General features: G+C 65.1%; 53 protein-coding genes and 1 tRNA gene (2 of these 54 only partly in view). 25 read left to right on the top strand and 29 right to left on the bottom strand.

Annotated features, from left to right (window positions below; genetic code table 11):
* The 3 genes from pspAA to pspAB form a co-directional block, all read left to right on the top strand.
* Positions 1-204: the 3' portion of a PspA-associated protein PspAA gene (gene pspAA, locus BLU88_RS05485; RefSeq protein WP_092010923.1), read on the top strand. The gene continues 81 nt to the left of window position 1, outside the view; the window shows 204 of its 285 coding nt (coding positions 82-285); its start codon lies off the left edge, out of view; its stop codon occupies positions 202-204.
* 79 nt (positions 205-283) lie between these two features.
* Entirely contained in the window at positions 284-1,195 is a 912-nt protein-coding gene (htpX, locus tag BLU88_RS05480) for a zinc metalloprotease HtpX (RefSeq protein ID WP_092010920.1), read from the top strand.
* A gap of 47 nt (positions 1,196-1,242) precedes the next feature.
* A complete protein-coding gene (pspAB, locus tag BLU88_RS05475) occupies positions 1,243-1,842 on the top strand; it encodes a PspA-associated protein PspAB (RefSeq protein WP_092010918.1) in 600 nt (199 codons plus the stop codon).
* Between the two features lie 87 nt (positions 1,843-1,929).
* Here pspAB and BLU88_RS05470 read toward each other — a convergent pair whose 3' ends face one another.
* From BLU88_RS05470 to BLU88_RS05460, 3 genes are all read right to left on the bottom strand, one after another.
* Positions 1,930-2,148: an RNA-binding S4 domain-containing protein gene (locus BLU88_RS05470; RefSeq protein WP_092010915.1), complete on the bottom strand. Its 219-nt coding sequence runs from the start codon at positions 2,146-2,148 to the stop codon at positions 1,930-1,932.
* A complete protein-coding gene (locus BLU88_RS05465) occupies positions 2,148-2,957 on the bottom strand; it encodes a hypothetical protein (protein ID WP_092010912.1) in 810 nt (269 codons plus the stop codon). The genes BLU88_RS05470 and BLU88_RS05465 overlap by 1 nt, the downstream gene beginning before the upstream one ends.
* A gap of 158 nt (positions 2,958-3,115) precedes the next feature.
* Positions 3,116-3,865 (bottom strand): sulfite exporter TauE/SafE family protein, encoded by a 750-nt coding sequence (locus tag BLU88_RS05460; RefSeq protein WP_092010908.1) that lies wholly within the window; start codon positions 3,863-3,865, stop codon positions 3,116-3,118.
* Between the two features lie 76 nt (positions 3,866-3,941).
* Between BLU88_RS05460 and BLU88_RS05455 the strand changes: the two genes are divergently transcribed.
* On the top strand, positions 3,942-4,709 hold the full coding sequence (locus BLU88_RS05455) for a DUF1707 SHOCT-like domain-containing protein (RefSeq protein WP_092010905.1): 768 nt from the start codon (positions 3,942-3,944) through the stop codon (positions 4,707-4,709).
* A 35-nt stretch (positions 4,710-4,744) separates the two neighbouring features.
* Here the strand turns inward: BLU88_RS05455 and BLU88_RS05450 are convergent, their stop codons facing one another.
* The 6 genes from BLU88_RS05450 to BLU88_RS05425 form a co-directional block, all read right to left on the bottom strand.
* Positions 4,745-5,128, bottom strand: a complete 384-nt coding sequence (locus BLU88_RS05450) for a nuclear transport factor 2-like protein (RefSeq protein WP_092010902.1) — start codon at positions 5,126-5,128, stop codon at positions 4,745-4,747.
* 135 nt (positions 5,129-5,263) lie between these two features.
* Positions 5,264-6,907 (bottom strand): chaperonin GroEL, encoded by a 1,644-nt coding sequence (groL, locus tag BLU88_RS05445; RefSeq protein ID WP_092010899.1) that lies wholly within the window; start codon positions 6,905-6,907, stop codon positions 5,264-5,266.
* 419 nt (positions 6,908-7,326) lie between these two features.
* Entirely contained in the window at positions 7,327-7,530 is a 204-nt protein-coding gene (locus BLU88_RS05440) for a cold-shock protein (RefSeq protein ID WP_092017207.1), read from the bottom strand.
* 462 nt (positions 7,531-7,992) lie between these two features.
* On the bottom strand, positions 7,993-8,556 hold the full coding sequence (locus BLU88_RS05435; RefSeq protein ID WP_092010897.1) for a LytR C-terminal domain-containing protein: 564 nt from the start codon (positions 8,554-8,556) through the stop codon (positions 7,993-7,995).
* Between the two features lie 2 nt (positions 8,557-8,558).
* Positions 8,559-8,825, bottom strand: coding sequence for a DUF3263 domain-containing protein (locus BLU88_RS05430; protein ID WP_025780444.1), 267 nt, complete (start codon positions 8,823-8,825; stop codon positions 8,559-8,561).
* Between the two features lie 218 nt (positions 8,826-9,043).
* Positions 9,044-10,510, bottom strand: a complete 1,467-nt coding sequence (locus BLU88_RS05425) for an aldehyde dehydrogenase family protein (protein WP_092010894.1) — start codon at positions 10,508-10,510, stop codon at positions 9,044-9,046.
* Between the two features lie 174 nt (positions 10,511-10,684).
* Between BLU88_RS05425 and BLU88_RS05420 the strand changes: the two genes are divergently transcribed.
* The gene (locus BLU88_RS05420; RefSeq protein WP_092010891.1) at positions 10,685-11,386 is read left to right on the top strand and encodes a uracil-DNA glycosylase; all 702 of its coding nucleotides are present in this window, start codon (positions 10,685-10,687) and stop codon (positions 11,384-11,386) included.
* On the opposite strand, the gene BLU88_RS05415 is transcribed toward BLU88_RS05420, so the two are convergent.
* Both BLU88_RS05415 and BLU88_RS05410 read right to left on the bottom strand, forming a co-directional pair.
* On the bottom strand, positions 11,377-13,335 hold the full coding sequence (locus tag BLU88_RS05415) for a threonine/serine exporter family protein (RefSeq protein ID WP_092010888.1): 1,959 nt from the start codon (positions 13,333-13,335) through the stop codon (positions 11,377-11,379). The genes BLU88_RS05420 and BLU88_RS05415 overlap by 10 nt on opposite strands.
* A complete protein-coding gene (locus BLU88_RS05410; protein WP_092010885.1) occupies positions 13,332-14,612 on the bottom strand; it encodes an amidohydrolase in 1,281 nt (426 codons plus the stop codon). The genes BLU88_RS05415 and BLU88_RS05410 overlap by 4 nt, the downstream gene beginning before the upstream one ends.
* Before the next feature lie 281 nt (positions 14,613-14,893).
* On the opposite strand from BLU88_RS05410, the gene BLU88_RS05405 reads away from it, so the two are divergent.
* Together BLU88_RS05405 and BLU88_RS05400 are read left to right on the top strand one after the other, a co-directional pair.
* Positions 14,894-15,799, top strand: a complete 906-nt coding sequence (locus BLU88_RS05405) for an SGNH/GDSL hydrolase family protein (protein WP_092010882.1) — start codon at positions 14,894-14,896, stop codon at positions 15,797-15,799.
* Positions 15,796-16,560, top strand: a complete 765-nt coding sequence (locus BLU88_RS05400) for an alpha/beta hydrolase (protein WP_092010879.1) — start codon at positions 15,796-15,798, stop codon at positions 16,558-16,560. The genes BLU88_RS05405 and BLU88_RS05400 overlap by 4 nt, the downstream gene beginning before the upstream one ends.
* Positions 16,561-16,627: 67 nt before the next feature.
* Here BLU88_RS05400 and BLU88_RS05395 read toward each other — a convergent pair whose 3' ends face one another.
* The 4 genes from BLU88_RS05395 to BLU88_RS05380 all read right to left on the bottom strand — a co-directional run bounded on the left by BLU88_RS05395 (position 16,628) and on the right by BLU88_RS05380 (position 20,369).
* Complete coding sequence (locus BLU88_RS05395; protein ID WP_092017204.1) at positions 16,628-17,548, bottom strand: tryptophan 2,3-dioxygenase; 921 nt, start codon at positions 17,546-17,548, stop codon at positions 16,628-16,630.
* Positions 17,549-17,565: 17 nt separating this feature from the next.
* A complete protein-coding gene (locus BLU88_RS05390; RefSeq protein WP_157688980.1) occupies positions 17,566-17,946 on the bottom strand; it encodes a protealysin inhibitor emfourin in 381 nt (126 codons plus the stop codon).
* Positions 17,943-19,067: a M4 family metallopeptidase gene (locus BLU88_RS05385; protein ID WP_092010873.1), complete on the bottom strand. Its 1,125-nt coding sequence runs from the start codon at positions 19,065-19,067 to the stop codon at positions 17,943-17,945. Before BLU88_RS05385 ends, BLU88_RS05390 begins: the two co-directional genes overlap by 4 nt.
* A gap of 99 nt (positions 19,068-19,166) precedes the next feature.
* A complete protein-coding gene (locus tag BLU88_RS05380; protein WP_197678189.1) occupies positions 19,167-20,369 on the bottom strand; it encodes a low temperature requirement protein A in 1,203 nt (400 codons plus the stop codon).
* Positions 20,370-20,497: 128 nt separating this feature from the next.
* Between BLU88_RS05380 and BLU88_RS05375 the strand changes: the two genes are divergently transcribed.
* The gene (locus BLU88_RS05375; RefSeq protein WP_092010870.1) at positions 20,498-21,823 is read left to right on the top strand and encodes an MFS transporter; all 1,326 of its coding nucleotides are present in this window, start codon (positions 20,498-20,500) and stop codon (positions 21,821-21,823) included.
* 97 nt (positions 21,824-21,920) lie between these two features.
* Complete coding sequence (locus BLU88_RS05370; RefSeq protein WP_092010867.1) at positions 21,921-23,933, top strand: ABC1 kinase family protein; 2,013 nt, start codon at positions 21,921-21,923, stop codon at positions 23,931-23,933.
* 151 nt (positions 23,934-24,084) lie between these two features.
* Here the strand turns inward: BLU88_RS05370 and BLU88_RS05365 are convergent.
* From BLU88_RS05365 to BLU88_RS05355, 3 genes are all read right to left on the bottom strand, one after another.
* Positions 24,085-24,160 (bottom strand) — tRNA-Thr (locus tag BLU88_RS05365).
* A 179-nt stretch (positions 24,161-24,339) separates the two neighbouring features.
* On the bottom strand, positions 24,340-25,200 hold the full coding sequence (locus BLU88_RS05360) for a DsbA family protein (protein WP_092010864.1): 861 nt from the start codon (positions 25,198-25,200) through the stop codon (positions 24,340-24,342).
* 250 nt (positions 25,201-25,450) lie between these two features.
* Entirely contained in the window at positions 25,451-27,514 is a 2,064-nt protein-coding gene (locus tag BLU88_RS05355) for a serine/threonine-protein kinase (RefSeq protein ID WP_092010861.1), read from the bottom strand.
* A 65-nt stretch (positions 27,515-27,579) separates the two neighbouring features.
* On the opposite strand from BLU88_RS05355, the gene BLU88_RS05350 reads away from it, so the two are divergent.
* Positions 27,580-29,169 (top strand): alpha,alpha-trehalose-phosphate synthase (UDP-forming), encoded by a 1,590-nt coding sequence (locus BLU88_RS05350; protein ID WP_092010858.1) that lies wholly within the window; start codon positions 27,580-27,582, stop codon positions 29,167-29,169.
* 10 nt (positions 29,170-29,179) lie between these two features.
* A complete protein-coding gene (gene otsB / locus BLU88_RS05345) occupies positions 29,180-30,061 on the top strand; it encodes a trehalose-phosphatase (protein ID WP_157688978.1) in 882 nt (293 codons plus the stop codon).
* Positions 30,062-30,105: 44 nt separating this feature from the next.
* Here the strand turns inward: otsB and BLU88_RS05340 are convergent, their stop codons facing one another.
* On the bottom strand, positions 30,106-31,167 hold the full coding sequence (locus BLU88_RS05340) for a substrate-binding domain-containing protein (protein WP_092010851.1): 1,062 nt from the start codon (positions 31,165-31,167) through the stop codon (positions 30,106-30,108).
* A complete protein-coding gene (locus BLU88_RS05335) occupies positions 31,164-32,231 on the bottom strand; it encodes a LacI family DNA-binding transcriptional regulator (RefSeq protein ID WP_092010848.1) in 1,068 nt (355 codons plus the stop codon). Before BLU88_RS05335 ends, BLU88_RS05340 begins: the two co-directional genes overlap by 4 nt.
* A 191-nt stretch (positions 32,232-32,422) precedes the next feature.
* Here BLU88_RS05335 and BLU88_RS05330 point away from each other — a divergent pair, with 191 nt between their 5' ends.
* The 5 genes from BLU88_RS05330 (at position 32,423) to BLU88_RS05310 (ending at position 38,542) form a co-directional block, all read left to right on the top strand.
* Positions 32,423-33,130, top strand: a complete 708-nt coding sequence (locus BLU88_RS05330) for an ABC transporter ATP-binding protein (protein ID WP_231939615.1) — start codon at positions 32,423-32,425, stop codon at positions 33,128-33,130.
* A gap of 3 nt (positions 33,131-33,133) precedes the next feature.
* Entirely contained in the window at positions 33,134-34,462 is a 1,329-nt protein-coding gene (locus tag BLU88_RS05325; protein ID WP_231939614.1) for a DUF4032 domain-containing protein, read from the top strand.
* Between the two features lie 137 nt (positions 34,463-34,599).
* Complete coding sequence (locus tag BLU88_RS05320) at positions 34,600-35,463, top strand: SDR family NAD(P)-dependent oxidoreductase (RefSeq protein WP_231939613.1); 864 nt, start codon at positions 34,600-34,602, stop codon at positions 35,461-35,463.
* Between the two features lie 149 nt (positions 35,464-35,612).
* Positions 35,613-37,112, top strand: coding sequence for an amino acid permease (locus BLU88_RS05315; protein WP_092010845.1), 1,500 nt, complete (start codon positions 35,613-35,615; stop codon positions 37,110-37,112).
* 353 nt (positions 37,113-37,465) lie between these two features.
* Complete coding sequence (locus tag BLU88_RS05310) at positions 37,466-38,542, top strand: IS110 family RNA-guided transposase (protein WP_092010052.1); 1,077 nt, start codon at positions 37,466-37,468, stop codon at positions 38,540-38,542.
* Positions 38,543-38,594: 52 nt separating this feature from the next.
* On the opposite strand, the gene rlmB is transcribed toward BLU88_RS05310, so the two are convergent.
* Positions 38,595-39,533, bottom strand: coding sequence for a 23S rRNA (guanosine(2251)-2'-O)-methyltransferase RlmB (rlmB, locus tag BLU88_RS05305; protein ID WP_092010842.1), 939 nt, complete (start codon positions 39,531-39,533; stop codon positions 38,595-38,597).
* A 60-nt stretch (positions 39,534-39,593) separates the two neighbouring features.
* Positions 39,594-41,045 carry a cysteine--tRNA ligase gene (gene cysS / locus BLU88_RS05300; protein WP_092010839.1) on the bottom strand — a complete coding sequence of 484 codons (1,452 nt, stop codon included), beginning with the start codon at positions 41,043-41,045 and terminating at the stop codon, positions 39,594-39,596.
* 247 nt (positions 41,046-41,292) lie between these two features.
* Here cysS and BLU88_RS05295 point away from each other — a divergent pair, with 247 nt between their 5' ends.
* The 5 genes from BLU88_RS05295 to BLU88_RS05275 all read left to right on the top strand — a co-directional run bounded on the left by BLU88_RS05295 (position 41,293) and on the right by BLU88_RS05275 (position 46,667).
* Positions 41,293-42,852, top strand: a complete 1,560-nt coding sequence (locus BLU88_RS05295; protein ID WP_092010836.1) for a sodium-dependent transporter — start codon at positions 41,293-41,295, stop codon at positions 42,850-42,852.
* Between the two features lies 1 nt (position 42,853).
* On the top strand, positions 42,854-42,967 hold the full coding sequence (locus tag BLU88_RS05290) for a methionine/alanine import family NSS transporter small subunit (protein ID WP_092010833.1): 114 nt from the start codon (positions 42,854-42,856) through the stop codon (positions 42,965-42,967).
* A 353-nt stretch (positions 42,968-43,320) separates the two neighbouring features.
* A complete protein-coding gene (locus tag BLU88_RS05285) occupies positions 43,321-44,412 on the top strand; it encodes an S-(hydroxymethyl)mycothiol dehydrogenase (RefSeq protein ID WP_092010829.1) in 1,092 nt (363 codons plus the stop codon).
* Positions 44,412-45,083 carry an MBL fold metallo-hydrolase gene (locus BLU88_RS05280; RefSeq protein WP_092010825.1) on the top strand — a complete coding sequence of 224 codons (672 nt, stop codon included), beginning with the start codon at positions 44,412-44,414 and terminating at the stop codon, positions 45,081-45,083. Before BLU88_RS05285 ends, BLU88_RS05280 begins: the two co-directional genes overlap by 1 nt.
* Positions 45,084-45,347: 264 nt before the next feature.
* Positions 45,348-46,667 (top strand): amino acid permease, encoded by a 1,320-nt coding sequence (locus BLU88_RS05275; RefSeq protein WP_197678229.1) that lies wholly within the window; start codon positions 45,348-45,350, stop codon positions 46,665-46,667.
* 141 nt (positions 46,668-46,808) lie between these two features.
* Here the strand turns inward: BLU88_RS05275 and BLU88_RS05270 are convergent, their stop codons facing one another.
* From BLU88_RS05270 to BLU88_RS05260, 3 genes are all read right to left on the bottom strand, one after another.
* Positions 46,809-47,783: a hypothetical protein gene (locus BLU88_RS05270; protein ID WP_092010822.1), complete on the bottom strand. Its 975-nt coding sequence runs from the start codon at positions 47,781-47,783 to the stop codon at positions 46,809-46,811.
* A gap of 70 nt (positions 47,784-47,853) precedes the next feature.
* The gene (gene ispF / locus BLU88_RS05265; RefSeq protein ID WP_331712473.1) at positions 47,854-49,170 is read right to left on the bottom strand and encodes a 2-C-methyl-D-erythritol 2,4-cyclodiphosphate synthase; all 1,317 of its coding nucleotides are present in this window, start codon (positions 49,168-49,170) and stop codon (positions 47,854-47,856) included.
* Between the two features lie 14 nt (positions 49,171-49,184).
* The gene (locus BLU88_RS05260) at positions 49,185-49,667 is read right to left on the bottom strand and encodes a CarD family transcriptional regulator (protein WP_092010819.1); all 483 of its coding nucleotides are present in this window, start codon (positions 49,665-49,667) and stop codon (positions 49,185-49,187) included.
* A gap of 352 nt (positions 49,668-50,019) precedes the next feature.
* On the opposite strand from BLU88_RS05260, the gene BLU88_RS05255 reads away from it, so the two are divergent.
* On the top strand, positions 50,020-50,583 hold the full coding sequence (locus tag BLU88_RS05255) for a hypothetical protein (RefSeq protein WP_092010815.1): 564 nt from the start codon (positions 50,020-50,022) through the stop codon (positions 50,581-50,583).
* A gap of 190 nt (positions 50,584-50,773) precedes the next feature.
* Here the strand turns inward: BLU88_RS05255 and BLU88_RS05250 are convergent, their stop codons facing one another.
* Complete coding sequence (locus BLU88_RS05250) at positions 50,774-51,457, bottom strand: response regulator transcription factor (protein ID WP_092010811.1); 684 nt, start codon at positions 51,455-51,457, stop codon at positions 50,774-50,776.
* Complete coding sequence (locus tag BLU88_RS05245) at positions 51,454-52,881, bottom strand: sensor histidine kinase (protein WP_167356868.1); 1,428 nt, start codon at positions 52,879-52,881, stop codon at positions 51,454-51,456. Before BLU88_RS05245 ends, BLU88_RS05250 begins: the two co-directional genes overlap by 4 nt.
* A 269-nt stretch (positions 52,882-53,150) precedes the next feature.
* On the opposite strand from BLU88_RS05245, the gene phoU reads away from it, so the two are divergent.
* Complete coding sequence (phoU, locus tag BLU88_RS05240) at positions 53,151-53,813, top strand: phosphate signaling complex protein PhoU (RefSeq protein ID WP_092010805.1); 663 nt, start codon at positions 53,151-53,153, stop codon at positions 53,811-53,813.
* Between the two features lie 6 nt (positions 53,814-53,819).
* On the opposite strand, the gene BLU88_RS05235 is transcribed toward phoU, so the two are convergent.
* Positions 53,820-54,764, bottom strand: coding sequence for an EamA family transporter (locus BLU88_RS05235; protein WP_092010802.1), 945 nt, complete (start codon positions 54,762-54,764; stop codon positions 53,820-53,822).
* A gap of 71 nt (positions 54,765-54,835) precedes the next feature.
* Here BLU88_RS05235 and BLU88_RS05230 point away from each other — a divergent pair, with 71 nt between their 5' ends.
* A complete protein-coding gene (locus tag BLU88_RS05230; protein WP_092010799.1) occupies positions 54,836-55,753 on the top strand; it encodes a LysR family transcriptional regulator in 918 nt (305 codons plus the stop codon).
* Between the two features lie 74 nt (positions 55,754-55,827).
* Here the strand turns inward: BLU88_RS05230 and BLU88_RS05225 are convergent, their stop codons facing one another.
* Positions 55,828-56,571, bottom strand: a complete 744-nt coding sequence (locus BLU88_RS05225; RefSeq protein WP_092010796.1) for a phosphoglyceromutase — start codon at positions 56,569-56,571, stop codon at positions 55,828-55,830.
* Positions 56,572-56,728: 157 nt separating this feature from the next.
* Here BLU88_RS05225 and BLU88_RS05220 point away from each other — a divergent pair, with 157 nt between their 5' ends.
* On the top strand, positions 56,729-57,671 hold the 5' portion of the coding sequence (locus BLU88_RS05220) for a bile acid:sodium symporter family protein (RefSeq protein WP_231939610.1). It continues 101 nt past the right edge of the window; only the first 943 of its 1,044 coding nucleotides appear in the window; its start codon is at positions 56,729-56,731; the stop codon falls past the right edge of the window.

Here is a 57,671-nt window from a genome sequence, read left to right as displayed (position 1 = left end):
GTCGAGGACGCCGTCAACGCCGGCAATGAGGAAGCCGCCCGCACCGCGTTGAGCGCCCTCCACGACTACGTCACGGCCAACGGTCAGCCTGTCGCCGATGACTACCTCGGATCCTCCGATGTCGTCATCCCCTTCGTCGACGCCACCTTGACCGAAATCGCCGAACTGCTCACCGGCGAGGGTTTCATCCCGGACCCGGCCTGAAACCACAGAGCACCGAAATGCACCCGGCCCATTGTCTTCGACGGTGGGCCGGTTCTGCCACTGCCAGAGAGGAACCACGATGAAGAATCGCTTCGTCAAAGACAACGGACTGACCATGCGGATGGGATGGACGATCTTCCTCAACGGCCTCATCTATGTCGTGCTCATCCTCGCGATCTGGTGGATCGTCGGGCAGAGCATTCCCGGCGTCATCATCGCCGTCCTCATCAGCGCCGGCGCGTTCTTCTTCCAGTGGTACTTCTCCGACAAGATCGCCATGCGAGCCATGGGCGGCAGGGAGGTCTCCCCCGAGGAGGCTCCAGAGCTGCACACGATCGTCGACCGTCTCTGCCAGCTGGCCGATTCGACGAAACCCCGTGTGGCGGTCTCGAACTCCCCGATCCCCAATGCCTTCGCCACTGGCCGCTCCCCCGAACGCTCGGTGGTGTGCGTGACCCGTGGTCTGCTCGAGAAGCTCGACCGTGATGAGGTCGAAGTCGTGCTCGCCCACGAGCTGTCCCACGTCGCCCACCGCGACGTGACCGTGATGACCGTCGCCGGCGTCACCGGAGTCGTCGCAGCACTGATGATGCGCGCCGGGTACTACATGAGCTTCGGACGGTCGAACAACAATAACAACGGCATCCCGATCCAGCTGCTGTTCATCCTCGTCGGAGCTGTCGTCTACGGGCTCTCGTTCGTCCTCATCCGCGCTCTCTCCCGGTATCGTGAGCTGGCCGCCGACCGTGCCGCAGCCATCCTCACCGGTGCACCGTCGACCCTGGCATCGGCGCTGACGAAGCTCAGCGGTGACATGGCCAAGATCCCGGAGAAGGATCTGCGGTCGTCCGCCTCGGCGAACCATCTGGCCCTCATCCCCGCCATCAGCGGAAAGGCCGCCCTCGGCCAGCTCTTCTCCACCCACCCCTCGCTCGAGAAGCGCCTGGACCAGCTGGCGAAGATCTCCGCTCAGCTCTCCCGCCCCGAATGAGCATCCGCCCTCACCGTTGAACTGCGCACCACCGAATTAGGAGCTCCATGGGATTCTTCGACGCACTGCTCGGCCGGTCCAAACCGAAACGGGCCAACCTCGACGACCTCTTCGCCCTGCCCCCTGCGGCACTGACGCTGCAGGCCGCGACCGGCTTCACCCCAACCGGGGCCGGAGCCGTCGCGTTCCGTCAGGTCGAGGGGGCTGCCTTCCAGTCCGCCGAGTCCGAAAGCGTCGCTCTCATCGGATCCGATCCGGCAGCCTCGGTGAGGCAGGAGAACGACGGTTTCGGGTTCACGTGGCAGGTCGTGTCCGATGACAACGCCGAGGTGGTCAACCTCGTCACGAACATCCACGCCGTGAACTCTGCGCTGGTCAATCAGGGTTTCGACACCATGTTGCTGTGCACGACCGTGTACTTCGTCCACCCCGATGGGCGTCGGATGGCGTTGGTCTACCAGTACAAGCGCGGCACCTTCTACCCGTTCGTGCAGTTGGGACCGAAGCAGCGCGACAACCCACTCGAGATCCAGGTCAAGGGCATCCTCTCCGGCGAGCTGCCGTTCGAAGAGGACACGTCGAACTGGTCGGCGCTGTGGGACGCCCCGGGTATGAACGACACCCCGGGTGCTCCCGAGCTGCAGTAAGCATTCCCGGTCAGAAGGCTGGTTCTGATTCGGAAAGACAAGTGGGGGCGTCCCCGCGGGGACGCCCTCCACCTATATCTGAAGCTGTCAACCTACCTCGCTGGTCACCTCGATGACTTCGCCGAGGGCTTCGATGCGGTCGCCGGGACGGATCGTGGCACCGCGACGGGTCTCGACCTCGCCGTTGACGCTGACCTCACCGTCGGCGATCATGTCCTTGGCCATGGCACCGTGTTCGGCGATTCCGTGGAGTTTGAGCAGCTGACCGAGCCTGATCGACTCGCCGCGGATCTCGATCGTGTCCATCAGAATATGTCTCCGAATCCGTCGAACAGTCCGCCGCCGTCACCGCCGTCGCCTCCGAAGAAGCCACCGCCGTCACCGCCGCCGATATCTCCACCGGCATCGCCCATGTCGCCTCCGTAGGCGCCGTCCCAGCCGCCGCCCATACCGCCGAACATCATGGCACCCATGAGGACGCCGGGCAGCAGGCCGGAACCTGCGTAGGAGTTGAAGTAGCCGCGGTTGTACTCGGTGTAGGCCGGTCCGGCCTCCCAGTAGGCGCGGCGAGTGTGTCCGTCACCCGTGACGACCTTGCGCACCAGCGGATCGGCACCGACTGCGACGCGCTCGGCGTCGGCGGCGCATACCGGCACGGGTCGCAGCTGACCTCCGGCCGGGGCCCAGTCGATGTCTTCGACCGAGGGACCGTGCTGAGGGTTGAAGAAGCAGGGCGGACGACGCACCGGCAGGGGTTTGCCTTCGACCCGGGCGCGAACACACTTGGCGGCATAGCGGCCGTCTTCGAGTGCCTCGGTGACGTGGCGGATGTCAGCGGGTTCAGAGACCTTCTCGAGTGTCTCCTTGGCAATGTCGTACGAGTCGAGCGCCTGCTTGTAGTCCTGCGCTCCGCCCGTATCGAGGTCGACTCCCGCTGTGATGACGTCGAGTTCGGCGACTTCTTCACCGAATGAGGTGACGTCCTCTTCAGCGGTCTTCTTCACCTGCTGAAGTTCGGCGGCGTGCAATTCCCGCTGCCGCTGCTTCTCCCTGCGGTGACCGATGAAGAAAACGGCCCCGAGAACAACGAGCAGCAACAGAAATACTTCAGTCACGATCCATGCCTCCCAGGCTAGCTTTGTCCTCGAACAGTATGCCCGATGAAACTGACAGGCGTCTGAGCCTGTGCCCCACATCCGCTCAGTCCCCTGCCGCCGATGACCGGTCCGCTCGGGTCATGCGACACCTGTCGCTCGGCCGTCGGTCGACCACCTCAGACGAGCCCCAGGAGGCCCTTCACCAAGGCCGCGATGCCGCCTCCGAATGCGAGCACGAGCATCCCGATCCGCGCGATGGCCACGTCGATATGACGCGCGAGCCGATCGCCGCCGACCAAACCGCCCACGAGGACGAGACCGAGTCCGATCCAGACTCCGATCTCCAGCTGCGGCCACGCTCCTCCGTCGATGATCACCTTCATCACCACCGCCGAGGCGGTCCCGACGACGAGGAACGGCTGGAGAGTGGCGGCGAACGACCGCTGTTCCCAGGTCGTCAGGACGGCATAGGCGCTGACGGCCGGTCCCCCGGCTCCGGCAGCGGCCGACATCGCACCGGAGAAGAGTCCGGCAGTCAGCCGTGTGCCGAAGTTCGCGGGAATCGACCGCCCCAGCTTCCCCAAGGTCAGCGAGCTGATGAGGGAGACGACGATGAGTGCGCCGATGAGGATCTGCAGCGGAGGAGTGGGCATCGAGGATGAGAGCAGTGCGCCGGGGACCGTGCCGATCACCGCGCCCAAGGCAAGGTGTCGGAAAGGCGGCCATTCCACCTCGGCGAAGGTGCGGACGAAGACGGAGAATGATGCGATGATTCCGCAGATGTTGACGAGGATTACTCCGCTGAACGGGTCGAGGAGGAGGACGAGGAATGGGCCGCTGACCAGGCCGAATCCCATCCCGGTGACGCGTTGGGACAATGCACCGAGGAACACTGCGAAGAGGATGAGCACGACGACGGGTTCCACATGGTCGAGTCTAGTCCAGCCCGATTCCCGGCTGGCCCTCAGTCTCGCCGCCGAGCGCGGGGTTAGAGTATTCACCATGAATGGCAGTCCCGTCTGGTCGCGTTTCAGCGCAGATCCGCGATCGTTTGGACAGGTCCGGGCCACTGATGCCGATCGCGCGGTCGTCAGTGATGTCCTCTCGGAAGGGTATGCTCTCGGTCAGCTCGACGTGACGGAGTTCGATGAACGCACCGAGGCGGCTGCGAAGGTCAAATTGCTCGGTGAAGTCCCAGCGCTGATCGAGGACCTCGTCCTCACTGATCCCGCCGAGACCGAACCCAGACAGCTCGATGAGGCGGAGCGGGCGCAGGCTCTGGCCCGACTCGATGACGACCGGGTGCCGATCACGCCGGAGCAGATCGATGCCGCGGCGCAGAAGTACTACCGGGATCGGGTGCGCCGGTCGCTGCTCGGCGCCGTCGCGGGCCCGGTCGGGATCGTGCTGGCGATCTGGGCGATCTCGTCGATCGCTTCCGGCCAGTTCATCTTCTTCTGGCCGATCTTCGTCATCATCCCCATGCTGTTCGGCGGCTTGGGGCGCATCGCACACAAGGATGAGATCATCCGCAATCGGAAGAAGGAGCTCACGCGGCGAGCCAGGGCGCACCTCGGCGATGCCGAGGCCAAGCGACAGCTCGAACAGGGCGAAGCTCCCGAGCGAGATTACGAAGCCGACTTCGGCACCGGACTGCAGCCGCCGCCTCCGTCCCACCCGCCGTACTCCCCCGGCCAGACCTCACGCCGGGATGAGAGGAACCGTCGCCGGAGGCAGCGCCGCTACCACCGCGACAACCCCTGGGGCTGAGGGCATGTTTCGCATCTGGGAGGTGCTGCTCCGCCTCAGGCTTGAAAGACCCGTATCTGCCCGAAGTCCTGTGCTTTGTGCGTGGTGAACCACATGGTGTGCGAGAAGTGCCGCAGGTCGTCGCCGTCGGCTTCGGATTGCCAGTAGCCCCACGCAGCTGCGGCCTTGCCGTGGGTGATCGCTGCTTCGAGGTGGCCGACCTCGGGTGAATGGGCGGACAGCTTCAGCAGCGCTTCGACGACGGCTTCTCGCCCGGTGTAGGTCTCGACCTCGGAGGAGTGGACGATTTGGAGCACGCAGTCGTCGGCGATCACCTCGGCGAGGGCGTCTTCGTCACCGGTGAAGAGATTCTCTTCGAGGGTTGCGACGAAGACGTTCTTCGGACTGTTTCCGCAGGCATCGGTGCCGGTGAAAGTCATACCGCCAGCCTATGCGGGACGCTGTGGCAGGACAACGGGGCGGTGGACCGCCTCGGTGAGGGAATCCGGGCACGAAAACGGCCGTGCCGGCTCCCTTGCGGGCACCGGCACGGCCGATCGATAGAGCGGGGACTGTCAGAAGCCCATGCCGCCCATTCCACCCATGCCGTCCATGCCGGCAGCTGCGTCTGCACCTGCGGCGGCCTTTTCGGGCTTGTCGGCGACGACCGACTCGGTGGTGAGGAACAGACCGGCGATCGAGGCGGCGTTCTGCAGAGCAGAGCGGGTCACCTTGACCGGGTCGTTGATGCCGGCGGCCAGCAGGTCCTCGTACTCACCGGTTGCGGCGTTGAGACCGAATCCGGAGTCGAGGTTGGCGACCTTGTCGGCAACCACACCGGCTTCGAGACCGGCGTTCGTGGCGATCTGCTTCAGCGGGGCTTCGATGGCAACCTTGACGATGTTGGCACCGGTGGCCTCGTCTCCCTCGAGTGCGAGGTCGGCGAATGCGGCCTTGCCAGCCTGGATGAGCGAGACGCCGCCACCGGCGACGATTCCCTCTTCCACAGCAGCCTTGGCGTTGCGCACGGCATCTTCGATGCGGTGCTTGGTTTCCTTGAGCTCAACTTCGGTGGCGGCTCCGGCCTTGATGACCGCAACGCCGCCGGCCAGCTTGGCCAGACGTTCCTGCAGCTTCTCACGGTCGTAGTCGGAGTCCGAATTCTCGATCTCGGCGCGGATCTGTGCGACCCGTCCGGCGATCTCCTCGGCATCTCCTGCGCCCTCGACAATGGTGGTCTCGTCCTTGGTGATGACGACCTTACGGGCGGTGCCCAGCAGATCGGTGGTCACGCTGTCGAGCTTGAGCCCGACTTCCTCGGACACGACCTGGCCACCGGTGAGGATGGCGATGTCGGCGAGCTGAGCCTTGCGACGGTCACCGAAGCCAGGAGCCTTGACGGCCACGGACTTGAAGGTGCCCTTGAGCTTGTTCAGCACCAGGACGGCCAGGGCTTCGCCCTCGACGTCTTCGGCGATGATGAACAGCGGCTTGTTGGACTGCTGGACCTTCTCAAGGACGGGCAGCAGGTCCTTCACGTTCGAGATCTTGGAGTTGACGATGAGGATGTAGGGATCCTCAAGGACAGCTTCCTGGCGATCGGTGTCGGTGACGAAGTAACCGGAGATGTAGCCCTTGTCGAAGCGCATACCCTCGGTCAGTTCGAGCTCGAGTCCGAAGGTGTTGGACTCCTCGACGGTGACGACGCCTTCCTTGCCGACCTTGTCGATGGCCTCGGCGATCAGTTCACCGATTGCGGGATCTCCGGCGGAGATGCCTGCGGTAGCGGCGATCTGTTCCTTGGTCTCGATGTCGATGGCGTTGTTCAGCAGGACGTTCGTGACGGCCTCAACGGCCTTCTCGATGCCGCGCTTGAGGCTGAGCGGATCAGCACCGGCTGCCACGTTGCGCAGGCCTTCGCGGACGAGAGCCTGTGCGAGCACGGTAGCGGTGGTGGTTCCGTCGCCTGCGACGTCGTCAGTCTTCTTGGCGACTTCCTTGACGAGCTCGGCGCCGATCTTCTCGTAGGGGTCCTCGAGTTCGATCTCCTTGGCAATGGAGACACCATCGTTGGTGATGGTCGGTGCGCCCCACTGCTTTTCGAGCACGACATTGCGACCGCGGGGCCCAAGGGTCACCTTGACCGCGTCCGCAAGCTGGTTGAGGCCAGCTTCGAGTCCTCGACGAGCTTCTTCGTCGAATACAATCATCTTTGCCATAGTGGCTTAGATCCTCCCTGATGGAGTGGAGTGGGAATCCAGAGCAGTCATCAACGCCCGCGACGGCAGAGAGTGTGTCCGCATGTTCCATTCCACATATGGACCACGCTCTCGAGACGACTGGTGGGAACCCATCGGTTTTCACCAGTACTAGATTTAGCACTCTCCCCATGCGAGTGCAAATATTCATTGCCCGCCATGACGGGCGGGGACGGAGTCGATCCGCGAATTCTCGGCCTGCGGCGAAGGCGCGGAGGGCAGTTCGGCCCAGCGCGAAACGACTTTCCCCGCGGGCACTGAAAAGCGCCGAGCAGTTGCCTGCTCGGCGCTTCCCCCGTGCGATTGGCGCCGGTCGGTCCGAAGATCATTCCGACGACCCGCCGCAGCGGATCAGAAAACTGTGCTGACAGCAGCCAGTCTCAGAGGAGGGTGACGGACTCCGCCTGAGGACCCTTTTGTCCTTCTCCAACTTCGAACTGAACCTGCTGGCCCTCTTCGAGAGAGCGGTAGCCGTCCATCTGGATTGCGCTCCAGTGAACGAACACGTCCTGGCTATCGCCTTCGAGGGTGATGAATCCATAGCCCTTTTCAGCATTGAACCACTTGACGGTACCTTGTGCCATTACTTCTCCATACAGTGCAGTGCCATTGAAATCCCGCATCGCAGCCGCGATCATATGACCTCACCCGAGATACGGAAGCTAGTAAAACTCAACTGACCCCGCGACTTCTCTCATTGACCTCTAGAGAATTATCTCGGTGAAGCACGAATAGAACACAAGGTGCTGTGCTTGCCTAGCTGGTGCAACTCTACCGCAGGCACGCATCCCACCTAGAGCGGTTGAGCACTGTTATAGATTCGTTATCTAACGGTTTCTGCCCAGTTCACAGCGGGGATCACCGCGAACAGAATCAGACCGATCGGTCAGGAATTCGCCGAGGCGGCCCGCCCACACATGATCCGTTCACTACCGAAGCAGCTCATCAGATCTTGACTCGCCTATTCGAGATCGAACAGCAGCCGGCCACGGCCGCACCGATCCCGCCGGCTCAGTCGCGCTCCCGCGCAGCCGAATCGCGTCGGATCAGTCCGAGCCCCCGCCTTCGCTGGACTCCGGCCCGCGATCGGCGATGTCCGAACAGATGACGACGGTAACGTCGGCTTCGAAGTCCGAAGAGGCTTCCGTGGCCGAGACTCCCAGCGACTTGGCGACGAGCTTGGCCTGCGAAGCGTTCTCTTCGCCGTTGTAGTACACGGTCGAGTCGGTCAGGTTCGTCGAGTAGTTGCCGACCTGGCCGAGCTTCCAGCCCTTCTCTTCGACAGCTTCGGAGAACTTCTTCGCGGCGCCGGAGACTCCGGAGCCGTTGAGCACGTCGACGGTGATCGAGTCGTCCGCGACGCTGACTTCGCTCTCGCTCGGCGAGGGTTCGGCCGACGCCGATTCAGAGGCCGGCGGGTCGGCGATCTTCGATTCGGGGTTGCCCATCGAGGAGAAGATGATGTTGATGGCGGCCACGACCAGCAGGACGGCGACCAGGGCGAGGATGATGACCAGCGAGATGGCACCGATGTTCGACGACGCCGCGGATTCCTGTCGATGGGCACCGCTGCGCCGGCCGGGCTCGATCTCGTCGAATTCGTCGGTCATGTCTACCTCGAGACGCGGGCTTGGGCGCGTTCGCTCTGCCGCGTACTGCGGATTCGGCGAAGGCGCTTGACCAGCATGGGGTCGCTGGCCAGAGCTGCAGGGTTGTCAAGAAGCGAGTTGAGAATCTGGAAGTAGCTGGTGGCCGACATGTCGAAGCGCTCACGGATCGCGTGATCCTTGGCGCCTCCGTATTTCCACCACCGCCGCTCGAACTCCAAAACGGCCACCTCAAGCTCGCTCAGTTCCGAGGTGTCGTCATTCGGCGGCATAGAGGTTGTGCTCCTTCGAGAGGTGTCTGTGCTTCTATATTATCGCCCGATCGGCGGTACCGAAATTTCCGGCGCGCCGCCGCGACTGTGAGGCCGGTCCCTGATCGTCCCAAGTCAACCGCATCACCCCGCCGCACGGCTGACGATTCGGCGGCCGTGACGACGGGGTGAGTTGGGCGAACCTCGACGAGGCGGTGCCGCCTCGGCGAGGAAATCCGTCAGCGGATGCGGATGTTGACCTGCTTGATCTGGGTGAAGCCCTCGAGCATGCCCTCCAGCGATGCCTCACGTCCGAAGCCGGAGGTCTTCATGCCGCCATAGGACTGGCCGGCCAGCTGGCCGCCGCCCTGGTTGACCTGGACCCAGCCGGATTCGATCCGGTTGGCCATGGTCAGGGCCGCGTCGACGTCCTTGGTGAAGACGAAGGCCGCGAGGCCGAAGTCGGAGTCGTTGGCCATGTCGATGACCTCGTCGATGTCCTTCCACGGGATGACGGAGAGGACGGGGCCGAAGATCTCTTCGCGGCTGGTCTGCCAGTCGTTCTTCGCCTTCGAGAAGATCACGGGCGCGTGGTAGAAGCCGGGTTCGCCGACCGTCAGCGAATCGGAGCCGTCGTAGGCGATCTCGACGCCGTCCATCGACTTGCCCATCTCGATGTAGCTGGCGACCTGGTCGTACTGCTTCTGGTTGATGATGCAGCCGATGTCGGTCGACTCATCGCGGGGGTCGCCGACCTTCATCTTCGACACCGCGTCGACGAGCTTGGACAGGAAGTCGTCGTAGATGTCCTCGTGGAGGAACAGGCGCGAACCCATGGTGCACGACTGACCCTGGCGGGCGAAGCGGGTCGACAGCAGCACCTGTTCGAGGGTGTCGTCGTCGTTCGAGTCCGGGAAGATGATGTTGGGGCTCTTGCCGCCGAGCTCCATCGACGAATGCGCGAGACGGCCGCCGGCCACCTCAGCGACGTGACGGCCGACACTCGTCGATCCGGTGAACGAGACTTTGTCGACGTCGGGGTGGACATTGAGGGCCTCGCCGATGACCGAACCCTTGCCGGTGACGACGTTGAGCACGCCGGCGGGCAGGATGTCGGCGATGATCTCGGCCATCTTGAGGATCGTCAGCGGCGCATCCTCGGCGCACTTGAGGACGATCGTGTTGCCGGCGGCGATCGCCGCCGGGGTCTTGAAGGCGGCAATCATCAGCGGCGAGTTCCACGGCAGGATGCCGGCGACGACGCCCAATGGCACGCGTTTGGTGTACTGGAGCTGCTTGTCTCCGGCGGGCAGGGTGTTGCCCTTGACCTCACCGGCGACACCGCCCATGTAGCGGAAGAGGTCGGCCAGCGTGATCGTCTCCGGACGAGCCTGTGTGCGGATCGCGTTTCCGGTGTCGATCGCGGTCAGCTGAGCGAGCTCCTCCGACGCGGCTTCGAGAGCATCGGCGCAGGCCAGAAGCTTTTTCTGGCGTTCCTTGAAAGGCACAGCCGCCCATTCCGGGAAGGCCTTCCGCGCGGCCTTGACGGCACGGTCGGCGTCGGCTTCCTTGCCGTTGGGCACCTTGGCGATGACGACGTTGCGGTCGATCGGGGTGATGACATCGGTGGTGTCGCCGTCAGCGGCGTCGACCCACTCTCCGCCGATGAGCATCTTCCAGTTCTTGGCCTCTGGGAATTCCGACATTTCGGTCCTTTCGTTCAACGATGAACTCCTTAGGCAGAGCATAACGCGTGGCAGTGACGGGCAATACACCCGCTCGGTAGGCGATCGCGCACACCCGATCTGCGCTCCGTGCACATACGCGCAGGTCCCTCGCCGAGGCGACCTCGACGGCCGAGCATCGCTACACTCGTGCCCATGACGTCGACGCCTCCGCTGACCGAGATCATGTCCCCCGATTGGGCGAATGCCCTGGCCGGAGTAGAGGAGCGCATCCACTCGATGGGCGACTTCCTCCGCCACGAGAACGCCGCCGGCCGCGCCTACCTGCCCGCCGGGGACTTCGTCTTCCGGGCCTTCGCCGAACCTCTGTCCGAGGTCAAGGTCCTCATCGTCGGGCAGGACCCCTACCCGACGCCGGGCCACGCCATCGGCCTGTCCTTCGCCGTCGATCCTGATGTCCGCCCCCTGCCGAGGTCGCTGGGCAATATCTACAAGGAGCTCGAGTCCGACCTCGGCATCCCACCGGCACAGCACGGGGATCTGCGTGCCTGGTCACGCCAGGGAGTTATGCTGCTCAACCGCGCTCTCACCGTCTCCCCCGGCGAACCCGCGTCCCACCGCGGCAAGGGGTGGGAGGAGATCACGGAACGGGCGATCACCGCGCTGATCGAACGCGATCAGCCGCTCGTCGCCATCCTCTGGGGCCGCGACGCTCGAAACCTCGCTCCCCTGCTGACATCGGGTACCGCCGAGGTGGCCATCATCGAATCCGCACATCCGTCACCGCTGTCGGCCCGGCGGGGGTTCTTCGGCTCCCGCCCGTTCTCACGCACGAACGAACTGCTCGCCCAGAAGGGCATCGAACCCATCGATTGGGCCCTGCCGGATCAGGACTGAATCGGGCCGGTCTCGGCCGCGTCTGCAGCTCCCGATCCATCGGCCTCACTCGGCTGGGTTCCCGAACCACCGAGCCCGCTCGACTGGACTCCCGTTCCTCCCGTTCCGGTCGAGTCCGCGGCTCCCGGTCCGCTGGGCCCACTCGACTGAGTCTTCGCGCCTGCGGGCTGCACCGAGTCGATGACTGCGGTCGAGGTCTCGCCGCTGCGGACCTCTTCGACCTTCTCCTCGGCCGAGCTCTGACTCTTGAAATTCTGGCTCTTGAGGTTCTTCAGCGGCAGAGCCAGATAGCTGCCCAGCACGGCTCCGACGGCGAGAGCCGCATTCGCCAGGATCGCCGTGAACAGTGAGGACAGGCCCACAGCGAAGGAGACGTTCTCCGAGTCCGAAGCGATCTGATAGACAGCGGTGAAGATCGACAGCCCCTGCAGCAGCGTGTAGATGCCGGGAATCATGAGCACGATCGCCGGCGCACCCAGCCGCAGTGCCAGAGGCCGTGACAGGAAACCTGTGACGGTGGCCGCGAGCAGGCTGGCGAGCACATTGTCGATGTGCAGCAGCGTCAGCGACATCATCGTGATGTGCGAGGCCAGTCCGACCAGTGCAGCCGGCAGGATGAACCGGCGCCTGGCCGACATCGCCACAGCACCGGACATCGACACCACTGCAGCCGCAACCATCGACAGGATCGCCGTGACCACATGCGGACTCGTCTTCGGCACGAGCACTTCGATATGACTGAGTCCGATGGCCTGACCGCACACGATTCCCAGGGCGATTCCGGAGACGATGCCGGCCAGAGTCATGAACACCCCGACCACCCGCCCGGCGGCGGTCAGCGGGAAGTTCGTCAGCGCATCCTGAACCGCCGAATACAGCGACTGCGTCGGCAGCAGCAGAACGATTCCGGCAGCCACGAGGTACTGCGGTGAGGCGATGATCCCGAGATCACCGGCGATCGTGGCGATGAGAGTCGCCGAGGCGGCCTGCAGGGCCGTGATGAAGAACGACGGCAGGTGCGTCTTCCGTCCGAGGAATCTGCCGAACTGGAACACGACGATCGCCATCGCGATGCCCAGGGGAATCGCAACCGGTCCGCCCCCGAGCAGCAGGACGAGGGCACCGACCATGAATCCCCAGGCGCCGGTGGTGAACCATTCGGGAAACGGCCGCCGCTGCGTCCGTATCGCGTCGAGACGGCTGCGTGCCTCATGGAACTCCAAGCGTCCGTCAACGAGGTCGGTGACGAGTTTGTGCACGGAGGCGAGCTTCGCGAAGTGCGTGGACTCGCCGCGGTTGACCCGCATCACCGTCATCAGACGGCCGTCGGAGGTCGAATAGTGGACGACGAGGGTGTTCGAGGTCAGGTCGACCTCGACGGTGGCCAGACCGCAGGCGGTGCAGGCGGCGATGACGGAGACTTCGACGTCACTGGTGCCGGCACCGGCACGCATCATCATCGCCGCGATATCGGCGGCGAGGTCGAGGACCATCCGAGCCTCGTCCTCGCTCGGCTCGGTCGCCTGCACCGGCGCCTGGTACGGAGTGCCTCTGAGAGCAGTGACGATCGGCACCGGCTGCGTATTCTCCGTCGTCCCCGAGACGAGTTTGCCGACGGTGCGTCGGGCGACCCTCTGCGCGATGCGCTGAGACGCACCGAGGTGGTCGGTGCGCGGCTTCGACCGGCCGCCGCTGCGTCCGGGTTTCGCCGCCTTCGCCGCCGCGGCCTTCGCGACATCCTCGGGCTGGGTCTCCAGTGAGGATTCCCGCAGTTCGGCCAAGCGCTGCAGGCGGGTGCGCTCGAGCAGCTCCCGCAGAGCCTGGGAGCCGGCCTCCGGGTTGCCGCCCTCGACCGGGGCCGGGGACGAACCACGGACAGGACCCGGCGAGGACGGATCCTCGACCCGAACCTCGGCGGTGGTGGCGTCTTCGAGTTCTCTGTCGCTCACGGCTCGCTGATGAGTGTCGGGCCGAGTGGGTCGGCGACGTGCGCGGTTCCTGATCCGGCGTCATAGTCGAAGACGCGACGGCCGGAGACGAAGACGGTCTCAGCACGAGAGTCCAGATCGAGCGGATCGCCCGACCAGATGACGATATCGGCATCGCGTCCCACGGCCAGTGAGCCGAGACGGTCGTCGAGGCCGAAGATCGCGGCCGGATTGATCGTCAGAGCTTCGATCGCGACGACCGGGTCGAGGCCTTCCTTCACGGCCAGTGAGGCTTCATGGATGAGGAAGTTGATCGGGATGACCGGATGGTCGGTGGTCAACGCGATACGCACCCCTGCCTCGGCGAGGGAGGCTGCTGTGGCCAGGGTGCGATCGCGCAGTTCGACCTTCGACCGGGAGGTCATCAGGGGACCGAGGATGACGTCGATGCCCTTGGCCGCGATGAAGTCGGGGATCTTGTGGCCTTCGGTCCCGTGGTTGATGACGAGGCGGTATCCGAATTCCTCGGACAAGCGGATGGCGGTGGCGATATCGTCGGCGCGGTGGCAGTGCTGATCCCATGCGAGCTTGCCGTCGAGGACGTCGGCCAAGGTCTCCTTGACGAGGTTGCGCTCGAACGGCGTGCCCTCGGACTCCGCGTGGGCACGTTCAGCCTGGTAGTTCCGCGCCTCGACGAAGGCGTCGCGGATGACCTTGACGGTGCCCATCCTCGTCGACGGGGTGACCTTCTTCTCCCCGTACACGCGTTTCGGGTTCTCGCCGAGCGCGGACTTCACGGACAGATCCTGCGTCACGAGCATTTCGTCGACGATCCGCCCCCAGGTCTTGAGGAAGGCGGTGCGACCGCCGATGGGATTGCCGGATCCGGGTTTGATGAGCGCCGAGGTGACGCCGCCACGCAGCGCATCCTTGAATCCGAGGTCGGTGGGGTCGATGCTGTCGAGCGCGCGCAGACCCGCGCCGTTGGGATCGGTCATCTCGTTCGTATCGTCACCGGACCAACCTTCGCCGTCCTCGTGCACGCCGAGGTGGCCGTGGGCTTCGATGAAACCAGGCAGGACCCAGCGTCCGCCGGCGTCGATGACCTCGATGTCCGCTGGGAGGGAGGACGTGCCGACCGCACCGGGGGTCACCTCGGTGATGCGGCCGTCCCTGACCGTCAGCGTGCCCGATTCGATCGGCTCGGCACGGTTCCCGGACGCATCGGCCACGGGCACGATCCGCGCGTTCGTGATGATGAAGTCTGTGGCGGCGGGAACCGGGACTGACCGATACATTCTGCTCCTAGCGAGGGGTCTGCGGCGACGTCTGGGTGCGGTGTCGAGTCTACGCCACTCGACATTTCCGCCGAGTGAACGCGGGGCCGTCCGAAGCCTTGGCGGACAGCCTCAGGCAGGGCGAGTTCCCGCCCTCGCCCCTCCCCATTGCTACCTGACGGCGGCCCAGCAACCTCGCGCGAGGTTGCTGGGCCGCCGTCAGGTAGCAATGGGGGCGGACGGGTCCGTATCAGTCCCGGCGTATAGTCTGGATGAGTCGCCCGAAGAGAGAAGGATCCCTGATGCTTGAGCCGATCGCCTCATACGTCGCCATCGGAGACTCGTTCAGTGAGGGTCTGATGGATGCCGACCCGCGCGTCGAGAACCGGTACCGCGGGTGGGCCGACAGGCTCGCGCTCCTGCTCACCGAATCGTCGGTGGGCAGCCCGGACCTGTCGTACGCCAATCTGGCCATCCGGGGGCGGCTGCTCGACCGCATCGTCGATGACCAGGTGCCGCAGGTGATCGAGATGAAGCCGGACCTCGTGAGTCTGTGCGCCGGAGGCAATGACTGCCTGCGCCCGAAGGCCGATATCGATGCCCTGGCCGCGAAGTTCGAACGAGCTGTCATCGCCATGCGTGAGGCCGGCATCGAGGTGCTCATGTGCAATGGCTTCGATACCGAGTTCAGCACCCCGCTCATCCGCGCGGTCCGTCCTCGCGTGGGAATCTACAACGCCCATCTGTGGTCGATTGCGCAGCGGCACGGCTGCCATATGGTCGATCTGTGGGGGCTGCGTTCGCTCTATGCTGCGGAGATGTGGGCCGACGACCGCATCCACCTGTCGACGAAAGGACACCACCTCGTCGCCGAGCAGGCTCTCGCCACGCTGGAGAGCGGTCGCTCGCTGCCGACCAAGGGCTTCGGGGTTCCTGCTCGTCCGACGCGGGCGATCCGCGAAGTGATGAGCGAGGAGTCGCGGTGGGCCCGCGAGTACCTGGCCCCGTGGGTCGGTCGCCGACTGCGCGGGCAGTCCTCGGGTGACGCCCTTGACCCGAAGCTGTCGCAGCTCACTCGCGTCCGCGACCTCGTCGAACGCTCTCGCGAAGTCGACCGTGCGCGTGAAGCCGGCGAGACCGGCAATGCCAGTGCTGCCGGCCAGACCGACGCCGGTGAGGCGGACGAGCCTCGCAGCTCCGAAGGATGAGCGTCGAGTCCGTGCGGATTCCCGAGCTCTCTGCCGCCGGCGCCAAGGCGGTTCCGACGTTCCGGCACACCTACGGGAACGCCCCCGAGCAGTTCGTCGAGGTCTATGGTGACCCGGCCGCCGCCTCGGCGACGGTGATCTTCGTCCACGGCGGCTACTTCCGGCCGCGCACCGATCTTGCTCATGCTCGACCTCTGGCCCGAGCCCTGGCCGAGACGGGAGTGCTCGTCGCATCCGTCGAATACCGAAGGCTCGGCGGTCAGCCGCTCCTGCTCGACGATGTCACCGCGGCCATCGATTCGGTGTGCGCAGAACTGCCGCACTGGGGTGTCAGCGAACAGGCAAGGCAGAATCTGGTCGTCTCGGGCCATTCGGCCGGCGGCTGCCTCGTCCTCGCCTGGGCATCGCACCTGCCCGCACAGGGATCGCGTATCCGCCTGCGTCCTCTGGCGCCGGTGACCGATCTGTTCCGGGAAGTCGAGGGCCACCTCGGCGATGGAGCGGTCCTCGACTATATGGGCGCGCGCCCCGAGTACGATCTGGAAGCCTACCTGCGCCACGACCCCAGGTCACGGGCGGCGCTCATCCCGGCACGAGTCGATGTGCATTCGATCCATGGGGATGCCGATGCCACCGTCGACGTGGAATTCTCTCGTGTCTTTCCTGCCGCTCTGACCGAGCTGGCGGGGGCGAACCATGCCGATGTCATCGACCCCGATTCTCCGTACTTCGCGCAGGTGAGGGACCTCCTGCTCGGCTGACTTGCCGACAGTCCTGCATGCTGCGGGCCTATGCGCAACGCACCCTCGCGCTGGGACGGAGGGAGAATCAGACTCCCCTGTCGCCGATGCCGGGTCCGTTCTCGATGCCGGTGCGGATATCGAAGAGTTCGGGGAAGAACGTCAGATCGAGCGCCTTCTGCAGGAATCCGACTCCGCTCGAACCGCCGGTTCCGCGTTTCATGCCGATGATCCGCAGCACAGTGCGCATATGCCGGTAACGCCAGAGTTGGAAGTTCTCCTCGAGGTCGACGAGCTCTTCGCAGCTCTCGTACTCCTGCCAATACTTCTGCGGGTTCTCATAGATGATGCGGAAGACGCCGCAGAGTTCCTCATCGAAGGTGTGGGCGACGGACTTGTCCCGCTCGAGGAGCCGTTGCGGCACAGGAAGTCCGCGGCGGGCCAGGCAGGCGAGGAACTCGTCGTAGATGCTCGGTTCCTCGAGGTACTGCTCCAGCGCCGCACGCGCCTCGGGTTCTCCGTCGAAGACCGGGAGCATGGCCCGGTTCTTGTTGCCGAGCAGAAATTCCACGGCCCGGTACTGCCAGGACTGGAAGCCGGAGGCCCGGCCGAGCTGGTCGCGGAAACCGACGTATTCGCTCGGCGTCAGCGTTGCCAGGACGGACCACTGCTCGGTGAGGGTCTTCTGAATGTGTTTGACGCGCGCGATGCGCTTGAGCGCGGTCTGCAGCTCATCGACAGCGATGAGCCGGCGGGCATCGAGCAGTTCGTGGATGACGAGCCGGAACCACAGTTCCGTGGTCTGGTGCTGGATGATGAAGAGCAGTTCGTCGTGGTGCTCGGGGCTGCTGACGGGGTGCTGGGCATTGAGGAGACGGTCGAGGTCGAGATACGACCCGTACGTCATCGACTCCTTGAGGTCGGTGTGGACCCCGGCTTCAAGGTCGCGTACGTTCTTCTCGGCCGTCGTCCGAGCGTCGCTGCCCAGGTCGTGGTTGGTGTCGGTCATGACCTCCAGCATAAGGGTCAGCCGGGTTGTCGCCTCTGCGGTTCGGCGACTTCCCGCACGTCGTCGACGAGCTGCTTCCATTCCGGAGGCATCTCAGACTCGCCGAAGCGCACCCGTCCGAATCGGCTTTCGATGAGGTAGGTGAATCGGTCGGCGCCCGTCGGCTGCTGTGCATCGTCACTCTGCCCGCTGCCGGACCAGGGAAGTTCGACGATGCGCGGACCGAGGTCATCGCGTCGAGAGCTCGCGTCGATGTCGACGTCCCAGACGACCAGCATCCCGCCGATCCCGCCGGAGCGTTCGACGAGCAGACGACCGAACCCTTCGGCCGGCGTGCTGGATGAGCCGTTCACACCGTCACTAGCCTCCCGCGAATTCCCGGCTGGCTGCTCGTTCACCAGCTGCTCCCCGGGTTTCCTCGCGCCGAACCTGCGTGGGAGATGCCCACGGCCTCCCACCCGGACACGACCGCATCGTGAACGTCGGATCCGGCGCCGAACTGATCGGCCGCCTCGGCGATGGTGAGTTCTGCGAACTCCGCGAAATCAGTGCGCTGAGTGATTTCGGACCCGGTGAGGACGGAGTACCAGACCTGTCCGACGCTCTCCCACGCCGGTCCGCCGACGCTGGTCGCGGCGAGCGCGAAGACGCGGTTCGGGATCCCGGAGTTGAGGTGAACCCCGCCGTTGTCGGAGTCGGTGGTGACGAAATCGTCCATATGCGCCGGCTGGGGGTCCTTGCCGAGGACGTCGTCGTCATAGGCCGTGCCCGGTTCGATCATCGACCGCAGGGCCCGGCCGGTCACCTCGGAAGTGAAGATTCCCGAGCCGATGAGCCAGTCGGCGTCCTCGGCGTTCTGTCCGGCGTCGTGCTGCTGGGTCAGCGCACCGAACACATCGGCGCAGTGCTCGTTGAGTGCGCCGGGCTGGCCGAAGTACTCGAGATCGGCAGTGTGGCTGATGACGCCGTGGGAGAGTTCGTGGCCGATGATCGACAGCGAGCCGGTGAAACCGGTGAACACTTCGTCGTCGCCGTCGCCGAAGACCATGAGCCGGCCGTCGAAGAACGCGTTGTCGTAGTCCTTGCCGTAGTGGACGCTGGCCATGAGCGGCATTCCCGCACCATCGAGCGAGTCACGCCCGAACACCTCGGAGAACAGCGCATACGAAGCGCCGAGTCCGTCATAGGCTTCGTTGACCGGTTCATCGTCGACGGGTTCTTCGCCCTCGGAGCGGACGAGCTCGCCGGGCAGCACCTCGGTGTTCTGCGCATCATGGATGAGGCGCTGCAGTCCGGCCGGAGCGGGGGCGGCGAGTGCGGATTCGTCTTTGCCGAGGTCGGCCGGAGGGGTGTAGCGCAAGCCTGCCAGGCGGAGGTTCCGGCAGCTATCATCGGACATCCGACAGCTGGCCGCGGCGGCTGCGGCCTTCGGGAAACGCTCGCTGCCGCGTTCGGCGATCGCATCGAGGAGATAGGGCGGGACGACACTGTGAAATGGGACGACACTCTGAGAGACCATGACTCCAGCGTGCCACTTTCACCTCGGATCCGATAGGGCCTCGCGAGCTGCTTATCTGACGAACTCCCCCGGCCCCGCGCATCCCTCGGTGGGACACGTTCACCGCACGACCGCCTCGGCGCCGGTCTTGCCGCTGTCGTCCAGCGGAGGGAACACGACGAGGGTGATGACGATGATGACCATGAAGAACGTCGTGAGGAACGTCGGAACCGGGATGATCGGGTCGAGGAGGACGAGCAGCGCACAGGCCGGCACCACTGAGTTGACGACGGCGTTGGCGTTCGCGCGGATCGCGAGCGCCCACACCCCGAGGACGAACACGGCGATCGGCACGGAGACCGTGAACGTCGCCAGCACCGGGTCGAGGGCGCTGGCGCCGAGCTGCGAATCGGCTTCGACCCCGACTCCGGCGGAGAACGCTCCTGCCGCGGCGAAGATGAAGAAGTGGCCGTAGCCGTACTTGAGCGATCCGCCGAGGCTGCCGATCGCCCGGTGGTGCGGCGGCCAGAAGTAGATCCACCACATTGCGGCGGTGACGATGAGACTGAGGACGCCCAGCGAGATCAGGGGGCCGATGTCGTCGACCTCGCCCAAGGCGTCGAACACGGTATTCGCCGAGGCCAGGAGGCTTTCGCCGAGGACGATGATCGTGAAGCAGCCATAGCGTTCGGTGATGTGATGCGGATGCCAAGGGGTTTTGCCGCGGACTTCGGCGATGACGGGCACCGCCACTTCGGCGAGGATGAGCACACCGACGCCCACGGCGCTGAATACGGGAACGTCGATGGCCAGCCATGCCACCCACAGGATCTGGACGATGCCGATGCCCGCCGCGTAGACGATCGTCGTCCACCTGGCGGATCCGGCGCCGCGGGAAGCGCGCAGCCATTGGGAGATCATGATGATGCGCATCAGCACATAGCCGGCGATGAGCAGCCGGAAGTCCCTGTCCTCGAAGACCGGCCCGATGCCGGCGGCGAGGATAAGCACCCCGCCCATCTGCACGATCGTGAGCACCCGGTAGAGCCAGTCATCGGTGTCGAATGAGGTCGCGAACCACGTGAAGTTCATCCACGCCCACCAGATCCCGAAGAACACGAGCAGATAGCTCACCACACCGTCACCGAGGCGGCCCGCCGTGATCGCGTCATGCAGGTGTGAGGACGCGATCGAGACGGCGATGACGAAGACGAGGTCGAAGAAGAGTTCGAGCATGCTGGCAGCCCTGCCCTCTTCGCCCGGATCGCGCGGACGCATCGGACTGAGGCGGAACAGTGGTGCTGCTGAGTTCTGTGCGGTCATGAGGATCCTCAACGGTCGGATTGAGTGCCCGGACATTCTATGGCCGCCCGGCCGTCTCCGACACCCCACGGCCGCTCTCACCTCGGACTCCGCGACCACCTCACGCACACCCCAACTAGACTTGCCATGTGCTCAAACCCATCCTGTGGCCGGTGCTCGTGCCGTTCGCGCTCTTCGCCGTCGGCCTGGGTGCGATCATGCCGATCCTCGTCCTCGGGGCGCTGTCGCTGGGTTCGACGCAGGCATTCGCCGCCGCCATCGTCGGCATCATGGGAGCCGTGTCACTGATGGCCACGGTGCCGGCGGGGATCCTCATCGACCGCCTCGGCGATTTTCGTGCGATGTTCGTGGCCACGATCGCTGCGATCGTCGTCCTCGGCTCCATCGTCTCAGCCTTCATCTGGGATTCGCCGTATTCGCTGCTCGTCTATACGCTCGCGCTCATGGTCTTCGGCCCGGTCTCCGATGTGTGGAGCCTGGCCCGGCAGGCCGTCGTCGCCGAGGTGATGCCGCCGGCAGACCTCGCCAAGGCGATGACCGCGCTCGGCGGCACACAGCGGGTCGGCAATCTCGTCGGGCCGATGATCGGCGCGGGCCTCATGCTTCTCTTCCCGATCTGGTCCGTGTTCGTCTTCTCCGGCCTCACCGCCGTCGCGGCCATCGCGATCATGGCCCTGCCGATCGCGCAGATCCCCGGCTTCGACGACCGTACCCACCGCGCCGAGGCGGCCCCGACCTCGCGTACGGACGCCCCCTCCCCCGCCGACGATCTTTCCTTCGCCGAGGCGGCCGATCCGGCACAGGCAGACGCAGCCCATCCTCGGCGGGGGAAGAAGAAGGATCGCCGGCCGCCGTTGGATGTGCGGTGGAAATCGGTCATCCTCACCGGCGTCACGATCATCGCTCTTGCGGCGGCCCGCGCCGCCCAGCCGGTCGTCGTCCAGCTGTGGGGCGTCGAAATCGGCCTGCACAAGTCCTCGATCTCGCTCATCATCGCCTTTGGTGCCGGGTTCGAACTCATCGTCATGTTCCTCGGCGCGTACATCAAGGATCACCTCGGTCGGGTCGCGACCCTCGTCGCCTGTCTGACGATCTTCGGCACCGGCTTCGTCATCATGGTCGCGAAGCCGGATCTCACCGGAATGGTCATCGCCGCCGCTGTCATGGCCTTCGGCAACGGCCTCGGCGCAGGTGTGAATATGACGATCGGCGCGGACCTCTCCCCCACGATCGGTCGGCCCCGGTTCCTCGGCATCTGGGCGATCTTCAACAACGGCGGCAAACTCGGCGGGCCGACGCTGCTGTCCCTCATCATCACCGTGACCAGTCTGCGGTTCGGTGTGCTCTTCCCGGGACTGCTCGCCATCCTCGGTGCGGTGTGGATCCTCATCTGGGGCCGCCAGGTGGGGCTGCCCGGCCGCCGCAGGCGCCTCGACCCGCCAAGTAGAGGCTGACCCGCCGGGTACGGTCTAGGCTGGAGATGACCGATTCGACGATGTTCGCCCCGACAGTTCGACGCTGACGGGCCGAACAGGATCAGGAGAGTCATCGATGGAAGCGCTGGACGTCGGCGGATATGTGCTGGTGAGCCTCGCCGCACTTGTCTTCCTATTCCTCCAGTCATGGTTCGCCGCCACTGTGGTCCGGCGCGTCGTCGGAGTTCCCACCGGCTGGCCGCGCACGCTGGCCGTCGGTCTCGTGATGAGCGCCGTCGTGGCCGTGACCGTCCAGTATCTCTACCGAGCCGGCACCGGGCAGAACGTCAACGGCCTCGACGTCTCCCCCGGAGTGGCGGTGCTGTTCATGGTGCTCGCCCTCGGCTGGATCTTCGCCCTGGGGGTCGGTGCCCTCGTCATGCTCGAGGCGGCCTTTCCCACCGGGTCCCTGCCGAGCCCGCAGTCGCTGTTCTTCGGGTGGAAATCCCGCCGTCGCCGCGCTCGTCGCTATGCCCAGGTCGTGTCCATCGCCGTGCGGCACGGGCTCGGCTCCCAGCTGCGCGGCTTCGGCGGGGATTCGCCGGGTCGCGACGTCAAGACCGCACGAGCGCTCAAGGAATCCCTCGCCGAGGCGGGGGTGACCTTCGTCAAGCTCGGACAGATGCTCTCGACCCGCCGAGATATCCTCCCGCCGGTGTTCGTCCGTGAGCTCGAGACCCTCCAGACCCAGGTCACGCCCGAACCCTGGTCGGTCATCGAACCGGCCATCACCGAACGGCTCGGCCGTCCGATCGGCGAGGTCTTCGCCCGGATCGGCTCCACGCCGCTGGCGGCCGCCTCGGTGGCACAGGTCCATGAGGCGACCCTGCTCGACGGCACGGAGGTCATCGTCAAGGTGCAGCGACCGAAGGCTCTCAACCAGGTCACTCAGGATCTCGACATCATCCTGCGGTTGGCGGGCTGGCTGAACAAAACCACGACCTGGGGCAGGGATCTGGGTGTGCAGTCACTGGCCGCAGGATTCGCGAACACGCTCGAGGAGGAACTCGACTATCGGATCGAGCTGGACAATATGGCCAGCATCGAGAACTCTCTCAAACGGTCGGGGAAATTCGACGTCACCGTTCCACACGGCTACCCGGGCCTCAGCGGCGAACGCCTGCTGGTCATGGATCGGCTGCCCGGACAGCCGGTCTCACGGGCGGGGACGCTGCTGACCGGGCTCAGCGATGCTGAACGGTCCCGATTGGCCACCACACTGTTGGGTGCCACGCTCGAGCAGATCATCGGTGATGGGATCTTCCACGCCGATCTGCATTCCGGCAATATCTTCATCACTCCCGAGGGGAAGCTGGGGCTTCTCGACTTCGGTGCGGTCGGACGTCTCGATCCGGGCACGCAGACCTCGCTGGGGCTCATGCTCTATTCGATCGACCAGAACGACAGCGCCGGCGCCACCGATGCCCTCATCGAACTCCTCGGACGTCCCGACGGGCTCGACGATCGGGAGGTCGAACGGGCCGTCGGCGAACTCCTGCTGCGCTACGGCGGCGGCACTCGTGCGGCACAGGGTCAGAAGCTCTTCGATGATCTGTTCAATCTCGTGCTCGCGCACCGATTCTCCGTGCCGGCACCGATCAGTGCCGCGTTCCGGGCGATGGCCTCCGTGGAGGGTGCGCTGCTGACGATCGATCCGAACTTCGATGTCGTCGCCGTGGCCCGGCGGGAGGGCAACAGGCTCGTGAGGTCGAAGCTCAAGGGCACGAAGATCACCGATGAGTTGCAGCGTCGGGCACTGCAGCTGATGCCGATGATCGACCGCATGCCGCGCCGGATCAACAAGATCTCCGAGGACCTCGAACAGGGACGGTTCTCGATGAACATGCGCGTGCTCGAGAATCCCTCCGACCGCAGCTTCCTCACCAGTCTGTTTCAGCAGCTCATCGTCGCCGTGCTCGCCGGGGCCGCCGTGGTGGGAGCGATCATGCTCATCACCAGCGATGAGGGTCCGCTGCTGACGAAGGACATCCACCTGTACTCGTTCTTCGGCTTCGTGCTGCTCTTCGGCGGCTTCGTGCTGAGCATGCGTTCCCTCATGCTCGTGTTCAGACGCGACGGCCAGACCTAGCCGGCCACTCGATCGTCGCGCTCGTTCAAGCGCTGACGCGCTTTTCGCGCCGTCTGCTCTTCGAAATGCGAGCTGGGCCCTGAACGAGGGCGAACAGAGAAAAGAAGCCCCGCGTCCCGCTAGTTCTAGCGGTTCGCGGGGCTTTCCCGAGTGGAGCCCCCTGTCAGACTCGAACTGACGACCTTCGCTTTACAAGAGCGGTGCTCTACCAACTGAGCTAAGGAGGCGTGGTGCGCACCGAGCATGCGCGCCTACACGATAGTAGTCCATGGCTGGGCCCGGCCACAAAACCGCGGGTACGAAGAAGGGCCGGACCCCACTTCGGCAGGATCCGGCCCTTCTCTCAGACCATCGGAACTGTCACGGCACCGGCACTAACTCGACACCGGCAGGGAGTCTTGGGCGATCAGCCCTTGAACTCTCCGGTGGCCTTGAGGATCTCGGTGGCCAGAGCCTGCGGGTCGCTGGTCTTGTCGGTGTGCTTGCCGTTGATGAGCACCCACGGGGTGGCTTCGACGCCGTCGTCCAGAGCGGTCTGGCTGGACTGTTCGACGAACTTGTCGAAGGTCCGGTCCGTGACGCAGGACTTCACGGTCTGCTCGGGGTCGGCCTTGAGCTTCTTCGAGGTGTCGACGCCGGCTTCTTCGGCCACCTTGAGCAGCTCTGCATCGGTGCGGCCGTTGCCGCCTTCCTCCGGCTGCTGAGCGTAGAGAGCGTCGAACAGATCGACGGCGACCTCGGGCTGGTTGTCGATGACGCAGGCGGCGAGGTTGGCGGCGCGCGTCGAGTACTCGTTGCCGCTGGACATGCGGTCGAGGAACGACACCGGCTTGTAGTTGACGACGATCGAACCCTCATCGGCGAGCTTACGCAGCATGCTCGCGTTGCTGTCTTCGAAGGCCTTGCAGCCGGGGCACTGGAAGTCGAGGTAGACGGTGACCGTGGCGGCCCCCTTCTTCGCGCCTTCGTCGCTCGGAGCCGGCAGATCCGATTCCTCGCCTTCGGGCATCTTCATCGGCTGCACGAGCGTGTTGTCCTTGCCCACGGTGATTCCGTCGGAAACGTAGTTCGAAGGGCTGACGGCAGGTTTACTCTGCTGGAACACGAGCACACCGACCACAGCCAGCACGGCGACGACGACCACTGCGATCCCGGTGTACAGGATCGTCTTCGCGGTCTTCTCCTTCTTCGCCTGATTCGCCGCGATCTGGCGGGCATTCTCACGTGCGCGGTTCCGCTTGTCGTCCGCGGAGTTGTTCTTCGCCATTGTTCCTCACGTTGGATCGTCTGACATCGGTGCGGCCTGTGGCCCGATCGGTGCGGGACGGCTTCCACGACCCGACGGCACCACTGTACCGAAACAGGCCCTTGGCCGACTCCCAGAAATATTCAAGGTTCAACTACAACGTTCAACTACCTCGACTCAGCGGCAGCGACTTCCGGACCCCGACTGCAGACAGCCCCAGTGAAATCCAAACGTCGGAGGCAACTGCACCGGCCCACTCACACAGGTTCGATCACACCGGTCCGGGCAGAAAGTCGAAGGGATTGATCGTCAGCGGCCACCAGGACATGGCCGCTCCGGACTGGATGACCATGACAGCAAGGATGATGAGCAGCGCGATCACGGCCAAGGCGATGAGGCGGCCGAGCTGGTTGCGGGTGGCGCCCGAGACGAGCAGCCGTGAGCCGAAGCGCAGACTCGAGGCACCCGGTCCGACCCACAGCACCAGCGAACCGGCAGCACCGGCCGCCCACACCGACCATTGTTCGGAGGCGCCGCTGGGCACGATCCCGGCGATGTCGAGTCGGGTGAGCACGAGCGCGGCCGCGGCGGCGATCGCCGGCAGGATGAGCGAAGCCACCGAGGTCAGGGTCGAAGCCAGCACGGCTCCCGGCGCCGAGGCGAGCGCCCGGAAGAATCCGCCGGAGTCCGTTCCGCGGTCGAACCGGTACCGCTGAACCTTCCGATCCAGACGTGTGCCGGTGCGAGCGAGCACCGACCAGATCAGGGCGACGACGCTGATGACCAGAGGCCCGAGGGGCATGACGGCGACGGCCAGGGCAATGAGCCCGAAGACGACCCACCCTCCGGAATGCACTCGCCGGTTTCCCATCGGCGCCAACGGCTGGCCGCCGGGCTGCATCGGCTGCCTGCCCGGTTGCATCTGCTGACCGCCGTGACCGGTCTGGTCGCCCCATTGTCGCTGAGCGATCTGCCCCTGCGGTCCGCCGGTCCCATTCGGTCCCACGAGGTTCTGCCCCTGGCCGGGCTGGGTGCCGGACTGGACGAAGCCCGAACGGCCGAGTTCGGTTCCGGCCATCGGGGATCCCGGGCCTGCTTGAATGCCGCCCTTGGGGTTGCCGATCGGCGGTGCGGTCGCCTGTTGGGGCGGCTGCCCATGCATCCGCCCGGAGCCGTAGCCCACCCCCTGATTGGGTCCCGCGCCGAAGCCGGAACCGGCGTGATTGGTCGGTCGACTGGATCCGGGGTACTGCGGCTGTCCGCCACCGGGCGTTCCGCCGCCGGAGGGCCCGGCCCCCGGGTATCCCGTACCGGCGAAGTCTCCGCGCGGACTGCCCTGACCGGCAGCCCCGGCAGCACCGAATCCGGCGGCAGCCCCTGCGGCACCGCCGAGAGCAGCACCGCCCATGGCCGCACCCGCCGCCCCGGCACCGCCGCGACCGCCGGCACCGTCGTCGACGGCAGGCATGATCGCGGTTCCGCTCGGTGTCCGCTGCTGTCCACCCGCACCGGCCCCACCACTGGGACCTGATCCGAGCTGCGGCGGACGTCCGGACTCGATGTCGACGAGCGCGTCGAGGATCATCTGCCCCGATGGGCGACGTTCGGGCTTCGGGTCGAGGCAGGCGGCGATGAGCGGGGCGAAGTTCTTCGGCGCTCCATCGAGATCGAATTTGCCCATGGCCACACGTCCGAGCACCGCTTCCAAGGGCCCGGAGCCATAGGGATTGCGGCCGGTGGCGGCGAACGCCATGGTCGCGGCCCATCCCCACCAGTCAGTCTTCTCGCTCGAGGTCTTGCCGTCGGCGATCTCCGGGGACAGGTAGCCGGGCGTGCCCATGACCAGACCCGTCGCGGTCACACGCACCTCGTCGGCGACCTGCGCGATGCCGAAGTCGATGACCATCGGCTCGCCGTCCATGATCATCACGTTCGCGGGCTTGAGGTCGCGGTGGATGACGCCGGCATCGTGGACGGCGTTGAGGGCGTCGAGGAGGGCGTGGCCGAAGTGGACCAGCTCATCCTCGGCGAAGGGGCCGTTGTCGCGGACGTCATCGGACAGGGTCTGCCCGTCGACGAATTCGGTGATGATGAAGGGCTGCGCGGAATCGAGTTCGGCGTCGAGGACCTCGGCGATGCGAGGGTGGCGGATCCGGCGCAGGGTTCGGGTTTCGCGGGCCAATCGCTTCCTGGCGGTCTCGTCATTGGCGATGTGCGGATGGAGGACTTTGACCGCGACCGGGTTGTTTCCGCCGTCGACACCGAGGTAGACGACACCCATGCCGCCCGAGCCGAGCTCCTCGATGAGGCGATAGCCTCCCAGTTCCTGATCCATCACCTGGCCAAGCCTAGTCGAGCGAGTACAGTTCATTCCAAGGACCGACTCAGGAGGAGGCGCAGATGAGCACCGTCAACTCTGCCGAGCCAAGCACCGAAACCCCCTTCGGCGACAGCGATTTCGTCGTCGTGGCCAACCGCCTTCCCGTCGACCGCGATCCCGACGACGAGAACCACGGATGGCGTACCTCACCTGGAGGTTTGGTCACTGCGGTGGCTCCGGTGATGAAGGCGCAGGAAGGTGCCTGGATCGGGTGGACGGGCGTCGCCGATGAGGAATTCGAACCCTTCACGATCGACGGAATGCACCTGACCCCGGTGACACTGACAAGTGAGGATGTCCTCAGGTACTACGAAGGGTTTTCCAACGCCACCCTGTGGCCGCTCTACCACGATGTCATCGTCCCGCCCGAGTACCACCGCACCTGGTGGGATGCGTATGTGCGGGTCAATGAGCGCTTCGCGCACAAGATCGCCGAGGTGGCTGCGGAGTCCGCGACCGTGTGGATCCATGATTATCAGCTCCAGTTGGTTCCGCTCATGGTCCGTCGGATGCGTCCCGACGTGGCGATCGGCTTCTTCAACCACATCCCTTTCCCGCCGTATGAGCTCTTCGCTCAGCTGCCGTGGCGCGATGAGATCCTGCGGGGCCTCCTCGGCGCCGATCTCGTCGGTTTCCAACGTCCCGCGGATGCGGCGAACTTCCGGCGCGCGGTGCGGGGCCGGCTGAACTTCTCGACGAAGGGGTCGACGGTCCTCGTTCCGGCGGGCGAGGCCGTGGCCGCGCACGTCGTCCGCGCCGAGGCGTTCCCGATCTCCATCGACACTCCCTATCTGGAGGAGCTCGCGAAGGATCCGGGCATCATCGAGCGGGCCCGGCAGATCCGTGAGGACGTCGGCAATCCGAAGGTCGTCATGCTCGGCGTCGATCGGATGGACTATACGAAAGGCATCCGGCACCGGCTCAAGGCCTACGGCGAGCTCATCGCCGAGGGACGCCTCAATGTCGAGGACGTCGTGCTCATCCAGATCGCGACCCCGTCGCGGGAGCGGCTCGAGCAGTACAAGATCATCCGCCACGACGTCGAGCTCGCGGTCGGGCGGATCAACGGCGAACAGGCCGACGTCGGGTCGATTCCCGTCCGCTATCTCCACCATTCCTATCCGCGTGACGAGATGACAGCGTTCTTCCTCGCCTCCGACGTCATGCTGGTCACGGCTCTGCGCGACGGGATGAACCTCGTGGCCAAGGAGTATGTGGCGTGCCGGCAGAAGGATGACGGGGCGCTCGTGCTCTCGGAGTTCACGGGGGCGGCCGAACAGCTCACGGGCGCGGTGATGGTCAATCCGCACGATATCGGCAACCTCAAGGCGGGCATCCTCGAGGCCATCGAGATGGATGACAAGACGCGTGCCCGGCGAATGCGGCAGATGCGGAGGAAGGTCGCCACGGACACCGTGAGCCTGTGGTCGAAGAATTTCCTCGCCGAACTCAACCACCTCAAGCACAATCCCGAGGCCGTTGTCCCCGACCGCCCCGTCGTCCAGAAGAGCCGGACCGCTCCTCCACCGGATGCCCCCGCGACCCCATCGGGTCGGGCCGATCGTCCTGAGGAAGCCGAATGGGTCTCCGAGATCTCCACTTCCCGGTAGGAGGATCTCAGTGACGACCGATCCGACCGTATCCGCGCCCGCCGTCTCGGCCCCCGCCGAGGTGGCTCTGCGTGATCTCGCCACCGCCGATTCACTGTTGTTGGCTTTGGACTTCGATGGGGTGCTCGCACCTCTTCAGGACGATCCGTCGACCTCGCGGATGGTCCCCGAATCGGCAGCGGCCATCGCCGCACTGGCACGCCTGCCGCATACTCGGGTGGCATTGGTGTCCGGGCGGGACATCGCAACACTGCGGCAACTGTCGCAGGCCCCGGACGGGGCCTGGCTGATCGGTTCGCATGGAGCGGAGGCCGAACTCGAGGGTGGGGCCCATGGCGCCTCGGCCCCGGTGGTTCGGTCTCCCGAACTCACTCCGGCCGAGGCGGAGATGCTCACCGCCATCGATGCTCATCTCGACGCGTTCGAACACACTCTTCCGGGCGGACACGGCACCTCGGATTTCCTCATCGAGGCCAAACCCTATTCGCGGACGGTCCACACTCGCGGAATCGCAGCCGAGGCAGCCGCGGCCCTGCACGGCCACGCCACCGAGGTGGTCGAGGAGTTTCCGGACATCCGCGTCATCGAAGGTCACGACATCACCGAACTCGCGGTCAAGCAGGCCACGAAAGGTGATGGCATCCGGCTGCTCGCCCGTGCCGGCGAGCCCACGGCGATGGGCTACCTCGGCGACGATGTCACCGATGAGGACGCCTTCGCGGCCCTCGACGAACTCACGGACTCCCGTGCCCTCGACTCCGGCCTGACCCTCAAGGTCGGGTCCGCACAGACTTGCGCATCGTGGCGGATCGCCGACCCGACTGCCGTGGCCGCACTGCTCGACCGCCTCGCTGCCGAACGCACGGAATTCCTCCGCTCCGTCGACAGCTGAGGTCGGGTCGCCTCGGAGAGGATGACCTTGAACGAATTCCGAGCTCAGCGGCGCTGCGGGGGCACGGCGCTGGCGCGGAGGACGAGGTCCGGGTCGACCGTGTAGTCGACATGCACGCGCGCGTCACCGGCTGAGATCATCGCACGGATCTCGTCGATCGCGGACTGCGCCACGGTCGCCCAGTCGTAGACGACTTGCGACAGCGGCGGTTGGACGACATCGGCGTCGGGGACGTCTCCGACGGTGAGCAGGGACAGGTCGCGGGGCACGTCGAGCCGGAGCCGCTGGGCGGCCTCGAGCATGCCGAAGGATAGAGACGGGGCACAGGCGATGACGGCGGTGCAGCGCAGGTCGAGCAGCTCCTCGGCGGCGGCGACTCCGGCCATGGCACCGCCGGCGGCCTCGACGACGGGGGCCTGATCTCGGGTGGCGGGGATGTGGAGGATTCCGGCCATCGATCGGCGGAAGCCGGCGATCCGGGCAGGGGCCGCCGAATCGCGCAGCACGGCCAGTCCGATGCGTTTGTGACCGAGGTGGACGAGGTGGGCGACAGCCGTGTCGATGCCGCCAGTCGCGTCGAGGTAGATGCGCGAGATCCCGTCGTCGTGGCGGGCATTCGAGATGCGGATGAGCGGCAGTCCGCGTTCGGCGAGCATTCCCGCGAGCACACCGGCTGCGCCGCCGCCGACGACGATGGCTCCGGAGATCTCCGGTCCGCCGTGTTCGCTGCCGAGGATGGTCTCGAGCAGGGTCTCGTTGCGTTCGGCGATGGCCTCGATGTGGACGACGGCGATGCCGAGTGAGAACATCCGGTTCGTCAGGATCTCCGCGAGCCGCGAGTACGGGTCGACGTTGCCTGCCGACACCGCGGGCTTGATGAGCGCGATGAGCTGGGGTCCGGAACCGGCTCCGTCCCCGGTTCCCGCGCTCGGGGCCTGCCCGGTGGCGCCGAGGATCGCCAACGCCTGGCGCACCTTCGCCAAGGAGGCGGCCGACACGGATTCGGCATCACGCAGTGCTCTGGAGACGGTGGCCTTCGAGACCCCGGCGGTGCCGGCGATCTCGGCTAGGCGGACGTGTCGGTGCTCGGGCGGGTGGTCGCTCATTGGCGGGCCGCCGTCGTCGAGGTCCGGGCGACGAGCCTGGGACGGAACACCGGCGGCACCGAGGGCAGGCCCGTCGTCGAGATCCGCAGGGTCTGCAGGGTCGCGGCGATGAGGGCATTCGACAGCCCTTCGACGTCGAGGCCGAGCACCGTGGCCGGAGGGCCTGTGAACTTCATCGTCGGGGAATCGCCGAACCCGACGATCGACATGTCCCGTGGCACCTGCAGATGTCGATTCCGCAGACCGTAGAGGGCACCGTGCAGCTGAAGAGCGGACTGGACGATGACCGCGGTGCACGTCGCATCTTTGAGTTCGAGGACGGCACGCGAGCCTCCGGAGAACGACTTCGGCACCCGTGAGATCCAGTCCTCGAGGTTGAGACCTAAGTTTCTGGCCGGATGTTCGGCGAGGAAGCGGCGGATGAGCTGGACCGCCAATTCACCGCTGTCATTGCAGATCAGCCCGATCCTCCGGTGACCGATCGCGCGAAGATGTTCGAAAGCGGTGGTCATCCCACCGCCGAGGTCGAGGCGCGCGGCGATGACATCGGCGCCGCCAGCCCCGGTCGTTCCGGCACCGGTCGCTCCCGATCCAGCCGATCCCGACTTGGTCGATCCCGCCACGGAGACGTCCGTTCCGGGGCTGCCATCCTCCTCGGTGGCGGACTGTTCGTCGACGCGGATGCATGGGATCTCCGCGTTCAGACTCGTCATCGTCGTCGTCACCAGGGCCACGGCTCCGGCGTCGATCGCGGTCTGCAGAGGTTCCGGGTCGGTTTCGACGAGCGGACGGGTGACGAGGAGATCATGATCCTGCAGGGTCTTGGCCACACGGGTGCAGACCTGAACCTGCCAGTGTTCGGGGTTGCCGGGGGCGCTGACGGCCACGAGCCGCCTCGGCGCATCATGGAGCAGGGTCGAACGCGAATAGCCGAGCTCACTCATCGCCTCCAGCACCTTCGCCCGCGTCGACTCGGCGACGGCATCGCGGCGGCCGAGCACTCGGGAGACCGTGGCCAGAGAGACCCCGGCCCTGGCGGCGACCTCGTCCAACGTGACCTTCATACGAATCAGTCTACTTTCGCACCGCGGTATGCGTCGGCGCACAGCCGGCGTGCTGAGAATCACTCTACGCTTTGTCGAATTCACAGGGCACCCGAACTCTTCACCCCTTAGGATGAGAGTGACTGAGCATCCCCGCCAGGTCACCGACGACCGGCTGCTCACGGAGTCATTCAGAAGTTTTAGGAGGACTAATGTCAACGGTGTCGTTGAATGGCCTCAGTCATGTCTACGAGAACACGACGTCCGAATCCGTTCATCCCTTCAATCTCTTCGTCGACGACGGCGAGTTCCTCGTCCTCTACGGCCCCACCGCCTCTGGCAAGTCGACGATCCTGCGGATGCTCCACGGCCTGGAGACTCCGAAGACCGGCACCATCCTCATCGACGGCGCCGATATCACCCACGCCGCCGTCAACGACCGCGATGTGACCCTGGCCTTGGAGAGCTACGCGCTCTACCCGCATATGAGCGTGCGCGACAACCTCGGTTTCGCGCTGCGCGTCGACGGTCTGCCCGCCGATGAGATCCGGGAACGCGTCGAATCCGTGATGGACAAGATCGGGCTGGGCGACATCCTCGATTCGGTCCCCGGCGACCTCACCCAGCTGCAGCGCCAGACCGTGGCCCTGGCCCGCGCCGTAGTGCGCCGCCCCAAGGTGCTCATCATGGACGAACCCGTGGTCAATCTCGTCCCCGAACAGCAGACGGAGACCCTGTCGCTGATCAAGAGTCTGCAGCAGGAGTTCGGGCTGACGACGATCTATGCCACCTCCGATCTCGAGGACGCGAAGATCCTCGGCGACAGGATCGCCTTCCTCGACCACGGACGGCTCATCGGCGTGGAGACACCCGACCTCGCCGAGGCGCTCGTAGCCTCGGTCTCCGACTCGGACTCCTGAGCCGTGTCGGGCACCCCGCCAACGCCGGACCCGTCATCACAGGCTACACCGCCGTCGACGACGTCGGCCGGCACTGCTCAGTCGGCCGGCGCTGCTGTTCCCGCACCGGAGATCCTCACCGTCCGAAACACCGACCGAGCAGCACTGGCCGAACTCCCCTGGCACCTGCCCCTGGCGGAATGGCCGGAGACGCTCCTCGGCGGTCTGCCCCGCGGAATCTCCCGCCACGTTGTCCGCTATGTCGAGATCGGTGACGAGGTCCTCGCGATCAAGGAGACCGACGACGCGCAGGCGCTGCGTGAGTTCGACATCCTCGGTGCGCTCGGCAACCTCGACGTCCCCCTCGTCGAACCCCGCGCGTTCGTCGGAGGTCGCCGGACCGAATCGGGCGAGGCGCTCAAGGGCGCCCTCATCACCGCCTACCTCGAGTTCTCCCTGCCCTACCGTGCGCTGTTCTCCCGCGACTTGGCCGAGGACACGGGAGGCCGCCTCGTCGACGCACTGGCCGTTCTCCTCGTCCGTCTCCACCTCGTCGGCTTCTACTGGGGAGACGTGTCCCTGTCGAACACGCTCTTCCGCCGCGATGCCGACGCCTACGCCGCCTATGTCGTCGACGCCGAAACCGGTGAGCTGCACGACCAGCTCTCCGACGGGCAGCGGAATATGGACCTGCGGATCGCACGGATGAACATCGCCGGTGACTTCCTCGACCTGCAGGCTGCGGGACTCGTCGCTCCCGAGACCGATCCGCTGGCGGCCGGTGAGCGACTCTGCGAGTCATACGATGCGCTGTGGGCGGAGCTGACTCGGGTCGAGGAATTCAGCGTCAACGAGCGCTGGCGCATCGACGAACGCATCCGCCGCCTCAACGACCTGGGCTTCGACCTCGGCGAACTGACCGTGACGACCGACATCGACGGCATCAGCCTCCTCGTGTCCCCGAAAGTCGTCGAACCCAACCATCATTCCAGGCGCCTGCTGCGCCTGACCGGGATCGGCGCGAACGAGAACCAGGCCCGGGCGATGCTCAACGACCTCGACTCGTTCCGCTCGGCGCCCGAAATCGCCGAATTCGATGAACTCGACGAGTCCCAAGCCGCCCGCCGCTGGCTCGACGAGGTTTACAAGCCCCTCATCCAGGCGATCCCGGAGAACCTCACCCGCAAGCTCGAACCCGGGCAGATCTTCTACGAATTCGCCGAACATCGCCGCATCATGGCCCGCGCCCGCCAACGCGACATCCCTACGATGGAGGCCATCGCCTACTTCATCGTCGACTACCTGGCGAACCTCCCCGACGAGATCCGCTACGTCGACAGCAAGAAGTTCTGAACCCCTCCCCCGAGGCGGCCCATGTTCCACAAGGTGAAACGGGGAAGGCGGGGCCGCCTCGGCGGGCATACCTTTGAAGTCCACGGAGGCGACATCGGTGTCGTCCCGGTACCGAACCCCGCGCGGAAGGATTCCCGATGTCGACGAACGAGCCGATGCCCACGAATGAGAACAACCCGTCGATCCCGTCGCTGTTCGACCTGAGCGGTCGCACCGCAGTCGTCGTCGGGGCCGGCTCCGGCCTGGGGCAGGCCAGCGCGATCGGGCTCGCCGATGCCGGGGCGCACGTCGTCGCCGCCGATCTCAACCTCACCGGCGCCGAGGAGACCGCCGCCCTCATCGCCGACCGTCGTTCCGGATCCGCCGCCCACGGAGCCGCCGATGGCGGGTCCGACGACGGGCCCGCCACGGCGGTGGCCGTCGACATCACGGACACGGCGTCGGTCGATGCGCTCGTGGACGCGTGGTCCGATGCCGAGGTCCTCGTCGTCACCCCCGGTGCGAATGTGCGCAAGCAGCTGACGGACACGACCGATGACGAGTTCGACCGGGTCATCGACATCAACCTCAAGGGCACGTACCGGCTGATGCGCGGATTCGGTCGCGAGATGGGTGAGCGCGGCCGCGGATCGATCGTCACCTACGCCTCGTTCCGGGCGCTGGCCATCGAACCCGGTCAGGGACTGTATGCGGCGGCCAAGGCCGGGGTCGTGCAGCTGACGAAGACGATGGCCAGCGAACTCGGAGGCAGGGGAGTGCGGGTCAATGCGATTCTGCCCGGACCTTTCGACACACCCCTGACCCAGCAGATCAAGGCCGACGGGAAGTGGTGGGACGCGTACGCGGACAAGACCGCCCTCGGCCGCTGGGGCCGCCTGCACGAGATCGCCGGGCCCGTCCTCTTCCTCGCCTCGGACGCGTCGAGCTATGTCACCGGGCATTCGCAGCTCGTCGACGGTGGATGGATGGCGCAGGACGGCCGATTCACACCCGACGTGTGAGGACTGTGCCGTGTGAGTGCTCGGTCGCACGAGATCCCTGCTGTGCACGCCTTCTGCCGTGTGAGATCGGCGACGCCGCGGGGCAGGTTCGCCCGTGATGGTGCGGAGGCCCGGCGAGACAATATTCATGTGTATGCAAGAATATTCATATGACCGTTTCGCAGACACCGTCCACCCCGCCGGCACACACTTCCACAGGAGTGCTGCGGCAGCTGGGGCGACGCAAGTCGATCAGCGCCATGACCGCCGAGGCCCACACCGATGCGCAGACCGCGCAGTCGGGTGGACTGCGGCGGACCTTCGGCGTCTTCCAGCTGACGATGATCAGCGTCGGCGCGACCTTGGGTACGGGAATCCTCGTCATCCTCGGCGAGGCGGTCCCCGTGGCAGGTCCCGCCGTCTGGATCGCGTTCGTCCTCGCCGGAATCACGGCATTGCTCTCAGCTGTCAGCTACGCCGAGATGGCCGGAATGGTGCCGGTGTCCGGGTCGAGCTATTCGTATTCCTATGCCACTCTCGGTGAGGGCGTCGCCTGGGTCTGCGGCTGGTGCCTCGTCCTCGAATACGCGGTCTCGGTCGCAGCGGTCGCCGTCGGCGCCGCCGACTACGTCAACGAGACCCTGCGCGTCTTCGGTCTCGAACTGCCCCCGTCCCTGACCACGGGGCCGGGCCTGGCCGACAATCCGGATGGAATCATCAACATCTCGGCCCTCATCGTCGTGGCCTTGGCAACCATTCTGCTCATGCGCGGCGCCCGTGAATCCGGTGTCGTCAACACCATCCTCGTGTTCGTCAAGATCGGCATCCTGGTCTTCTTCGCCATCGTCGCGTTCACCGCGTTCAAGGCCGGCAACTTCTCACCGCTGCTGCCGATGGGAGCCGCCGGCGTCACCGCGGCCTCCTCGAGCGTGTTCTTCTCCTATATCGGCTTCGATGCCGCATCCACGGCCGGTGAGGAAGCGAAGAACCCGCGACGGGACCTGCCGCGGGCGATCATCTTCTCGATGCTCATCGTCACCTCGATGTACGTCCTCGTCGCCGTCACTGCGATCGGCGCACGGCAGTGGCAGTGGTTCGACGGCGTTCATGCCCCGCTGGTCCAGATCGTCGAGGAGATCACCGGGTCGAACCTCGCGGTGCTGCTCTTCGCCGTGGCCGCGGTGCTCGCGATCTTCTCCGTCGTCATCACCGTGCTCTACGGTCAGTCGCGGATCCTGCTGACGATGGCGAGGGACGGAATGGTGCCGAAGATCTTCGGGGTCGTCTCCCAGCGCACGGGCACTCCCCTGATCGGCACTCTCATCGTCGGCGGCCTCGTGGCCATCACTGCGGCGCTCATTCCGCTCGGCGAACTCGCCGATGCCACGAGCATCGGCACCCTGTTCGCGTTCTGCCTGGTCAATATCGCAGTCATCTACCTGCGGTTCAAACGCCCCGACCTCGACCGCTCATTCAAGGTTCCTTTCGGGCCGGTAGTGCCCGCACTGGGAGCCCTGGCGTGCGCATTCCTCATGGTCAACCTCGGCGGGCGGACCTGGATCGTCTTCGCTGCATGGATGGCCGTCGGGGCCATCGTCTACTTCACCTACAGCCGCCGCCACTCGGTCGTCGGCCAACTCAGCGAAAACGCCTATCAAACCACCCTCTGACCCCCTTATTACTACCTGACGGCGGCCCAGATACCTCGCGCTGTGAGTATTGACAGTGGCTGGTCTGGGACTGGCTGGCAGAGTAGGTGTTGGCCTCTCCGTCCAGTGATCGTGACTCCACCTCGCGCTGACCCACACCGTGGTGTCTTGCCCTCGATTTGTCCGATCACATGGATGGTGCGGCCGGCACCAGCTCGGCCCACATCGGTAACTTGATCAGAAGGCTGTCCACCCCCGAAAATCCAGGGGTGTGACTCATCACAGTGTTGTTCCGAAGTGATCTCTAACCCGGACCGGTACCGGCCGCAAGCGGCCACGCAACCCATCGGTCAAACAGGGAGCTTCGAACCGCTATGTCTATTGTCGCGCACTTATACAGTTTCTTCATCGGTGTTGATACACACGCCAGAAACCACGTGTATTCCATCGTCACCAACACTGGAATTCTCGTCGAAACCCGTTCCTTCCCCACCACGTCAGCAGGAATCAAACGAGCCCTCACCTGGGCCGGCAGGCGCACCAGCGGTGACCTCGACACCCTCTGGGTCGTTGAAGGTGCTGCCTCGTACGGTGCGGTGCTGACCGGACACATCGCCGCAGCCGGGTATCCGGTAGTCGAAGCCGGGCGTATGGATGCCAAAGCCCGCCACGGTGTCGGTAAGAGCGACGAGCTTGATTCCCGCCGGATCGCGGCATCTGTATTGCCTCTCGACGCCGATCAACTGCGGTGGCCGCGTCACGGTGAAGGTGTCCGGCAGGCGCTGCGTGTCCTGCTGGCAGCCCGGGACGCGATGACCACGGAACGGACTCGGATGATCAACTCCCTGACAGCTCTGGTGCGCACCATCGATCTGGGCATCGATGCCCGCAAGTCATTGACCAGTGACCAGGTCGACGAGATCGCGAAATGGCGGACCCGCAACGAAGACGTCGACTTGTCCACCGCCCGGGAAGAAGCGATCCGTCTGGCCAAACGCGTCCTCGTTTTGAACGATGATCTGCAGACCAACCATGACAGGCTCACCGAGCTTGTTGAAGCTAGTCCGGCCGCACCCTTGCTGGATGAGCCCGGGATCGGCCCATTCAGCGCCGCTGTGTGCTTCACCGCGTGGTCCCACCCGGGGCGGGTGCGGAACGAGGCCGCGTTCGCAGCTCTGGCGGGAGTGAACCCGATACCTGCGTCGTCGGGCAACACGCGCCGGCACCGGTTGAACCGGGGCGGGGATCGGCAGTTGAACCGGGCCCTACACACAGTGGTCATGAACCGAATGGTCCATGACGAACGGACCAGGAACTACGTGGCCCGCCACTACGGTGAAGAACCGACGAAGAAATCCAAGAGGGAGATCAAGCGCAACCTCAAACGGTATCTAGCGCGCCGGGTCTACAAGATCCTCAACGCGCTCGATACCGTTCCTCAACCCGCTTGACAAGACATAGAAGGATCGAGGTATCTGGGCCGCCGTCAGGTAGTAAGGGGGTTCAGGGGCGGCGGGCTCTGGCTACTTCGTAGAGCGAGACGGCCGCGGCGATGCCGGCATTGAGCGACTCGGTGGCTGCGGCGATCGGGATCGACACGATCTGGTCGCACTTCTCAGAGATGAGTCGCGACAGACCCTTGCCCTCGGAGCCGACGACGATGCACAGCGGGTCGCGGGTGAAAGTGAGTTCGGGCAGGTCGACGTCACCGTCCATGTCGAGGCCGACGACGAAGACATTCTGCTTCTTCAGCTCGTCGATCGCCCGCGCCAGGTTGACCACCTGCGCCACCCGGATGCGCGAAGCGGCACCGGCGGAGGTCTTCCACGCCGCTGCCGTCATCGAGGCCGCACGACGCTCGGGAATGATCACCCCATGACCGCCGAAGGCCGCCGTCGACCGGACGATGGCACCGAGGTTGCGCGGATCGGTGATCCCGTCGAGAGCCACGAGCAGCGGCGTCTCGGCGCGATCGGCCGCATACTCGAGCAGGTCGAAGGGATCGGCGTAGTCGTACGGCGGGACCTGCAGGGCGATGCCCTGGTGGATCGCGTCGTCCGTGAGCCGGTCGAGGTCGGGCTTGCTCGCCTCGAGCATCGAGATGCCGCGCTGAGTCGCCAGAGTGATGGACTCGCGGACCCGATCATCGGAATCGATGCGCCCGGAGACGTACATCGCGGTGGCCGGAACGCCCTCACGCAGAGCCTCGAGGACCGAATTGCGCCCGGCGACCATATTCGGCCCGAGCTCCTTCTTCTTCCGCTTCGCCTGCGCAGAGGCGTTCGAGCTCTTGCGCTGCTGCGCGGCCTTGTACGCCTTGTGATAGACGCGATCCTCTGCCTTGGGCGTCGGCCCCTTACCGCGCAGGCCGCGCTTGTTCTTACCGCCCGACCCCTTGGTCGGGCCCTTCTTCGAACCGCCGGAGCGGGGATTGGAAGCCATCTGAATCCTTCGAATGCGTTGGGGTCGCGAGCTCATGCCCGTGACCGAAAGTCGTCGTCCTCAGCCCTCGCCGAGGTGGTAGCGGTACCCGTCGGCTGTGTCCTCGATGATGACGCCGGCCGCAGCCAGTTCGTCACGCAGGGCGTCCGCGGTGGCGAAGTCCTTCTCCGCCTTCGCCTCGGCCCGTCGCTCGGCCATGGTGGCCACGAGGGAGTCGAGTGCAGACTCCGCCTTGGCATCGGCCGCCGATCCGGCCCAGACCGCAGCACTGGGATTGACGCCGAGGATGTCGAGCATGAGCTCCACCTCGGCGACGATCCGCGCCAGCTCCGCCCGGTCGCTGCCGGAGTCGAGGAGCTTCGCCCCTTCGCTCACGGAGGCGAAGACCACGGACAGCGCCCGTGGCACACCGAGGTCATCGTCGAGTGCGGCAGCGAATTCGGCGGGAACATCGACGCTGCGCCCGGCGTAGGAGTCGCCGACGTCCGGCAGCGCCGGGGCGTCGGCGCCGAGTGCCTGGCGAGAGCGCTGGAGGAAGTTCTGGAGTCGTTCGAGTGAGGCCGCGGAGCGTTCCATCGCCTCGTTCGAGAAGTCGAGGATCGACCGATAGCTGGCACCGGTGAGGAAGTAGCGCACAGCCAACGGGCTGAACGTGTCAAACAGGTCGGAGGCGAAGACCGAATTGCCCAGAGACTTCGACATCTTGTCTCCGCCCACGTTGAGCAGGCCGGAATGCATCCAGATGTTCGCGAACCGATCGCCGGCGGCACGGGACTGCGCCAACTCGTTCTCATGATGAGGGAAACGCAGGTCGAGTCCGCCGCCGTGGATGTCGAAGTTCGACCCCAGGTACTTCGTCGACATGGCCGAGCACTCGATGTGCCAGCCCGGCCGGCCCCGTCCCCACGGCGAGGGCCAGGACGCGGTGATCGGCTCGGTGTCCTTGTGCGCCTTCCACAGCGCAAAGTCACGAGCGTCCCTCTTCCCGCGCAGCTCGGCGCCCTCGGACAGCTCCATGTCCTCGAGCTTCTGATTCGTCAGCGCCCCGTAATCGCTCCACGAGGCGGAGTCGAAGTAGACATCGGCGCTGCCGTCGAGCGCGGGGTAGGCATGACCGGCCTCGATGAGGCGGGAGATGAGTTCGATCATCTCCGTGATGTGCCCAGTCGCGCGCGGCTCGCTGCTCGGCGGCAGCACGTCGAGAGCGTCGTAGGCGGCAGTGAAGGCGCGTTCGTACTTATAGGCGTGAGCGAACCATTCCCGCCCCTCTTCGACGGACTTCGACAGGATCTTGTCGTCGATGTCGGTGACGTTGCGGATCATGATCACCCGAAAGCCGCTGTAGAGCAGCCACCGCCGCAGAGTGTCGAACACCGAGGCCGACCGCAGGTGGCCGATATGGGGTTCGCCCTGCACCGTGGCACCACAGACATAGATACCGACCTGACCCTCGTTGACGGGGCGCAGTTCTTCGGTCGTGCGGCTGGCGGTGTTATAGAGCGAAATAGTCACGTCACAAGTCTACCGGGCCGCGGAGCGTTCGCCGTTTCTGAGAATTCGATACTAGACTGTTATGCGGCTCACGTGATGCGCGGCACATCGCACAGTGAATTCCCAGTAAAATGGGATCAAGCAATGAAGCTCGACTCGAGAGTCCTTCTCGCCATTCGGACTTCATACCGGGCCACCGCTCTCACAGACGAAACTTCGGTGGCCACACTCGGTCGCGACGATCCGCGACCGGTCAAGAAAGGACATCATGTCACCCAAGTCATCACCCCAGAGGGAGGTCTTCGTCTCCCGTGGCGCGTTCATCTTCGCGGCCATCGGCTCGGCGGTCGGCCTCGGCAACATCTGGCGCTTTCCCTATGTCACCTATGAAAACGGCGGCGGCGCGTTCATCATCCCCTACCTCGTCGCACTGCTGACAGCAGGCATTCCGCTGCTGTTCTTCTACTACGCGATGGGGCACCGTTCGCGCGGATCGGCGCCGCTGGCCCACAGAATGGCACACAAGGGGGCCGAGCCCATCGGCTGGTTCGCCACCGGTGTCGCGATCGTCATCGGCATCTACTACGCCGCGATCATCGCCTGGGCCGGCTCCTATATGTTCTTCTCGCTCACCGAGGCCTGGGGTGACGATTCGGAAGGCTTCTTCTTCGGCGAATACCTCAAGATGGGTGACCCGGGAATCTCGCTCGAGTTCGTCCCCGGCGTGCTCATCCCGATCATCATCGTCTGGGTCGTCGTGCTGGCCATCCTCCTGATGGGTGTGCAGAACGGGATTGCGAACTTCTCGAAGATCTTCATCCCGCTGCTCATCATCCTCTTCCTCGCTCTCGTTGTCCGGTCGCTGTTCCTGCCAGGCGCCGCCGAGGGACTCAACGCGCTGTTCACTCCGGACTTCAAGGAACTGGCAAATCCCAAGGTATGGATCGCGGCCTATGGTCAGATCTTCTTCTCGCTGTCGATCGCCTTCGGCATCATGATCACCTACGCCTCGTACCTGAAGAAGAAGACGAACCTCACCGGTTCGGGCCTCGTCGTCGGCTTCTCGAACTCTGCGTTCGAGATCCTCGCCGGCATCGGCATCTTCGCCGCTCTCGGCTTCATGGCCACCGCTCAGGGAGTCGAAGTCGGCGATGTCGCCACCGACGGCATCGGCCTGGCCTTCGTCGGCTTCCCGACGCTGATCTCCGAGATGCCGGGCGGAGGGATCTTCGGATTCGTCTTCTTCGCTTGCCTCGTCTTCGCCGGACTCACCTCGCTGATCTCGATCATCCAGGTGCCGATCCAGGCGCTGCGGGACAAGTTCCGCGTCGGCAACAAGGCTTCGACCGCATGGATCGTCGGCAGCATGGCCGTCGTCTCCATCCTGCTCATGCCGACCATCACCGGTCTGTACGCACTGGACACGATGGATGCGTTCGCGAACAACATCGGCATCGTCGGTTCGGCGATCCTGTCGATCGTCGTCGTCGGCTGGGCCATGCGGAAGCTGCCGATCTTCAGCCGCCACCTCAACGCGGTCTCGAGCTTCAGGCTCGGTCCGATCTGGATGACGCTCATCTCGATCACCGGCGTAGTGCTCGTCTACATGCTCATCACGCAGATCATCACATTCGTCTCCGACGGCTACGAGGGCTACCCGCCGCTCATCACCGGCGTCTACGGCTGGGGCATGATCGGCCTCCTCGTCGTCGGCTCGATCGTCCTCACCCTCATCAGATGGCCCAAGGAGACCATTGATGAGATGGAAGCGGCGATCGCCGATTCCGTCGCCGAAGAGAACCTCCGCACCAACAGCAAGGGAGTCTGACATGGGCACATCAGCAATCGTCATGATGGTCATCGCAATGGTCACCGTCTGGGGCGGCCTCATCGCGGCGCTTCTGCACCTGCGAAACCATCCCGACGAGGACGTCGCCGACTGATCTCTTCGAGGTGGACTCCACCCCGTGATCACGTCCGGCTGAGTCGGATCCGCAGCGCCGCCTCGGCGACGTGGATCGGCTCACCCTCGCCGAGGCGGCCCGATGCATCCCACGCATCGGGCCGCTTTCGTCGTTCCACCTTCATCTCATTCCGCATCCATGGGCAGCCCGCCACCACCGGACCTGCTCCGCTCGTTCCCGGGCCGTCGTCTCACCACCGGATCCGCCACTGGTCGAGCCCAGCGTGCTTGGCTAGGGTGGGGGCTGTGAGCACCCCGTCCGGGGGTGCGCTCAGTCCACGTCGGGTGCTCCCACCAGTCGGACCCCGTCGCCGAAGACATTTAGGAGACGCAATGCCACAGACCGTCAAGGGCGTCATCTCCCGCAGCAAGGGAGCCCCAGTCGAACTCACCGACATCGTCATTCCGGACCCGGGCCCGGGCGAGGTCGTCGTCGATGTGAAGTCGTGCGGCGTCTGCCACACGGACTTCCACTACCGCGAAGGCGGAATCAGCGACGACTACCCGTTCCTGCTCGGCCACGAGTCCGCCGGGGTCGTCTCGGAAGTCGGCGAAGGGGTCACCGAGGTCGCTGTCGGGGATTTCGTCATCCTCAACTGGCGCGCCATCTGCGGCGACTGCCGTGCCTGCAAGCGCGGTGAGCCCTGGTACTGCTTCGACACCCACAATGCTTCGCAGAAGATGACCCTGACCGACGGCACCGAACTCGAAGCTGCTCTGGGCATCGGCTCGTTCGCCGAGAAGACGCTCGTCGCCGCAGGTCAGTGCACGAAGGTTCCCGAGGCGGACCCGGCAGTCGTGGGCCTGCTCGGCTGCGGAATGATGGCCGGCATCGGCGCCGCCATCAACACCGGTGAGGTCACCCGCGGCAAGACCGTGGCCGTGATCGGCGCCGGAGGAGTCGGCTGCGCGTCCATCGCCGGTTCCGCTCTGGCCGGGGCGAACACGATCATCGCTCTCGACATCGATGAGAAGAAGCTGTCTTGGGCAGAAGACCTCGGCGCAACTGACGTCGTGAACACGAAGGGCATGAGCGAGGACGAGGTAGTCGCCGCGATCCAGGAGCGCACTGGAGGCTTCGGCGCCGATGTCGTCATCGACGCCGTCGGACTCCCCGCCACCTGGCGGCAGGCCTTCTATGGCCGCGACCTCGCCGGCACAGTCGTCCTCGTCGGTGTGCCGACCCCGGAGATGGAGCTCACCGTTCCGCTGCTCGACGTGTTCGGCCGCGGCGGCAAGCTCAAGTCCTCCTGGTACGGCGACTGCCTGCCCGACCGCGACTTCCCGATGCTCGTCGACCTCTACCAGCAGGGACGATTCCCGCTCGAGAAGTTCGTGTCCGAACGCATCGGCATCAACGATGTCGAATCCGCTTTTGAGAAGATGGCCAAGGGCCAAGTCCTACGATCGGTGGTGGAACTGTAATGACAGCTATTGAGCATCTCGTCACGTCTGGCACGTTCTCCCTGGACGGGGAGACGCACAACGTCGACAACAACGTGTGGATCATCGGCGATGATACCGAGGTCATCGTCATCGACCCGGCTCATGATGTCGATGCGATCGCCGAGGCGGTCGGAGCCAGAGATGTCAAGGCCATTCTGCTCACGCACGGTCACGACGATCACGTGCGCGTCGTCCGCGACTTCGCACAGCGGGTGGGCAACACTACCGTGTACCTCAATCCCGATGACTATGTGCTGTGGGATATGACCTTTGAGAACTACCGTCCCGACGGACAGATCGCCCACGGCGATACCTGGACCGTCGGCGGAATCAAACTCAAGGCCCTGCACACTCCCGGCCACTCCCCCGGTTCGACGTGCTTCTTCGTCGAAACCGGTCTGCCGGCTCCGGCATCGGCCGGTGCCGGTCGGGCCGTCGGTCCTGTGCTGTTCTCCGGAGACACTCTGTTCAACGGCGGTCCCGGGGCCACGGGGCGGTCGCATTCGAGCTTCGAGACGATCATCGAATCGATCCGCGACGTGCTCTTCCCGCTGCCCGAGGCGACAGTCGTGCTCACCGGACACGGTGATTCGACGTCGATCGGTGCTGAGAGCCCTGCCCTCGAGGACTGGATCAAGCGCGGCCACTGATGGACCGCAGGTCGACCGGTGACCGTTCGCCGACCCTGACGCAGATCGCGCCATCGGCCTGCCGCTGATCCGGCTCTGACCAAGCAGTGCAACTCGCAGACGCGAGTCGCGACCCACACGGGTCCGCGACCCGCGTCTGCGCTTTCGAGCGCCGACGGATAGACTCTTCGGGTGCCTGAATCACAGTCTTCGCAGCCCGCCGAGTCAGCGTCCGCCTCGGCCCCGGGCTCTTCCGCGACCTCGTCCAACGGCCTCAAGATGGGGATGAAGCCCCGCCACCTGGTGATGATGAGCCTCGGCTCGGCGATCGGCGCCGGACTCTTCGTCGGCTCCGGTGCCGGAGTGCAGGCGGCCGGACCCGCCGTGCTCGTCTCCTATGTGGTCGCGGGACTCATCGTCATCTTCGTCATGCGGGCCCTCGGCGAGCTCGTCGCCGCAGATCCGAATCCGGGTGCGTTCTCGCACTATGCGGGCAAGGCTATGGGCCCTGCCGCGGCTTTCGCCGTCGGCGCCCTGTGGTGGGTCCAGCTGTGCCTCGTCGTCGCTGCCGAGGCCACCGCGGCCGCACAGATCGCGGCCTCCTATATCCCGGCCGTCCCCCAATGGGTCATCGCCTTGGCGATCATGCTCGTCTTCACTGCCATCAACCTCACCACCTCGGGCAGCTTCGGTGAGTTCGAGTTCTGGTTCTCGCTCATCAAGGTCGCCTTCGTCGTCCTCTTCGTCATCCTCGGCGCCGCGTACCTGTTCGGGTGGACCCCTGCCGAACCGCCCGCGCAGATCTTCGCCGACGGGTTTATGCCCACCGGCATCTCCGGCATCGCCGCCGGTCTGCTCGTCGTCGCTTTCGCCTTCGGCGGCATCGAGATCGTCGCGGTCGCCGCAGCCGAGACCGCGAACCCTCAGCGCAGCGTCTCCCAGGCGATCAAGACGATCGTGTGGCGCATCCTGTTCCTCTACATCGGGTCCGTGGCAATCATCGTCCTCGTCCTGCCGTGGACGGACGATCGCCTGGCCGAGTCACCGTTCGTCGCCGTCCTCGACACCGCCGGGCTGCCGTTCATCGCCTCTCTGCTCGCCGCGGTCATCGTCATCGCGCTCCTGTCGTCGATGAACGCGAACATCTACGGGGCGTCCCGGATGTCATTCTCGATGTCGCAGCGGTCCATGCTTCCGCGCGGACTCGGCCGCACCAACCGCCGCGGTGTGCCCGTGCCTGCGGTGCTGGCCACCTCGGCGTTCGGCTTCGTCGCAGTCGCGCTCAACTACTTCTGGGCCGCCGAGGTCCTCGGGGTCCTGCTCAACATCGTCGGCTCGACGCTCATCGTCACCTGGGTCGCGACGCTGGTCTCGCAGATCGTCCTGCGACGTCGCACCGAGGCGGCCGGCCGGTCCCTGCCTCTGCGCATGTGGGGCTACCCGTGGCTGTCGTACGTGACCTTGGCCGGAATCGCCGTGATCATCGGACTCGGCCTCACCGTCGAATCCGTGCGCTTCCAGATCGTCGGCACGCTCATCTTCGTCGTCGCGCTCTATCTCGTCGGCCTCGTCATCACGAAGCGCCACCCCAACGCAAAGGTCTGAGTCCGGCGAGCACCGCCACCGAGGTGGCTGTCCACTTCCGAACCCTGACCGCGGCAGTCAACCGCGGCCTCCGCTCAGTGAAAGCTCTCGTCTGGCGCAGAGTTCTGAGTCAGCCGTTCGCCTCCAGTGCGGAGGACTGAATCAGAGGTTCGCCTCTAGCGCTGCGATGAGCTCCCGCAGGGCGACTGCCGAGTCTGTGGCCTCGGCCCAGCCGGCGAGCATGTCCCGGGTCTGACTCCGATGCCGGGCGAAGTGTCGGCCCGCATATTTCGTGACGTCGATCGGCACGGTGCGTTCCAGTGCTTCGAGCACAATCCGGGCGGCGAACCCGAACACCGGAATCGGGACACCAAGCTGGCCACGCATGCCTTCGCTCGCGGCCTTCGCAGGTCGGTCGAGATGAGATTTCAGTGCGGCCCAGTTCCCATCGTGGACGCTCAGTTCGGCGACGAAGGGAATGAACACCGTCGGTGGCAGCATCACGGCCTCCATCGGCACAGGCAGGATGAGACGGCCCAGCCCGCGGGCGAGCGAACGCACCGCACTCGACGGCCCGGCAGCGAGGAATCGAGGCGCGCCGGCCGGTGCCCAGAACCTCACATCTCGCCGCGGTTCGCCATCCCTGTGGGCTTCCCGGTCGACCACCCTCGCAACCGGTTCACTCGGCTCCAATCGTTCGGAGAGGAACGCGGGTCCGAACACGACCACCTCGGTGCCGGGGAATCTGGCACGTGCTCGCTCGAAATCCCCTTCGACCTGGCTTGTGGTCGCGATCAGCGCGGGCGCGATATCCCGGATCGCCGAGGCGACTTCCGGGTCGAGATCACCAGGTCGGGTCGTGAGCACAATGAGATCCCAGCTTCCCGCGGCGGCGGCTTCGACCCAGTCTGTGATCGTCACCCGCCGTGTCGCGGCCACGCGAGTCACCGACCAGCTTCCGTGCTCGGCTGTCGTCTGACCGGAATCGGTCGGGTCGAAGATGCTCACGCGTCGGGGAAAGGCCGCCCGCCCCTGGGGACTGGCCGTACGGGAGACGACGGCGACTTCGAGCGCTTCGGTGAAGAGTGCGGCCCCGGCGATTCCGATGGCACCGGCTCCTTGGAAGAGGACTCTCACTGTTCGCTCCTCTCTCAGTTCTCGTGATTCAGTGCTCGTGACTCGGTTCGAGCGGATCAGTTCGCGCGGGTCAGTTCGGGTGGATCAGTGCAGTGGCGATGGCAGCGACTCCTTCGCCCCGACCGGTCAGCCCAAGGCCGTCCGTGGTGGTGCCAGATACCGATACCGGCGCTCCTGCTGCAGTCGACAGTGACTGTTGGGCCTCGGCACGACGGGTGCCGATCTTCGGCCGATTGCCGATCACTTGGACGGAGACGTTTCCGATCTCGAAACCCGCCTCGCGGACGATGCGAGCCGCCTCGGTGAGCAGGGCCGAACCCGAGGCGCCGGCGATATCCGGGCGATCGACGCCGAAGTGCTCGCCTAAGTCACCGAGCCCTGCAGCGGAGAACAAGGCGTCGCAGCAGGCGTGGGCGGCCACATCGGAGTCCGAATGTCCTTCGAGGCCCTGTTCGCCCGGCCACAGCAGCCCTGCAACCCAGAGTTCGCGGGCGGGATCGGTGGAGAACGCATGCACATCGACGCCGGTGCCCGTTCGGGGGATGCTCTGTGTCATCGCGGCTCCTTCGTCAAGCTTCCGAGCGAGTTGTTCAGCGAGGATGAGGTCGATCGGATAGGTGATCTTCAGCGCTTCTGCGTCACCGTCGACAGCGACGATATCGACACCGAGGCGCTCGACCAGCCCAGCATCGTCCGTCGGAAGCGCGTTGCCAACCTGGCCAGCGGCATCGGGCGGGCCAACCCCATCGCTTGAGTCTGCACGTTCGATGGCCCCAGCGCCATCGGCCTCAAACTGCTCATAGGCTCGCAACAGCACCTCGGTGCGGAACCCCTGAGGAGTCTGGACCCGCCGCAACTCGGCCCGGTCGAAATCTCCCCGCACGGTTTCCAACGGTCTGTCACCTGCGGCCGGTTCGATTCCAGCAGGATCTGCGTTCGGGTCCAACTCCGCAGACTGGCCAGAAACGGCCCGCCTTACGGTGTCGATCATGGGCAGAACCGGAATGACCGCCTCGGCGCCGGAATGCAGCGCCGCGACCACCCGGATGAACACATCGGGCGGGGTCAGACACCTCGCGGCATCGTGGACGAGCACATATTCCGCAGCGCCGCTATGTTTCAAGGCCGTTTGCACTGTGGAAATGCGATCATCACCACCTGCCACAGCTGTAATTGAAATTTCGCATTTCAGTTCTGCGGCCACTTCAGCGATTTCCTCGCGTGCACGCAAAAGAAACTCCTCGGGAGCGGCTACCACGATTGTGGTGGCGACTCCCGAGGAGATGATCGTCTCGAGGCTGCGAGTCAGAAGCGTCCGCCCGTTCACACGGACGAATGCCTTCGGCTCACTGCAACCCAGACGGGATCCCGACCCTGCGGCCGGGATGATGACACAGGTGCTCAGGATGCGAGCACTTCGTCCAGCAGAGCTTCTGCTTCGGACTCTTCCTTCTTCTCGGCCAGCGCGAGTTCGGAGACGAGGATCTGACGAGCCTTCGAGAGCATGCGCTTCTCGCCAGTCGACAGGCCGCGGTCCTGCTCGCGACGCCACAGATCGCGGACGACTTCGGCGACCTTGATGACATCGCCGGACTGCAGCTTCTCAACATTGGCCTTGTACCGACGGGACCAATTCGCGGGTTCTTCGACGAATTCGGCACGCAGGACGCTGAAGACCTTCTCAACGCCTTCTTCACCGACGACATCTCGCACACCGACCAGATCACAGTTCTCTGCCGGGACCTCGATCACGAGGTCGCCATGGGCGACCTGGAGCTTGAGATACAGCTTCTCCTCACCTTTGATGGCACGTTTCTTGATTTCTTGGATTGTCGCTGCACCGTGATGTGGATAGACAACAGTGTCGCCGACCTGGAAACTCATATTCTCTTCAAACCCCTTTCGCGGAATACCAGTTTACCATGAGGCTCGCCACAGAAATCGTTCAGGGTAACGAATCTTCATGCTAGGCTCCGCCTCTGCCGCACGCCGCGACCGGGCTCGCTGTCGCCTCTGCCAGCGGGAATATCGCGAGAGGGCGCATTGCCGGGAAGATCGAACAAGGATCTCGGCAGACTGCGATGCGAGCCGAACTTCGCCCCCTCTTCACCGAAACTTCAACCGCGACGCGCCCGAGCATCGCAGAACGTCGTCCGCTCCGAGCGCCCGGTTCTACAGCAGGTCAAAAACCGGGTAGTATACAGACTGATCTTGTATTGCCACTTCAAGGAGCATAATGAAACGGCACAATCGCGCGGCTCTCGCCGTTGCCGCACTCGCTCTCGTTATCCCCGTCAGCGGATGTGCAAGCCTGCTGTCTCCCCACCAGACTGCCGAATATCATTACAACGGCGGCGATGGGGCTTCGGGTTCCGTCGGCGACGTCGAAGTCCGTGGGCTCATGCTCATCACGGATGAGAAGGGCTCCGGTCCGGCTCAGCTGTTCTTCACCCTCATCAACAAGGGTGACTCCACCGCCAAGGTGTCCGTCGAGGTCGCCGACACCACGGTGAGCGAATCGATCAAGGCCGGCGACACCTTCGTCCAGGACCCGAAGAGCCCCGAGACCTCGTCGAAGAAGGAAGTCACCGTCGACAGCCTCAAGGCCGAACCCGGTGATCTCGTCGACGTCACCGTCAAGAGCGGCAGCGACGAGAAGGTCATCGAAACTCAGCTCCTCACCGGCGCCCTGCCGTACTACGAGGAATACGTGCCGAAGGATTCCCCGTCCGAGTCCCCGTCGGACGTGCCGACCGAGGACGCCGGTACAGCAGAGGGAACCGCGACGGTCGACGGCTGACCAGCCCTTCTCCGACGCCGGACCGAGTCCCGCGCGAGAGCACGGAAGGAGCCGCTCACACGATGTGAGCGGCTCCTTCTGCATCCACTGTCAGTCGGTCGACCCCGACCGATCAGCAAGCCCAAGCCTCACCGATCGATAAGCTCAGGCACCGCCGATCGGCTGACTCAAGCCTCGCCGAGGCGCGGTCTCAGGCTTCGAACTTGTATCCGAGTCCGCGCACCGTGGTGAGCAGGCGCGGTTCCGAGGGGTTCTCCTCGACCTTCGCGCGCAGGCGTTTGACGTGGACGTCGAGCGTCTTCGTATCGCCCACGTAGTCCTCGCCCCAGATCCGGTCGATGAGCTGACCGCGGGTCATCACACGGCCGGAGTTGCGCACAAGGATCTCGAGCAGCTCGAATTCCTTCAGCGGCATGGACTGCTCTTCGCCGCGCACGGACACGACGTGGCGTTCGACGTCGATGCGCACTCCCCCTGCCTCGAGCACGGACTCGTCCTCGAATTCCTCGGTCTCGACGTTGCGTCGCAGCACCGCCCGCACGCGGGCCAGCAGCTCACGGGAGGAGTACGGCTTCGTCACATAGTCATCGGCGCCGAGCTCGAGCCCCACGACCTTGTCGATCTCCGAATCCTTGGCCGTGAGCATGATGATCGGCACATTGGATTTCGCCCGAAGTTCGCGGCACACCTCGGTGCCTGAGACGCCGGGCAGCATGAGGTCGAGCAGGACCAGATCGGCGCCGAGGCGGTCGAACTCCGCCAGAGCCTTGAGCCCGTCATCGGCGACCGTCACCTCGTACCCTTCCTTACCAAGCAGGTACGACAGCGGGTCCGAGAACGAATCTTCGTCCTCGACAAGCAGAATACGAGTCACGTTGTGAGCTTCCTTTGTTCGCTTTCTTCGGTCAGATCCTTGGGTGAGTCGGCGGTCGCCCCACCGTCTCCATTATCTCCGGCGGGCGCTTCGTTGTCGCCGGTCGGTCCGTCATCCTTCGCCGAGGCGGTCTTGGTCGACCCATCGTCATCCGCCGAGGCGGCCCCCGAAGGCCCATCCTCGTTCTCCGAGGACGTCTCGGCTGGCTTGTCCTCGTTCGTCGAGGCGGACCCGGCCGAGTCCGCGGAGTGTTCGATGAGAACCCCGGCTGGAGCCGAATCGGTGGCAGAGATGTCGGTCGCGGTACCGGCGAGCGGAAGCACGATGGTGAACGTCGATCCCTTGTTCAGCCGGCTCCATACGCGCACCTCACCGCCGTGGGTGGCGACGATGTGCTTGACGATGCTCAGGCCAAGGCCGGTGCCTCCGGTGATCCGGGACCGAGCCGGGTCCACTCGGTAGAAGCGCTCGAAGACTCGCTCGGTGTCCTGTGCGGACATGCCGATGCCCTGGTCGGTCACGGTGATTTCGATCCGCTCGTCGACGAGGTCGACTCCTACGCCGACGCGAGTGCCCTCCGGCGAGTAGTTCACCGCATTGTCGATGAGGTTGCGCACCGCGTTGACGAGCAGTTCGTAGTTGCCTTCGATGAGCAGGTCGCTCGGCGGGGAGACCTCGATATGGATGTTCTTGCCTTCCGCCCCGGTCCGGGCACGGTCAGCGGCATCGTCGACGACCTCGGCGACGGAGATCTTTTCGGTAGTGGCGGGAGCGGCGTGATCCTGGACGCGCGAGAGGTCGATGATCTCCTGCACCAGCTGGGTCAGCCTCTTCGACTCCCGCTGCATCCGCCCGCCGAAGCGTTCGACGGCGGCCGGATCGTCGGCGAAGTCGGTGACAGCCTCGGCGAGCAGAGCCATCGCACCGATCGGCGTCTTGAGTTCGTGGGACACGTTGGCGACGAAGTCACGGCGGACTGCGTCGACGCGTTTGGATTCGGTCTGATCGTCGCAGAGGACGAGGACGAAGGAGGTGCCCAAGGGGGCGACGCGGGCGTGGAGGTAGCGGAGCACGGATTCAGAGTTCTCCCGCGTCTGCTCGAGATCGATCTCCTCGATGAGACCTCGGGCACGGACGCGCCCGATGACCCGCAGCATCTCGGGCGACGCGAGCGAATGGCCTCTGACCAGGCCGAATGTGTAAGCCGCCGGGGATGCCTTGACGACATCGTCACCGGCGTCGATGACGATCGCGGCCGAAGGCAGGACTGCAAGCACTTCGGCGATGCCTTCGGGCAGGTCGTCCTCTGAATGCAGATCGGCAGCATCGCGGGAGCGTTCGCTGAATCGGAACGCAAGAATTCCCGCTATACCCAGGCCCAGGCCGACGACGCCGGTCAGGACCGCCACTACTAAGAGATCCACAACCTCAAGCTTAGGTGTTGTCCATCGCCCCAGCGCACTGAATTCACTTCTGCTGGCAGTATTTACCGAGGAATTCACCTTCTCGTCCGGGGCCATTCACTCGATCATGCGATGCTGACGTCTGTGTGCCTGCGTTCCCCGTCGTTCCGACCTTCCGCTTTCCCCGCTGAGGGTGCGGACCGGAAGCGCCGGCACCCCTCAAGACACCACCGAGCACCACCGACAGTCACTTCCGATTGTCATGATCAAGAGTTAGGGAACCGCAGTTCATGCGCGAAGTCTTCAGAAACGAATTGGACGATCTGGCCACCCAGCTGGTCGGCATGTCCGCCAAGGTCCTCGACGCCATCCGCCTGGCCAATCAGTCGCTGCATTCGAACGATCTCGAGCTGGCGGAGCAGGTCATCGAGGCCGACTCCGTCATCGACAATATGCAGTTCACCCTCGATCAGCAGGCCGCCGAGATGCTTGCCCTGCAGGCCCCGGTGGCCGCAGACCTGCGCGCTGTCATCGGCTCGTTGCGGATGTCGGCATCGCTCGAGCGCATGGGCGACCTCGCCCGTCATATCGCCCAGCAGGTGCGCATCCGCTATCCGGAATCCGCGATCCCCGAAGTCTTCGAATCGACGTTCGTGCGCATGGGCGAGTCCGGTGAGAAGATCGCCGAGGCGACGCAGAGCCTGCTCTCGAACCCCGGCCTGGCGGATGTGCCCACCATCAACGCCATCGACGAGGAACTCGACGAACTCCACCTGAGCGTGTTCGGGAAGCTCGGCGAGGCTCCGGCAGGTTCGCTGGCTCCTCGTCATATCGCCGATGTCACTCTGCTCTCACGCTACTACGAGCGCTTCGGCGACCACGCGGTGTCAGTCTCGCAGAAGGTCGAGTACCTGCTCACCGGAAGCTGGGAACCCTACCTGTCGAAGAAGTAGGAGCCCTCAGCTGGAGGCGGACACCTCTTCCCGCGTCTGGCTCACGACGACCTTGCGGCGCCGCTTGGGTCCGTTCCTGACTCCGCGCGCCAGGGTCTTGAGCACTCCCGTCGTCACGGCGACGCCGAGGAGCAGAAGGACTCCGCCGATGAGTTCGGCGATACTCGGCCGGTCGCCGAGCACGATCCAGGCGGAGATCACTCCGACGGGCGGGACGAGCAGAGAGAACGGCGCCACCTGAGAGGCCGGGAAGCGGGCGAGCAGCGAGTTCCAGATGACATAGCCGACGAGCGATGCCAGCCCGGCGGTGTAGACGACCGAAGCGACGACGCCCCAGGTCGGGTGCGTGAGTGCGTGGGCCACCTCGGCGGGGCCGTCGATGAGTGTCGACAGCGCGACCATCGGAATCGGGACGACGATTGCCGACCACACGGTCATCTGCACTCCGTTCGTACCGGGTTTCACGCCGCGAGCGATGACGTTGCCCGTCGCCCAGGACAGGGCTGCGCCGACGGCGACGAGGAAGGCGACGATCGGGACGGATGCCTGCAGGCTCAGACCGATGACGGCCAGACCGACGAGCCCGATGAGGATGCCGATGATCTGGCGCCGAGTCGGGATCTCGTGGAGCACGAGGGCAGCGACGATAACGGTGAACGCGGCTTGGATCTGGATGACGATCGAGGTCAGACCGGCGGGAAGGCCGAGAGCCATGGAGGTGTAGAGAAGACCGAACTGGCCGGCTGACATGAAGGTGCCGATGAGGAGGATGCGGCCGAAGGAACCGCGGGGAAAGCGGACGAAGAAGATCGCGGGCACTACGACGAAGGTGAACCGAGCGGCGACGAGGAGCAGCGGCGGCCAGTCGCGCAGCCCGAGATCGATGAAGATGAAGTTGACGCCCCAGAGAAGGACGACGAGGAGGGCGAGCAGATAGTGGATCGAGCGCATAGCTCCAGCATCCCAGCCACTTCGTCAAATTTCCATTGAAAGTCCGTCCACTGTTTCATTAAGATAATTTGATGATCGATACTGTTGCGCTGCGCACGCTCGTCGCCCTCGATTCGCTCGGCTCCGCCACGGCGACCGCTGATTCCTTGGGGTATACGCCGGCAGCGGTGAGCCATCAGCTGCAGAAGCTCTCGCGCTACCTCGGCGCACCCGTTACCGAGCGGACGGGCCGCGGCATTGCCCTGACCCCGCTGGGGCGGGAGCTCAGCCGACGCGGGGCCGGGCTGCTGGAGGAGCTGGAGAGCCTGGAGAGCGCAGCCCGAGCTCAGTCGGGTGAGCCGCGAGGGCGGATCACGGTCGGCGGGTTCTCGACGGGGATCCGCGGACTGCTCGTACCCTCGCTGCCGCGGCTGGCCGCCTCGGCGCCGGAGCTGACCGTGTCGAACTTCGAGGAGGAGCCGGACGAACTCATCGAAATGGTCACGGCCGGCAGGATCGATGCCTCGCTCGTCTTCGGCTGGGACTCGTCCTCGCTGCACCTGCCCGCGACGCTGATCTCGGAGCGGATCACCGTGGATAGGGCCGATATCGTCATGCACCGTGATCATCGTCTGGCCGCCTGCACCGAGGTGACCCGCAGCGATCTGCTCGGTGAGATGTTCGTATCGGCTCCGCGCAATGCCGTGTGCCATCGCTGGCTGACGGCGCTGTTCGAGGAGCTGGGCAGCAGGCCGCGGATCGACTACTGGGCCATCGAGTATGACACGCAGATCGAGTTCGTCCGTGCCGTCGGGGCGTTGGCGCTGGTGCCGAGGCTGGGTAGGCCGCATCTTCCCGGCGACGTGATGGCGGTGCCGCTGGATGATCCGAGCATTGCCCGCACGATCTCATTGGTGTGGCGGAAATCGATGTCGGCCTCCCCTGCGATCGCCTTTCTGCTCGAGGAGATGAAGGCGATCGCCGGGAAGGCCGACACGATCAGCGCATGAGTCCGAGCCGAGGCTGCGCATCCTGGCCCGGACGGATCCCGCCCACCCCCTGCGGGGATGTGACGGGCCGAGGCTCAGCGTCCCTGGTTGGCGACTTGGCCGATGGCCGCCGCGGCCGCCTCGGCGTCGAGGTAGGTTCCGCCGGGAGTGACCGGGGTGAATTCCTCGGTGAGTTCGTAGTGCAGCGGAATGCCGGTGGGGATGTTCAGTCCCGTGATGTCGGCGTCGGAGATTCCGTCGAGGTGCTTGACCAGTGCGCGCAGCGAGTTGCCGTGGGCCGCCACGAGCACGGTCTTGCCGACGGTGAGTTCGGGCACGAGGGTGTCGTACCAGTAGGGCAGGAGGCGGTCGATGACGTCGGCGAGGCATTCGGTGCGGGGCAGCGCGTCGCCGAGGTTGGCGTATCGGGCTTCACCGGCCTGCGAGAATTCCGAGCTGTCGGCCAGGGCCGGCGGAGGGGTGTCGAAGGAGCGGCGCCAGGTCATGAACTGCTCTTCGCCGAACTCGTCGCGGATCTCCTTCTTATTCTTGCCCTGAAGCGCACCGTAGTGGCGCTCGTTGAGGCGCCAGCTGCGGTGGACGTCGAGCCAGGACAGGTCAGCGGCCTCGAGTGCGATGTTCGCGGTCAGGATCGCACGCTTGAGTCGCGAGGTATAGACGGCATCGGGGATGAGGTTCTTCTCGCGCAGGAGCTCGCCGGCACGCTTGCCTTCGGCACGGCCTTTGTCCGTCAGGGTCACGTCGACCCATCCGGTGAACAGATTCTTCTGGTTCCATTCGCTCTCGCCGTGGCGAAGCAGGATGAGGTTATACGTCATGGCTCCATTTTGACACGACCGCTCAGGCGGGGTCGGCAGCGTCCGCTCAGTCGGGTTCTCCCACGACCGCAAGCACCTCCGGCCCTCTCAGGAAACCGTGGTCTCAATTTCTGGGCATGCGTCTCGAATGACAATACGCACGGAGTAGCCTGGACCCATGTCACACACGCCAGCACAACAGGCCGCCGGAAGCACTGCCGCTCCCTCTGCCGACCGCAGTTCGATCATCGCCGTCACCGCCCTGCCGATCCTCGTCGTCATCGCGGGAGTGCTCGGGTTCCTGCTCCCCGATGCCTTCACGCCTCTGGCCCCATCGATCACATGGGCACTCGGCGTAGTCATGTTCTTCATGGGTCTGACCCTGACACTGCCCGACTTCGCCCGCATCGCGAAGCGGCCGTGGATTGCGGTCCTCGGTGTCGTCACTCAATTCGTGGCGATGCCGCTGCTCGGCCTCCTCGTCGTGACCGTCTACTCGCTTCCGACCGAGATCGCCGTCGGCGTCATCCTCGTCGGCTGCGCGCCCGGCGGCACTGCGTCGAATGTTGTGACCTATCTGGCCAAGGGCGACACGGCGCTGTCGGTGTCGATCACGACCCTGTCGACGCTGCTCGCTCCGGTGCTCACCCCGCTTCTGACACTGTGGCTGGCGGGCTCGTACATGGATGTGCCGTTCTGGTCGATGTTCGTCTCGATCTGCCAGACCGTACTCGTGCCGGTCATCGTCGGTGTCGTCATCCGCGTGTTCGCGTCGAAGTTCGTCGACGTGATCGCTCCGGTGCTGCCGTGGCTGGCCTCGATCGCCATCGCCTATATCGTCGCGATCGTCGTGGCCGGCTCCGCGAGTTCGATCGCCACAGCCGGTGTGCTCGTGCTTTTGGCCGTCGTCACGCACAATCTGCTCGGGATCGGCGTCGGCTACGGTGTGGCCGCGGCCTGCCGTCTCGACACACCGACGCGACGCGCGCTGTCATTCGAGGTCGGACTCCAGAACTCCGGTCTCGCCTCGACCCTCGCCACCACGTACTTCTCGCCGCTGGCGGCACTGCCCGGAGCGGTCTTCAGCGTGTGGCACAATGTCTCCGGCGCAGTACTGGCCT

Origin of the sequence: Brevibacterium siliguriense (assembly GCF_900105315.1) — a bacterium.
Classification (GTDB): domain Bacteria; phylum Actinomycetota; class Actinomycetes; order Actinomycetales; family Brevibacteriaceae; genus Brevibacterium; species Brevibacterium siliguriense.
The sequence above is the reverse complement of the archived record's forward strand: the minus strand, read 5'-3'. Positions and strand labels throughout refer to the sequence as shown.

Coding starts and splice junctions, on each gene's coding strand:
- htpX (WP_092010920.1), top strand. CDS start 284: ATGAAGAATCGCTTCGTCAAAGACAACGGACTGACCATGCGGATGGGA.
- pspAB (WP_092010918.1), top strand. CDS start 1,243: ATGGGATTCTTCGACGCACTGCTCGGCCGGTCCAAACCGAAACGGGCC.
- BLU88_RS05470 (WP_092010915.1), bottom strand. CDS start 2,148: ATGGACACGATCGAGATCCGCGGCGAGTCGATCAGGCTCGGTCAGCTG.
- BLU88_RS05455 (WP_092010905.1), top strand. CDS start 3,942: ATGAATGGCAGTCCCGTCTGGTCGCGTTTCAGCGCAGATCCGCGATCG.
- BLU88_RS05450 (WP_092010902.1), bottom strand. CDS start 5,128: ATGACTTTCACCGGCACCGATGCCTGCGGAAACAGTCCGAAGAACGTC.
- groL (WP_092010899.1), bottom strand. CDS start 6,907: ATGGCAAAGATGATTGTATTCGACGAAGAAGCTCGTCGAGGACTCGAA.
- BLU88_RS05440 (WP_092017207.1), bottom strand. CDS start 7,530: ATGGCACAAGGTACCGTCAAGTGGTTCAATGCTGAAAAGGGCTATGGA.
- BLU88_RS05435 (WP_092010897.1), bottom strand. CDS start 8,556: ATGACCGACGAATTCGACGAGATCGAGCCCGGCCGGCGCAGCGGTGCC.
- BLU88_RS05430 (WP_025780444.1), bottom strand. CDS start 8,825: ATGCCGCCGAATGACGACACCTCGGAACTGAGCGAGCTTGAGGTGGCC.
- BLU88_RS05425 (WP_092010894.1), bottom strand. CDS start 10,510: ATGTCGGAATTCCCAGAGGCCAAGAACTGGAAGATGCTCATCGGCGGA.
- BLU88_RS05420 (WP_092010891.1), top strand. CDS start 10,685: ATGACGTCGACGCCTCCGCTGACCGAGATCATGTCCCCCGATTGGGCG.
- BLU88_RS05410 (WP_092010885.1), bottom strand. CDS start 14,612: ATGTATCGGTCAGTCCCGGTTCCCGCCGCCACAGACTTCATCATCACG.
- BLU88_RS05405 (WP_092010882.1), top strand. CDS start 14,894: ATGCTTGAGCCGATCGCCTCATACGTCGCCATCGGAGACTCGTTCAGT.
- BLU88_RS05400 (WP_092010879.1), top strand. CDS start 15,796: ATGAGCGTCGAGTCCGTGCGGATTCCCGAGCTCTCTGCCGCCGGCGCC.
- BLU88_RS05395 (WP_092017204.1), bottom strand. CDS start 17,548: ATGACCGACACCAACCACGACCTGGGCAGCGACGCTCGGACGACGGCC.
- BLU88_RS05385 (WP_092010873.1), bottom strand. CDS start 19,067: ATGGTCTCTCAGAGTGTCGTCCCATTTCACAGTGTCGTCCCGCCCTAT.
- BLU88_RS05380 (WP_197678189.1), bottom strand. CDS start 20,369: ATGACCGCACAGAACTCAGCAGCACCACTGTTCCGCCTCAGTCCGATG.
- BLU88_RS05370 (WP_092010867.1), top strand. CDS start 21,921: ATGGAAGCGCTGGACGTCGGCGGATATGTGCTGGTGAGCCTCGCCGCA.
- BLU88_RS05360 (WP_092010864.1), bottom strand. CDS start 25,200: ATGGCGAAGAACAACTCCGCGGACGACAAGCGGAACCGCGCACGTGAG.
- BLU88_RS05355 (WP_092010861.1), bottom strand. CDS start 27,514: ATGGATCAGGAACTGGGAGGCTATCGCCTCATCGAGGAGCTCGGCTCG.
- BLU88_RS05350 (WP_092010858.1), top strand. CDS start 27,580: ATGAGCACCGTCAACTCTGCCGAGCCAAGCACCGAAACCCCCTTCGGC.
- BLU88_RS05340 (WP_092010851.1), bottom strand. CDS start 31,167: ATGAGCGACCACCCGCCCGAGCACCGACACGTCCGCCTAGCCGAGATC.
- BLU88_RS05335 (WP_092010848.1), bottom strand. CDS start 32,231: ATGAAGGTCACGTTGGACGAGGTCGCCGCCAGGGCCGGGGTCTCTCTG.
- BLU88_RS05330 (WP_231939615.1), top strand. CDS start 32,423: ATGTCAACGGTGTCGTTGAATGGCCTCAGTCATGTCTACGAGAACACG.
- BLU88_RS05320 (WP_231939613.1), top strand. CDS start 34,600: ATGTCGACGAACGAGCCGATGCCCACGAATGAGAACAACCCGTCGATC.
- BLU88_RS05315 (WP_092010845.1), top strand. CDS start 35,613: ATGACCGTTTCGCAGACACCGTCCACCCCGCCGGCACACACTTCCACA.
- BLU88_RS05310 (WP_092010052.1), top strand. CDS start 37,466: ATGTCTATTGTCGCGCACTTATACAGTTTCTTCATCGGTGTTGATACA.
- rlmB (WP_092010842.1), bottom strand. CDS start 39,533: ATGGCTTCCAATCCCCGCTCCGGCGGTTCGAAGAAGGGCCCGACCAAG.
- BLU88_RS05295 (WP_092010836.1), top strand. CDS start 41,293: ATGTCACCCAAGTCATCACCCCAGAGGGAGGTCTTCGTCTCCCGTGGC.
- BLU88_RS05290 (WP_092010833.1), top strand. CDS start 42,854: ATGGGCACATCAGCAATCGTCATGATGGTCATCGCAATGGTCACCGTC.
- BLU88_RS05285 (WP_092010829.1), top strand. CDS start 43,321: ATGCCACAGACCGTCAAGGGCGTCATCTCCCGCAGCAAGGGAGCCCCA.
- BLU88_RS05280 (WP_092010825.1), top strand. CDS start 44,412: ATGACAGCTATTGAGCATCTCGTCACGTCTGGCACGTTCTCCCTGGAC.
- BLU88_RS05275 (WP_197678229.1), top strand. CDS start 45,348: ATGAAGCCCCGCCACCTGGTGATGATGAGCCTCGGCTCGGCGATCGGC.
- BLU88_RS05260 (WP_092010819.1), bottom strand. CDS start 49,667: ATGAGTTTCCAGGTCGGCGACACTGTTGTCTATCCACATCACGGTGCA.
- BLU88_RS05255 (WP_092010815.1), top strand. CDS start 50,020: ATGAAACGGCACAATCGCGCGGCTCTCGCCGTTGCCGCACTCGCTCTC.
- phoU (WP_092010805.1), top strand. CDS start 53,151: ATGCGCGAAGTCTTCAGAAACGAATTGGACGATCTGGCCACCCAGCTG.
- BLU88_RS05235 (WP_092010802.1), bottom strand. CDS start 54,764: ATGCGCTCGATCCACTATCTGCTCGCCCTCCTCGTCGTCCTTCTCTGG.
- BLU88_RS05230 (WP_092010799.1), top strand. CDS start 54,836: ATGATCGATACTGTTGCGCTGCGCACGCTCGTCGCCCTCGATTCGCTC.
- BLU88_RS05225 (WP_092010796.1), bottom strand. CDS start 56,571: ATGACGTATAACCTCATCCTGCTTCGCCACGGCGAGAGCGAATGGAAC.